49 protein-coding genes are annotated in these 54,053 nt (G+C 56.8%); 21 read left to right on the top strand and 28 right to left on the bottom strand.

Annotation, left to right across the window (positions count from 1 at the left end):
• Window positions 1–30: 30 nt before the first annotated feature.
• Window positions 31–1,035, top strand: coding sequence for an ornithine carbamoyltransferase (gene argF / locus NNN71_RS05525; protein WP_065358336.1), 1,005 nt, complete (start codon window positions 31–33; stop codon window positions 1,033–1,035).
• Between the two features lie 39 nt (window positions 1,036–1,074).
• On the opposite strand, the gene NNN71_RS05520 is transcribed toward argF, so the two are convergent.
• A complete protein-coding gene (locus NNN71_RS05520) occupies window positions 1,075–1,527 on the bottom strand; it encodes a YhcH/YjgK/YiaL family protein (protein ID WP_163445792.1) in 453 nt (150 codons plus the stop codon).
• A 264-nt stretch (window positions 1,528–1,791) separates the two neighbouring features.
• On the opposite strand from NNN71_RS05520, the gene NNN71_RS05515 reads away from it, so the two are divergent.
• The 4 genes from NNN71_RS05515 (at window position 1,792) to ridA (ending at window position 3,801) form a co-directional block, all read left to right on the top strand.
• Window positions 1,792–1,896, top strand: a complete 105-nt coding sequence (locus NNN71_RS05515; RefSeq protein WP_191091012.1) for a pyrBI operon leader peptide — start codon at window positions 1,792–1,794, stop codon at window positions 1,894–1,896.
• Between the two features lie 35 nt (window positions 1,897–1,931).
• Window positions 1,932–2,867, top strand: coding sequence for an aspartate carbamoyltransferase (pyrB, locus tag NNN71_RS05510; protein WP_163445794.1), 936 nt, complete (start codon window positions 1,932–1,934; stop codon window positions 2,865–2,867).
• Window positions 2,868–2,879: 12 nt separating this feature from the next.
• Window positions 2,880–3,341, top strand: a complete 462-nt coding sequence (gene pyrI / locus NNN71_RS05505; RefSeq protein WP_163445795.1) for an aspartate carbamoyltransferase regulatory subunit — start codon at window positions 2,880–2,882, stop codon at window positions 3,339–3,341.
• Window positions 3,342–3,414: 73 nt separating this feature from the next.
• The gene (gene ridA, locus NNN71_RS05500) at window positions 3,415–3,801 is read left to right on the top strand and encodes a 2-iminobutanoate/2-iminopropanoate deaminase (RefSeq protein WP_000047541.1); all 387 of its coding nucleotides are present in this window, start codon (window positions 3,415–3,417) and stop codon (window positions 3,799–3,801) included.
• A gap of 60 nt (window positions 3,802–3,861) precedes the next feature.
• Here the strand turns inward: ridA and mgtA are convergent, their stop codons facing one another.
• Window positions 3,862–6,570 carry a magnesium-translocating P-type ATPase gene (gene mgtA / locus NNN71_RS05495; protein WP_271458039.1) on the bottom strand — a complete coding sequence of 903 codons (2,709 nt, stop codon included), beginning with the start codon at window positions 6,568–6,570 and terminating at the stop codon, window positions 3,862–3,864.
• A 152-nt stretch (window positions 6,571–6,722) separates the two neighbouring features.
• Window positions 6,723–6,773 carry a mgtA regulatory leader peptide MgtL gene (gene mgtL, locus NNN71_RS25230; protein WP_122983162.1) on the bottom strand — a complete coding sequence of 17 codons (51 nt, stop codon included), beginning with the start codon at window positions 6,771–6,773 and terminating at the stop codon, window positions 6,723–6,725.
• A 155-nt stretch (window positions 6,774–6,928) separates the two neighbouring features.
• On the opposite strand from mgtL, the gene treR reads away from it, so the two are divergent.
• The 5 genes from treR to nrdG all read left to right on the top strand — a co-directional run bounded on the left by treR (window position 6,929) and on the right by nrdG (window position 14,289).
• Window positions 6,929–7,876, top strand: a complete 948-nt coding sequence (gene treR / locus NNN71_RS05490) for a trehalose operon repressor TreR (protein ID WP_271458038.1) — start codon at window positions 6,929–6,931, stop codon at window positions 7,874–7,876.
• 194 nt (window positions 7,877–8,070) lie between these two features.
• A complete protein-coding gene (treB, locus tag NNN71_RS05485; protein ID WP_163445798.1) occupies window positions 8,071–9,492 on the top strand; it encodes a PTS trehalose transporter subunit IIBC in 1,422 nt (473 codons plus the stop codon).
• Window positions 9,493–9,547: 55 nt separating this feature from the next.
• The gene (treC, locus tag NNN71_RS05480) at window positions 9,548–11,191 is read left to right on the top strand and encodes an alpha,alpha-phosphotrehalase (RefSeq protein WP_271458037.1); all 1,644 of its coding nucleotides are present in this window, start codon (window positions 9,548–9,550) and stop codon (window positions 11,189–11,191) included.
• Between the two features lie 386 nt (window positions 11,192–11,577).
• Window positions 11,578–13,716 carry an anaerobic ribonucleoside-triphosphate reductase gene (nrdD, locus tag NNN71_RS05475; RefSeq protein WP_271458036.1) on the top strand — a complete coding sequence of 713 codons (2,139 nt, stop codon included), beginning with the start codon at window positions 11,578–11,580 and terminating at the stop codon, window positions 13,714–13,716.
• Between the two features lie 108 nt (window positions 13,717–13,824).
• Complete coding sequence (gene nrdG / locus NNN71_RS05470; protein WP_163445801.1) at window positions 13,825–14,289, top strand: anaerobic ribonucleoside-triphosphate reductase-activating protein; 465 nt, start codon at window positions 13,825–13,827, stop codon at window positions 14,287–14,289.
• Window positions 14,290–14,306: 17 nt separating this feature from the next.
• Here nrdG and NNN71_RS05465 read toward each other — a convergent pair whose 3' ends face one another.
• From NNN71_RS05465 to pmbA, 12 genes are all read right to left on the bottom strand, one after another.
• On the bottom strand, window positions 14,307–16,217 hold the full coding sequence (locus tag NNN71_RS05465; RefSeq protein ID WP_271458035.1) for a BglG family transcription antiterminator: 1,911 nt from the start codon (window positions 16,215–16,217) through the stop codon (window positions 14,307–14,309).
• Window positions 16,218–16,239: 22 nt separating this feature from the next.
• The gene (locus NNN71_RS05460; protein WP_271458034.1) at window positions 16,240–17,391 is read right to left on the bottom strand and encodes a lactonase family protein; all 1,152 of its coding nucleotides are present in this window, start codon (window positions 17,389–17,391) and stop codon (window positions 16,240–16,242) included.
• A 164-nt stretch (window positions 17,392–17,555) separates the two neighbouring features.
• The gene (dagF, locus tag NNN71_RS05455) at window positions 17,556–18,296 is read right to left on the bottom strand and encodes a 2-dehydro-3-deoxy-phosphogluconate aldolase (RefSeq protein WP_163445804.1); all 741 of its coding nucleotides are present in this window, start codon (window positions 18,294–18,296) and stop codon (window positions 17,556–17,558) included.
• On the bottom strand, window positions 18,293–19,411 hold the full coding sequence (locus tag NNN71_RS05450; RefSeq protein WP_271458033.1) for a DgaE family pyridoxal phosphate-dependent ammonia lyase: 1,119 nt from the start codon (window positions 19,409–19,411) through the stop codon (window positions 18,293–18,295). Before NNN71_RS05450 ends, dagF begins: the two co-directional genes overlap by 4 nt.
• The gene (locus NNN71_RS05445) at window positions 19,395–20,528 is read right to left on the bottom strand and encodes an amidohydrolase/deacetylase family metallohydrolase (RefSeq protein WP_271458032.1); all 1,134 of its coding nucleotides are present in this window, start codon (window positions 20,526–20,528) and stop codon (window positions 19,395–19,397) included. Before NNN71_RS05445 ends, NNN71_RS05450 begins: the two co-directional genes overlap by 17 nt.
• A 41-nt stretch (window positions 20,529–20,569) precedes the next feature.
• Complete coding sequence (locus tag NNN71_RS05440) at window positions 20,570–21,214, bottom strand: DUF4310 family protein (protein ID WP_065358444.1); 645 nt, start codon at window positions 21,212–21,214, stop codon at window positions 20,570–20,572.
• A 12-nt stretch (window positions 21,215–21,226) separates the two neighbouring features.
• Window positions 21,227–22,003, bottom strand: coding sequence for a DUF4311 domain-containing protein (locus NNN71_RS05435; RefSeq protein WP_065358445.1), 777 nt, complete (start codon window positions 22,001–22,003; stop codon window positions 21,227–21,229).
• 21 nt (window positions 22,004–22,024) lie between these two features.
• On the bottom strand, window positions 22,025–22,324 hold the full coding sequence (locus NNN71_RS05430) for a DUF4312 family protein (RefSeq protein ID WP_163445807.1): 300 nt from the start codon (window positions 22,322–22,324) through the stop codon (window positions 22,025–22,027).
• Window positions 22,325–22,326: 2 nt separating this feature from the next.
• On the bottom strand, window positions 22,327–22,689 hold the full coding sequence (locus NNN71_RS05425; protein WP_004206501.1) for an SFCGS family glycine-rich protein: 363 nt from the start codon (window positions 22,687–22,689) through the stop codon (window positions 22,327–22,329).
• Between the two features lie 10 nt (window positions 22,690–22,699).
• Window positions 22,700–23,038, bottom strand: coding sequence for a glycine dehydrogenase (locus NNN71_RS05420; protein ID WP_077248635.1), 339 nt, complete (start codon window positions 23,036–23,038; stop codon window positions 22,700–22,702).
• Window positions 23,039–23,327: 289 nt separating this feature from the next.
• Window positions 23,328–23,714, bottom strand: a complete 387-nt coding sequence (cybC, locus tag NNN71_RS05415) for a cytochrome b562 (RefSeq protein ID WP_223803431.1) — start codon at window positions 23,712–23,714, stop codon at window positions 23,328–23,330.
• 60 nt (window positions 23,715–23,774) lie between these two features.
• Entirely contained in the window at window positions 23,775–25,115 is a 1,341-nt protein-coding gene (gene pmbA / locus NNN71_RS05410) for a metalloprotease PmbA (protein ID WP_163445809.1), read from the bottom strand.
• A gap of 106 nt (window positions 25,116–25,221) precedes the next feature.
• On the opposite strand from pmbA, the gene yjgA reads away from it, so the two are divergent.
• On the top strand, window positions 25,222–25,773 hold the full coding sequence (gene yjgA / locus NNN71_RS05405) for a ribosome biogenesis factor YjgA (RefSeq protein WP_064546960.1): 552 nt from the start codon (window positions 25,222–25,224) through the stop codon (window positions 25,771–25,773).
• A gap of 36 nt (window positions 25,774–25,809) precedes the next feature.
• Here yjgA and NNN71_RS05400 read toward each other — a convergent pair whose 3' ends face one another.
• A complete protein-coding gene (locus NNN71_RS05400; protein WP_271458031.1) occupies window positions 25,810–26,331 on the bottom strand; it encodes a GNAT family N-acetyltransferase in 522 nt (173 codons plus the stop codon).
• A 155-nt stretch (window positions 26,332–26,486) separates the two neighbouring features.
• The gene (gene mpl, locus NNN71_RS05395; protein WP_271458030.1) at window positions 26,487–27,854 is read right to left on the bottom strand and encodes a UDP-N-acetylmuramate:L-alanyl-gamma-D-glutamyl-meso-diaminopimelate ligase; all 1,368 of its coding nucleotides are present in this window, start codon (window positions 27,852–27,854) and stop codon (window positions 26,487–26,489) included.
• Window positions 27,855–28,030: 176 nt separating this feature from the next.
• On the opposite strand from mpl, the gene fbp reads away from it, so the two are divergent.
• The gene (gene fbp, locus NNN71_RS05390; RefSeq protein ID WP_064546953.1) at window positions 28,031–29,029 is read left to right on the top strand and encodes a class 1 fructose-bisphosphatase; all 999 of its coding nucleotides are present in this window, start codon (window positions 28,031–28,033) and stop codon (window positions 29,027–29,029) included.
• A 149-nt stretch (window positions 29,030–29,178) separates the two neighbouring features.
• Here the strand turns inward: fbp and NNN71_RS05385 are convergent, their stop codons facing one another.
• The 5 genes from NNN71_RS05385 to ytfQ form a co-directional block, all read right to left on the bottom strand.
• Window positions 29,179–30,741: a methyl-accepting chemotaxis protein gene (locus NNN71_RS05385; RefSeq protein ID WP_271458040.1), complete on the bottom strand. Its 1,563-nt coding sequence runs from the start codon at window positions 30,739–30,741 to the stop codon at window positions 29,179–29,181.
• Between the two features lie 86 nt (window positions 30,742–30,827).
• Entirely contained in the window at window positions 30,828–31,829 is a 1,002-nt protein-coding gene (gene yjfF / locus NNN71_RS05380; protein ID WP_163445812.1) for a galactofuranose ABC transporter, permease protein YjfF, read from the bottom strand.
• The gene (gene ytfT, locus NNN71_RS05375) at window positions 31,816–32,841 is read right to left on the bottom strand and encodes a galactofuranose ABC transporter, ATP-binding protein YtfT (protein WP_271458029.1); all 1,026 of its coding nucleotides are present in this window, start codon (window positions 32,839–32,841) and stop codon (window positions 31,816–31,818) included. The genes yjfF and ytfT overlap by 14 nt, the downstream gene beginning before the upstream one ends.
• A gap of 10 nt (window positions 32,842–32,851) precedes the next feature.
• Complete coding sequence (gene ytfR, locus NNN71_RS05370) at window positions 32,852–34,354, bottom strand: galactofuranose ABC transporter, ATP-binding protein YtfR (RefSeq protein ID WP_271458028.1); 1,503 nt, start codon at window positions 34,352–34,354, stop codon at window positions 32,852–32,854.
• A 130-nt stretch (window positions 34,355–34,484) separates the two neighbouring features.
• Window positions 34,485–35,441 (bottom strand): galactofuranose ABC transporter, galactofuranose-binding protein YtfQ, encoded by a 957-nt coding sequence (ytfQ, locus tag NNN71_RS05365; protein ID WP_163445815.1) that lies wholly within the window; start codon window positions 35,439–35,441, stop codon window positions 34,485–34,487.
• 402 nt (window positions 35,442–35,843) lie between these two features.
• On the opposite strand from ytfQ, the gene ppa reads away from it, so the two are divergent.
• The gene (gene ppa / locus NNN71_RS05360) at window positions 35,844–36,371 is read left to right on the top strand and encodes an inorganic diphosphatase (RefSeq protein ID WP_064546944.1); all 528 of its coding nucleotides are present in this window, start codon (window positions 35,844–35,846) and stop codon (window positions 36,369–36,371) included.
• Window positions 36,372–36,473: 102 nt separating this feature from the next.
• On the opposite strand, the gene NNN71_RS05355 is transcribed toward ppa, so the two are convergent.
• From NNN71_RS05355 to tamA, 3 genes are read right to left on the bottom strand one after another with little or no spacing between them, the layout of a single operon-like run.
• Window positions 36,474–36,818 (bottom strand): gamma-glutamylcyclotransferase family protein, encoded by a 345-nt coding sequence (locus NNN71_RS05355; protein ID WP_064546942.1) that lies wholly within the window; start codon window positions 36,816–36,818, stop codon window positions 36,474–36,476.
• Between the two features lie 2 nt (window positions 36,819–36,820).
• On the bottom strand, window positions 36,821–40,597 hold the full coding sequence (gene tamB, locus NNN71_RS05350) for an autotransporter assembly complex protein TamB (protein WP_223803434.1): 3,777 nt from the start codon (window positions 40,595–40,597) through the stop codon (window positions 36,821–36,823).
• Window positions 40,594–42,327 carry an autotransporter assembly complex protein TamA gene (gene tamA / locus NNN71_RS05345; RefSeq protein WP_167577033.1) on the bottom strand — a complete coding sequence of 578 codons (1,734 nt, stop codon included), beginning with the start codon at window positions 42,325–42,327 and terminating at the stop codon, window positions 40,594–40,596. Before tamA ends, tamB begins: the two co-directional genes overlap by 4 nt.
• Before the next feature lie 270 nt (window positions 42,328–42,597).
• On the opposite strand from tamA, the gene msrA reads away from it, so the two are divergent.
• Window positions 42,598–43,242 (top strand): peptide-methionine (S)-S-oxide reductase MsrA, encoded by a 645-nt coding sequence (msrA, locus tag NNN71_RS05340; protein WP_271458027.1) that lies wholly within the window; start codon window positions 42,598–42,600, stop codon window positions 43,240–43,242.
• On the opposite strand, the gene NNN71_RS05335 is transcribed toward msrA, so the two are convergent.
• Window positions 43,239–44,297: a LacI family DNA-binding transcriptional regulator gene (locus tag NNN71_RS05335; RefSeq protein WP_271458026.1), complete on the bottom strand. Its 1,059-nt coding sequence runs from the start codon at window positions 44,295–44,297 to the stop codon at window positions 43,239–43,241. The two genes, msrA and NNN71_RS05335, sit on opposite strands and share 4 nt — an antisense overlap.
• 189 nt (window positions 44,298–44,486) lie before the next feature.
• Here NNN71_RS05335 and NNN71_RS05330 point away from each other — a divergent pair, with 189 nt between their 5' ends.
• From NNN71_RS05330 to NNN71_RS05305, 6 genes are all read left to right on the top strand, one after another.
• Window positions 44,487–45,641: a Gfo/Idh/MocA family protein gene (locus NNN71_RS05330; RefSeq protein ID WP_271458025.1), complete on the top strand. Its 1,155-nt coding sequence runs from the start codon at window positions 44,487–44,489 to the stop codon at window positions 45,639–45,641.
• Window positions 45,642–45,660: 19 nt separating this feature from the next.
• Complete coding sequence (locus NNN71_RS05325; protein ID WP_271458024.1) at window positions 45,661–46,839, top strand: Gfo/Idh/MocA family protein; 1,179 nt, start codon at window positions 45,661–45,663, stop codon at window positions 46,837–46,839.
• Window positions 46,840–46,841: 2 nt separating this feature from the next.
• Window positions 46,842–47,909, top strand: a complete 1,068-nt coding sequence (locus NNN71_RS05320) for a Gfo/Idh/MocA family protein (RefSeq protein WP_271458023.1) — start codon at window positions 46,842–46,844, stop codon at window positions 47,907–47,909.
• Window positions 47,910–47,921: 12 nt separating this feature from the next.
• Complete coding sequence (locus NNN71_RS05315; protein WP_223803439.1) at window positions 47,922–48,944, top strand: Gfo/Idh/MocA family protein; 1,023 nt, start codon at window positions 47,922–47,924, stop codon at window positions 48,942–48,944.
• 88 nt (window positions 48,945–49,032) lie between these two features.
• Window positions 49,033–50,577: an MFS transporter gene (locus NNN71_RS05310; protein WP_163445824.1), complete on the top strand. Its 1,545-nt coding sequence runs from the start codon at window positions 49,033–49,035 to the stop codon at window positions 50,575–50,577.
• Window positions 50,578–50,720: 143 nt separating this feature from the next.
• Window positions 50,721–52,064: a hemolysin family protein gene (locus NNN71_RS05305; RefSeq protein ID WP_163445825.1), complete on the top strand. Its 1,344-nt coding sequence runs from the start codon at window positions 50,721–50,723 to the stop codon at window positions 52,062–52,064.
• Between the two features lie 109 nt (window positions 52,065–52,173).
• Here the strand turns inward: NNN71_RS05305 and NNN71_RS05300 are convergent, their stop codons facing one another.
• Window positions 52,174–52,380, bottom strand: coding sequence for a DUF1107 domain-containing protein (locus NNN71_RS05300; protein ID WP_064546918.1), 207 nt, complete (start codon window positions 52,378–52,380; stop codon window positions 52,174–52,176).
• A gap of 323 nt (window positions 52,381–52,703) precedes the next feature.
• On the opposite strand from NNN71_RS05300, the gene NNN71_RS05295 reads away from it, so the two are divergent.
• Window positions 52,704–53,258, top strand: a complete 555-nt coding sequence (locus NNN71_RS05295; protein WP_163445829.1) for a YtfJ family protein — start codon at window positions 52,704–52,706, stop codon at window positions 53,256–53,258.
• On the opposite strand, the gene cysQ is transcribed toward NNN71_RS05295, so the two are convergent.
• On the bottom strand, window positions 53,255–54,001 hold the full coding sequence (cysQ, locus tag NNN71_RS05290; protein WP_271458022.1) for a 3'(2'),5'-bisphosphate nucleotidase CysQ: 747 nt from the start codon (window positions 53,999–54,001) through the stop codon (window positions 53,255–53,257). The genes NNN71_RS05295 and cysQ overlap by 4 nt on opposite strands.
• Between the last annotated feature and the right edge of the window lie 52 nt (window positions 54,002–54,053).

Here is a 54,053-nt window from a genome sequence, read left to right as displayed (position 1 = left end):
AATAAGTGGCTTGAGCCAGGTGAGGGAAAAATGTCTACTCTGTATAAAAAGAACTTCTTAAAATTACTCGATTTTACCCCTGCAGAAATCACCACGCTGCTGCAACTCGCGGCAAAACTAAAAGCGGATAAAAAAAGCGGCACGGAGTCGCCGAACCTGACCGGTAAAAACATCGCGCTCATCTTCGAAAAAGACTCGACCCGCACCCGATGCTCTTTCGAAGTTGCCGCTTACGATCAGGGCGCTCGCGTCACTTATCTTGGATCCAGCGGCAGCCAGATTGGCCATAAAGAGTCGATTAAAGACACCGCGCGCGTGCTGGGCCGCATGTATGACGGCATTCAGTATCGCGGCTACGGCCAGGAAGTGGTCGAAACGCTGGCCGAGTACTCCGGCGTGCCGGTGTGGAACGGCTTGACCGACGAATTCCACCCGACCCAGCTACTGGCTGACCTGCTGACCATGCAGGAGCACCTGCCGGGCAAAGCATTCAACGAAATGACGTTGGTCTATGCCGGAGACGCGCGCAACAACATGGGTAACTCCATGCTGGAAGCCGCAGCGTTAACCGGACTGGATCTGCGCCTTGTCGCGCCAAAAGCGTGCTGGCCGGAAGAGAGCCTGGTGGCCGAGTGTAAAGCGCTGGCGCAGAAAAACGGCGGCAACGTGACGCTGACGGAAGATATCGCCGCAGGCGTAAAAGGGGCCGATTTTATCTATACCGACGTGTGGGTCTCGATGGGCGAAGCCAAAGAGAAGTGGGCGGAACGTATTGCGCTGCTGCGCGACTATCAGGTGAATAGCGCTATGATGAAACTGACCGGCAACCCGCAGGTCAAATTCCTGCACTGCCTGCCTGCATTCCATGATGACCAGACGACGCTGGGTAAGAAAATGGCCGCTGAGTACGGTATGCACGGTGGGATGGAGGTGACCGACGAGGTCTTTGAATCACCAGCCAGCATCGTGTTTGATCAAGCTGAAAACCGCATGCACACTATCAAAGCCGTGATGGTGGCGACGCTGAGCCAATAAGCGGGCTACGCCCTGGCCTGACGGTCAGGGCGTGACTTCTCAGGCAACCAGCAGTTTCACCACCAGCTTACGCACTTTCGCCGGCGTGCCGACAGCGCACAGCGGTTTATGTACTTCACCCGGGTAAAACACCACGAAGTCACCTTCGCTCATCACCACCATTTTTTCCTGCACGCCTTCCGGCAGGAAAGCGATGTCTTTGTCGGCCAGCCAGTCGGTGTCCGGTTTGCCCGCAGGCTGGGTGCTGAACGCCATCCCTTCCTGACCACTCAGCACCACCTGGATATCCAGGTAACGCGCGTGATACTCGGCGCGACGCTCGGCAAATGGCTCGGTCATGTTTTCTGAAACCATATAAAACAGACGGTTGCCGTCAATGTCGTATTTCCCTTCCGGGGTTTCCGCGGTAACGTTAGCCTTAATGTAGGCAATCGCCTGACGCAGTTCTTCCGGCAGCCAGGACTGCACGTTGTGAATATTGCCAATAATCATGATGACTCCACAAATAAAACGATGTTTCAATTTTTAGTTGTTATACGTAAATTCGCGATACCATACCAGCACTTTTTACCCTGTTATTGCGGTCCTGCCGGTTTAGCGCACAGTTTGTGCCAGGCGAGTGGCGCTAAGAATTTAAATGCATAAAAAGCGAATACTCATTCTATGAGAATCGTTTTCGTTGATTAAAATGTGAATTCAGCGCTTGATCCCTTACCAAAGCTGCGTATAATGCCAGCCGTTTTGCCGGGAGGAATTATGGTTCAGTGTGTACGACATCGCGTCTTACCGCGTCTGAAAAAAGACGCTGGCCTGCCGTTTTTCCTTTCCGTTGCATCCGTATTCGTAAAGCCCCTTATTTAAGGGGCTTTTTTTTGCGCCGTCGTCAGGAGATAAACATGGCTAATCCGCTGTATCAAAAACACATCATTTCCATAAACGATCTCAGCCGCGAAGACCTTGAGCTGGTTTTGGCGACCGCCGCTAAACTGAAAGCCAATCCGCAGCCTGAGCTGCTGAAGCACAAGGTCATTGCCAGCTGTTTCTTCGAAGCCTCGACGCGTACCCGCCTCTCGTTTGAAACCTCCATGCATCGCCTGGGCGCCAGCGTGGTGGGTTTTTCCGACAGCGCCAACACCTCGCTCGGCAAAAAAGGCGAAACCCTGGCTGACACCATCTCCGTCATCAGCACCTACGTCGACGCCATCGTGATGCGTCACCCGCAGGAAGGCGCGGCGCGTCTGGCGACCGAATTCTCCGGCGGTATTCCGGTACTCAACGCCGGTGACGGCGCAAACCAGCACCCGACGCAAACGCTACTGGATCTGTTCACCATTCAGGAAACCCAGGGCCGTCTCGAAAATCTCAACATCGCGATGGTTGGTGACCTGAAGTATGGCCGTACCGTGCACTCGCTGACCCAGGCGCTGGCGAAATTTAACGGTAACCGCTTCTACTTCATCGCCCCGGACGCGCTGGCGATGCCGCAGTACATCCTCGATATGCTCGACGAGAAAGGTATCGCCTGGAGCTTGCATAGCGCGATTGAAGAGGTGATGGCCGAGGTCGACATTCTCTACATGACCCGCGTGCAGAAAGAGCGCCTCGACCCGTCCGAATACGCCAACGTGAAAGCGCAGTTTGTCCTGCGCGCCGCAGACCTGGTCGGCGCACGCGACAATATGAAAGTGCTGCACCCGCTGCCGCGCATTGACGAGATCACTACCGATGTCGATAAGACGCCGCACGCCTGGTACTTCCAGCAGGCCGGCAACGGCATCTTCGCCCGCCAGGCGTTACTGGCACTGGTACTGAATAGCGAACTGGCTCTGTAAGAGGGAATGACGATGACACACGACAACAAATTGCAGGTAGAAGCCATCAAACGTGGCACCGTGATCGACCACATCCCGGCACAGGTCGGTTTTAAACTGCTGACGCTGTTCAAGCTGACCGAAACTGACCAGCGCATCACCATCGGTCTGAACCTGCCGTCCGGTGAAATGGGCCGCAAAGATCTGATTAAAATTGAGAATACCTTCCTCACTGATGAGCAGGTTAACCAACTGTCGCTGTACGCCCCACAGGCTACCGTGAACCGTATCGACAACTATGAAGTGGTGGGCAAATCGCGTCCGAGCCTGCCGGATCGTATTGAGAGCGTGCTGGTGTGCCCAAACAGCAACTGCATCAGCCACGCTGAGCCGGTTTCCTCCAGCTTTGCAGTGAAAAAACGCGCCGATGACGTTGCACTCAAATGCAAATACTGTGAAAAAGAGTTTTCCCATTATGTGGTGCTGGCCAACTAATTGCGGTTGGTATTGGAATTAGGCGTCCCTATAATGGCTACGACCTAATTACTGCAGTTCATCTGGAGATATCATGAGCAAAACTATTGCGACGGAAAATGCACCGGCAGCTATCGGCCCATACGTTCAGGGCGTTGACCTGGGCAGCATGATCATCACTTCCGGTCAGATCCCGGTTGACCCGAAAACCGGCAGCGTGCCGGAAGACGTGTCCGCACAGGCGCGTCAGTCGCTGGAAAACGTCAAAGCGATCGTTGAGGCCGCGGGCCTGAAAGTGGGCGATATCGTAAAAACGACCGTTTTCGTAAAAGATCTCAACGATTTCGCGACCGTTAACGCCACTTACGAAGCGTTCTTCACCGAGCACAATGCCACCTTCCCGGCGCGTTCCTGCGTTGAAGTGGCGCGTCTGCCGAAAGACGTGAAGATTGAAATCGAAGCGATTGCCGTTCGTCGCTAATTTCGATGCAGTATGAAGAAAGGCAGCCAATGGCTGCCTTTTTTGATGTTATACGCGGGATTACTGCCAGCCATAGCGGCGGCTAAAGAACCCTTTCACCATCTGCGTCAGCGTCATATAACCCACCAGAATCGCCACCAGCCACGGGAAGTAGCTCAGCGGTAATGCTTCTAATTGCAGATAGCTTGCCAGCGGTGAGAACGGCAGCGCGATACCGACCGCCATCACCAGCAGCGTCATCGCGAACAGCGGCCAGGCGGCGCGGCTTTGCACGAATGGAATGCGGCGGGTACGAATCATATGCACAATCAATGTCTGCGACAGCAGCCCTTCAATAAACCAGCCGGACTGGAACAGCGTCTGCATTTCCGGGGTATTGGCCTTAAATACCCACCACATCAGGCAGAAGGTCAGAATATCGAAGATAGAGCTAATCGGCCCGAAGAACACCATAAAGCGCCCCAGATCCGCCGGATTCCAGCGCTGCGGTTTACGAATCTGCTCATCGTCAACGTTATCGAACGGCAGCGCCACCTGGGATACATCGTACAGCAGGTTCTGAATCAGTAAGTGTAACGGCAGCATCGGCAGGAACGGCAGGAAGGCGCTGGCCACCAGCACGCTGAAGACGTTACCGAAGTTCGAGCTGGCGGTCATCTTGATGTATTTGAGCATGTTCGAGAAGGTACGACGCCCTTCGATCACGCCCTCCTCCAGCACCATCAGGCTCTTTTCCAACAGAATAATATCAGCCGCTTCACGAGCAATATCCACCGCGCCGTCCACGGAAATACCGATGTCCGCCGCGCGCAGCGCCGGGGCATCGTTGATGCCGTCACCCATAAAGCCCACCACGTGCCCTTCGCGTTTCAGCAAGGTCACAATGCGTTCTTTGTGCATCGGCGTCAGACGGGCAAACAGCGTAGTGCGCGCCGCAAGCTGCGCCAGTTCGTCATCGCTGAGGTGCTCAATATCGCTACCGATAATCACTTCGCCCGCGTCCAACCCAACTTCGTGGCACACTTTTGCCGCCACCAGCTCACTGTCGCCGGTGAGAATTTTTACCGTAATGCCGCTGGCCTTCAGCGCTTTCAGCGCCGGCGCGGTGGTCTCTTTCGGCGGATCGAGGAAGGCGATATAGCCTTCGAGGATCAGGTCAGACTCATCAATGCGCTGGTAGTCGCCTTCACGGGACGGCAGGTATTTGCTCGCCACGGCGACCACACGCAGCCCCTGACGGTTCAGGGTGTCGGTCACGCGCTTAATGCGGCGCAGCATGGTCTCATCCAGCGGCACGATTTCGCCGTTGTGATACACCTGGGTACAAACGTTGAGAATCTCCTGCAACGCGCCTTTGCAAATCAGCTTGTGCACGTCCGGCTTTTCACTCACCACCACCGACATGCGGCGGCGTTCGAAATCAAACGGGATCTCATCGATTTTCTGCCAGTCGGTCGAGAGCTGGCGCGCCACCGCCTCATCGACGCCTTCGAGCACCGCGGTATCCAGCAGATTCTTCAGCCCGGTCTGGTAATGGCTGTTCAGCCACGCGGTTTGCAGCACGCGCTCGCTCACCTTGCCGGAGACATCGGTATGGTTCTCCAGCACGATTTTATCCTGCGTCAGGGTGCCCGTTTTATCCGTGCAGAGAATGTCCATCGCGCCAAAGTTCTGAATGGCGTCGAGGTGCTTGACGATAACCTTCTGTTTTGACAGCTTCACCGCGCCACGTGCCAGCGTCGAGGTGACGATCATCGGCAGCATTTCTGGCGTCAGGCCAACGGCTACGGAGAGGGCAAACAGCGCCGCTTCCCACCAGTCGCCTTTGGTGTAGCCGTTAATCACCAGCACAATCGGCGCCATCACCAGCATAAAGCGGATCAGCAACATGCTGACGCGGCTGATACCCTTCTGGAAGGCGTTCGGCTCGCTCTCCTGCTCGCTCACACGCCCGGCCAGTTGCCCGAACCAGGTGTTGGCGCCAGTGGCAATCACCATCGCCTGCGCGGTGCCGCTGACCACGTTGGTGCCCATAAAGCACAGGGTGTCGCACTCAAGCGGGTTGGTTTGCTGCGGCTCGCGGGTCTGCGCCACTTTCTCAACCGGCAAGGATTCTCCGGTCAGCGATGCCTGGGCCACAAACAGGTCACGCGCCTGAATCACGCGCAGATCCGCCGGGATCATATCCCCGGCGGCAAGCTTGATAATATCGCCCGGCACCAGTTGGTCGATAGGCAGTTCCACCCAGTTGCTCTCGCCCTTGTCATTGATGACGCGCAGCACCGTCGCGGTGTTGCTCACCATCGCTTTCAGGGTATCCGCCGCTTTGGTCGAACGGGCTTCCTGGACAAAGTTCAGCAGCGTAGAAATACCCACCATCAGCACAATCACTACCGCGGCGAACAGGTCTTCCGTGGCGTAGGAGACGGCGGCCAGCACGGTCAGCAGAATGTTGAACGGGTTACGGTAGCAGAGCCACAGATGCACCCACCACGGCTGCGGCTGCTGAGCCGGCAGCTGGTTTTCACCGTGAGTGGCGCGCGCCTGCTCGACTTCAGCCGCGTTCAGCCCTTCCGGGTGCGTGTTAAAGGTGTGCCACAGTTCCTGCTCATTGAGCCGGGCCATTTTCAGGCAGTGCTCGCTGAGCGAGGATGGAATCGGCGTATGGGCGACGCTTTGCTGAGTCGGCATCGGATCGCGCTGTACCAGACGGCGCGGAAGGTGGCGGCCAAGCTGTGCGAACAGCTGCCGGGTTAAATTTTTCAGCATACAAAATCCCCCTGCAGTCGCCGGACGCGACCGCAGTCAGGCCTACGGGCACAGCTAATCTGTACCGCACAGGCACTTAATTTTTATCTTGCAGGGACATGATTAAGGAATGTCACTGCCTCACATCATCGGCAAGGCAGCGCAAAACTGACTTACCGGAACGTTACTCTCCAGCGCGAGAGAGGTGTGGGATCGGGATCCATAAAGCCTCCGGTAAGGTTGATAGTAGAAAACGCCGCGCATTATACGCAGAAAATCATAAGTTTTGTGGCTATTAGGGCGATATAATAACGGCAGGTAATTCAACGGCACGTCAACCATCGGGTCTGACGGTAAAATATTCACGTGGGGCAACTATATGCAAAATCGGCTGACCATCAAAGACATCGCTCGCCTGAGCGGTGTTGGCAAATCAACCGTCTCCCGCGTGCTGAATAACGAAAGTGGCGTCAGCGAACGCACCCGCGAGCGCGTGGAAGCGGTGATGTTCCAGCACGGCTTCTCCCCTTCTCGCTCCGCGCGCGCCATGCGCGGGCAAAGCGATAAAGTGGTCGCCATTATCGTCACTCGCCTGGATTCGCTGTCGGAAAATCTGGCGGTGCAAACCATGCTGCCCGCCTTCTACGAACAGGGCTACGACCCCATCATGATGGAAAGCCAGTTCTCGCCCGAAAAGGTCGTAGAACATCTGGCGATGCTCAAGCGCCGCAATATCGATGGCGTGATCCTGTTTGGGTTTACCGGCGTCACCGAAGAGACGCTGGCCAACTGGCAGCCCTCTCTGGTGCTGATGGCCCGCGATGCCAGCGGTTTCTCCTCAGTTTGCTATGACGATCACGGCGCCATCACACTGCTGATGCAGCGCCTGTATGAACGCGGCCACCGCCATATCAGCTTCCTCGGGGTACCACCGAGCGATGTCACCACCGGACAGCGCCGTCATGATGCCTATCAGACCTTTTGCCAGCGCCATCAGCTCACGCCGATGGCCGCGCTACCGGGCCTGGCGATGAAACAGGGCTACGACTTCGCACGTGAGGTCATTGCCCCCGAGACCACTGCGCTCATTTGCGCCACCGATACCCTGGCGCTGGGCGTCAGCAAATATTTCCAGGAACAGCGCATCGAGAGCGTCCAGCTAGCGAGCGTCGGCAACACCCCGCTGACCAAGTTCCTGCATCCAGAAATTATCACCGTCGATCCCGGCTATGCCGAGGCCGGACGCCGCGCCGCAGAACAACTGATCGCCCTGATCGGCGGTAAGCGCGAACCGCAGCAGATAGTGATCCCCGCCCTCCTCGCCTAAGCGTAAAGTCTGCTTTAATGTGATCTTTGCTGCGTTTCGGGAACGTTCCCATTTTCCCAAATGCGTAAACCCGCTACGCTTATATTCAGCGTATTACTCACTGTTCATATCCTGAGTCCGTCAGGTTACCCATACCAGGGCAGTCTGAATTGGCGGTTATCGGGGAGATCTTATCTCTGTTTGAAGGCCCTATCATGAGCAAAAAAATAGAACAAAAGAACATCGATAAACTTATCGAGCTGGTTGGCGGACGCGAAAACATCGCCACCGTCAGCCATTGCATCACGCGCCTGCGTTTTGTGCTGAACGATCCGGCCAAAGCCAATCCGAAAGCCATCGAAGAACTGCCGATGGTGAAGGGCTGCTTTACCAACGCCGGGCAGTTCCAGGTGGTCATCGGCACCGAAGTGGGCGACTACTACCAGGCGCTGCTCGCCACCACCGGCCAGACCGGCGTGGACAAAGAGCAAGCCAAACAGGCGGCGCGCCAGAACATGAAATGGCACGAGCAGATGATCTCCCACTTCGCGGAGATCTTCTTCCCGCTGCTGCCGGCACTGATCAGCGGGGGTTTGATCTTAGGCTTCCGTAACGTGATCGGCGATCTGCCGATGAGCAACGGCCAGACGCTGGCGCAGATGCACCCGTCGCTGCAAACCATCTATGACTTCCTGTGGCTGATTGGCGAAGCTATCTTCTTCTACCTGCCAGTCGGTATCTGCTGGTCGGCGGTGAAGAAAATGGGCGGTACGCCGATCCTTGGCATCGTGCTCGGCGTGACGCTGGTTTCCCCACAACTGATGAACGCCTATCTGCTGGGTCAGCAGGTGCCGGAAGTGTGGAACTTCGGCCTGTTTACCATCGCTAAAGTCGGCTACCAGGCGCAGGTTATCCCGGCGCTGCTGGCGGGTCTGACCCTCGGTTTTATTGAGACGCGCCTTAAGCGCATCGTGCCGGACTACCTGTACCTCGTTATCGTACCGGTGTGCTCGCTGATTCTGGCGGTATTCCTTGCTCACGCGATTATCGGGCCATTCGGTCGCCTGATTGGCGATGGCGTTGCCTTCGCCGTGCGTCACCTGCTGACCGGCAGCTTCGCACCGATTGGCGCCGCGCTGTTCGGCTTCCTGTATGCGCCGCTGGTGATTACCGGTGTGCACCAGACCACGCTGGCGATTGATATGCAGATGATTCAGAGCATGGGTGGCACCCCGGTGTGGCCGATGATTGCCCTGTCGAACATCGCGCAGGCCTCTGCCGTCGTCGGCATTATCATCTGCAGTCGTAAGGCTAAAGAGCGTGAAATCTCCGTTCCGGCGGCTATCTCTGCCTACCTCGGCGTCACCGAACCGGCCATGTATGGGATCAACCTGAAATACCGCTTCCCGATGCTCTGCGCGATGATTGGTTCCGGTATCGCGGGCCTGCTGTGCGGCCTGTACGGCGTGCTGGCGAACGGTATCGGCGTCGGCGGCCTGCCGGGCATCCTGTCAATCAAACCGACCTTCTGGGGCGTTTATAGCATCGCGATGATCATCGCCGTGGTCGTGCCGATTATTCTGACCATGATGGTATACAAGCGCAAAGAGAGTCAGGGCACGCTGCCCGTCATGTAAACACATCTTCTTCGGGGCGCACTTGCGCCCCTGATTCTTATTCGAGGACAACCCAATGAATACACTACCTCACTGGTGGCAAAACGGCGTGATTTACCAGATCTACCCGAAAAGCTTCCAGGACACGACCGGCAGCGGAACGGGAGATCTGCGCGGCGTGACCTCACGACTCGACTATCTGCAAAAGCTCGGCGTTGATGCCCTCTGGATAACACCGTTCTACGTCTCTCCGCAGGTGGATAACGGTTACGATATTGCTGACTACACCGAGATCGACCCCTCTTACGGCACGCTCGACGATTTTGATAAGCTGGTTGCCGAAGCACATCAGCGCGGCATTCGTATCGTGCTGGACATGGTGCTCAACCACACCTCCACCCACCATGCGTGGTTTAAAGAATCGCTGAATAAAGAGAGCCCGTACCGCCAGTTCTATATCTGGCGCGACGGTACCCCGGACACCCCGCCGAATAACTGGCGTTCGAAATTTGGCGGCAACGCCTGGCAGTGGGATGCGGCCAGCGGGCAGTACTATCTGCATCTGTTCGCCACCGAGCAGGCGGATCTCAACTGGGAAAACGAGGCGGTACGCGCCGAGCTGAAAAAGGTCTGTGAGTTCTGGGCAGATCGCGGCGTCGATGGCCTGCGTCTCGACGTTATCAACCTCATCTCTAAAGACCAGTCCTTCCCGGACGATCATCAGGGCGACGGCCGCCGCTTCTATACCGATGGCCCACGAGCGCATGAGTTTTTACAGGAATTCAGCCGCGATGTCTTTACCCCGCGCAACCTGATGACCGTCGGCGAGATGTCCTCCACCTCCCTCGAAAACTGTCAGCAATATGCCTCTCTCGACGGTAAAGAGCTGTCGATGACCTTTAATTTCCACCACCTGAAGGTGGACTACCCTGGCGGCGAGAAGTGGACGCTGGCGCGTCCGGATTTCGTGGCGCTGAAATCACTGTTTAGTCACTGGCAGCAAGGCATGCACAACCGGGCGTGGAACGCGCTGTTCTGGTGTAACCACGACCAGCCGCGCATCGTCTCCCGCTTTGGTGACGAAGGTGAATATCGCATCACGGGGGCGAAGATGCTGGCGATGGTGCTGCATGGCATGCAGGGGACGCCGTACATCTATCAGGGCGAAGAGATTGGCATGACCAACCCGCACTTCACGACGATAGAGCAGTACCGCGACGTTGAAAGCCACAACATGTATAACGAGCTGCTGGCGCAGGGGCGCGATGCCGACGAACTGCTGGCGATTCTGGCCAGCAAATCCCGCGACAACAGCCGTACGCCGATGCAGTGGGACGCCAGCCCTAACGCCGGATTTACCACTGGCGAACCGTGGATTGGCGTCAGCCATAACTTTGCCGACATCAACGTTGAAGGTGCGCTGGCCGATCCTGATTCCGTGTTTTACGCCTACCAGCAGTTGATTGCACTGCGTAAATCCGAACCGGTGCTGACCTGGGGCGACTACCAGGATCTGCTGCCGGAGCATCCGTCGCTGTGGTGTTACCGCCGTCAGTGGCAGGGGCAGACGCTGCTGGTCGCCGCGAACCTCAGCGGCGAGCCGCAGGACTGGGAGCCACCGGCGGGCTCCACTGATGGCGAAGTGCTGATGAGCAACTACGCCACCCCAGCAGGGATGACGCTGCGACCGTTTGAAGCCATCTGGTGGCTACAGCGTTAAACCTCCGCGGCCCGGTAGCGCCCCGCTGCCGGGCTTCTTCGCATCCCGCTGTTTTTCGGTCCTTTTTTGGACACTTCTTGAGCATAAAAATTTACATTACCCTCAACGCCTGTCATCTGTACTCTTGCATTTTTACTTTGTTCTGAATCAATAAAAGCGCAAACATCTTTGATGCAAATCACTACATATAGAACTTAAAATGCGTCCCGGCCCTACATATGGTATTTATCGTCTATCATTGCACAATGAGAATCACGAAAAAGATAGCCGGTATGTGGATAACCTGGGCCGCACGCGGGGGAAAGTATTGGTTAATGGAGTAAATACGCCAATCGCTGTTTTCCCACCTCTGTGGATAACCTGTTCTTATAAATATTGGAGTGATCATGACACCGCATGTGATGAAACGAGATGGCTGTAAAGTGCCGTTCAAATCAGAGCGCATCAAAGAAGCAATTCTGCGTGCAGCTAAAGCAGCGGGAGTCGATGACGCAGACTATTGCGCCACCGTCGCAGCAATCGTTAGCCAACAAATGCAGGACCAGTCGCAGGTTGATATCAACGAAATCCAGACCGCCGTTGAAAACCAGCTGATGTCCGGGCCGTACAAACAGCTCGCTCGCGCCTACATCGAATATCGCCATGACCGCGACAGCCAGCGCGAGAAGCGCGGCCGCCTGAACCAGGAAATTCGCGGTCTGGTTGAGCAGACCAACTCGGCGCTGCTTAACGAAAACGCCAACAAAGACAGCAAAGTGATCCCGACCCAGCGTGACCTGCTGGCCGGTATCGTCGCCAAACACTACGCTCGCCAGCACCTGCTGCCGCACGACGTGGTCATGGCGCACGAGCGCGGCGTGATTCACTACCACGACCTCGACTACTCGCCGTTCTTCCCGATGTTCAACTGTATGCTGATCGATCTGAAAGGCATGCTGACCCTGGGCTTCAAAATGGGTAACGCGGAAATTGAGCCGCCGAAATCCATCTCGACCGCCACAGCGGTAACCGCGCAGATTATCGCGCAGGTCGCCAGCCACATTTATGGCGGTACCACCATCAACCGCATTGATGAAGTGCTGGCGCCGTTCGTCACTGAAAGCTTCAACAAGCACCGTAAAATCGCCAACGAATGGCAGATTCCGAACGCGGAAGAATACGCTCGTTCTCGCACGGAGAAAGAGTGCTACGACGCCTTCCAGTCGCTGGAGTATGAAGTCAACACGCTGCATACCGCCAACGGCCAGACCCCGTTCGTTACCTTTGGTTTCGGCCTCGGCACCAGCTGGGAATCGCGTCTGATTCAGCAGTCCATTCTGCGTAATCGTATCGCGGGCCTCGGCAAAAACCGCAAAACCGCGGTGTTCCCGAAGCTGGTGTTCGCCATTCGCGACGGCCTGAACCACAAGCCGGGCGATGCCAACTACGACATCAAACAGCTGGCACTGGAGTGCGCCAGCAAGCGCATGTATCCGGACATCCTCAACTACGATCAGGTGGTGAAAGTCACCGGTTCGTTTAAAACTCCGATGGGCTGCCGCAGCTTCCTCGGCGTGTGGGAGAATGAAAACGGCGAGCAGGTGCATGATGGGCGTAACAACCTCGGCGTGATCAGCCTTAACCTGCCGCGCATTGCGCTGGAAGCGAAAGGTGATGAAGCCGCGTTCTGGTCACTGCTGGACGAACGTCTGGTGCTGGCGCGTAAAGCGCTGATGACCCGTATTGCTCGCCTGGAAGGGGTGAAAGCCCGTGTCGCGCCAATCCTCTACATGGAAGGGGCCTGCGGCGTGCGTCTGAAAGCCGACGACGACGTTTCAGAAATCTTCAAAAACGGTCGTGCCTCTATCTCTCTGGGCTACATCGGTATCCACGAGACCATCAACGCGCTGTTCGGCAATCAGCATATGTACGACAACGAAATGCTGCGTGAAAAAGGCGTGGCGATCGTTCAGCGTCTGCGCGATGCCGTTGACCAGTGGAAAGAGGAAACCGGCTACGGTTTCAGCCTGTACAGCACGCCAAGCGAAAACCTGTGCGACCGCTTCTGCCGTCTCGACACCGCCGAATTTGGCGTGGTGGAAGGCGTTACCGACAAAGGCTACTACACCAACAGCTTCCACCTCGACGTGGAGAAGAAAGTTAACCCGTACGACAAAATCGACTTTGAAGCACCGTACCCGCCGCTGGCGAACGGCGGCTTCATTTGCTACGGCGAATATCCGAACATTCAGCACAACCTGAAAGCGCTGGAAGACGTGTGGGACTACAGCTACCAGCACGTGCCGTACTACGGCACCAACACGCCGATCGACGAATGCTACGAGTGCGGCTTTACCGGTGAGTTCGAGTGCACCAGCAAAGGCTTCACCTGCCCGAAATGCGGTAACCATGACGCGGCTCGCGTGTCGGTCACCCGCCGCGTGTGCGGCTACCTCGGCAGCCCGGATGCTCGTCCGTTCAACGCCGGTAAACAGGAAGAAGTGAAGCGCCGCGTTAAGCACCTGGGTAACGGGCAGCTCGGTTAAGGCCGGGCGGTTTATCCCCTCACCCTAGCCCTCTCCCCTCAGGGGAGAGGGCACCGTTTTACCGCTCGCTGTACGACCGTATACCGGCCAAAAATCTGGAACGCGAAAATGAACTTCCATCAATACTATCCGGTTGATATCGTCAACGGCCCCGGCACGCGCTGCACCCTGTTTGTTGCCGGCTGCGTTCACGAATGCCCTGGCTGCTATAACAAGAGCACCTGGCGCGTGAACTCTGGCCAGCCGTTCACCGCCGAGATGGCCGACCGCATCATCGCCGACCTTAACGACACCCGCGTCAAGCGCCAGGGAATTTCGCTCTCCGGCGGCGACCCGTTGCATCCGCAAAATGTGCCGGAGATCCTCAAACTGGTGAAGCGCATCCACGCTGAATGCCCAGGCAAAGATATCTGGGTATGGACTGGCTACAAGATTGACGAACTGAATGCCGCGCAGATGGAGGTCGTCGACCTGATCAACGTGCTGGTTGACGGTAAGTTTGTGCAGGATTTAAAAGACCCGGCGCTGATCTGGCGCGGCAGCAGCAATCAGGTGGTTCACCACCTGCGTTAATCGCTTTCGTCAGCCGTTTAAAACCGGCTGACGCACTCCATCGCCACCGCCTTAAACTCATCAAAGCTGCGGGTCGCCGCCAGGCGCGCCATCGCTCGCTCGCGCAGGAAAGTGACAAAAATATCGTAGATAGCCATCGCCTCTTCATACTCGCTTTTGCTGATCGCCAGCAGGAAGATGATGTGTGCGGTTTCGTCGCCCCAGGCGATACCGTGGGGAGCAATAACGGTATACACCACGGTCTTCTGCGCCAGCAGCCCTAAGGCGTGCGGCAGCGCAATGCCGTCGCCGAGCATGGTGCTGACAATCGCTTCACGCTCCACCACCGACGCGTGGAATGCGGCATCAACAAAACCTTCCTGCTGCAACTGCTGGCATAGCTCGGCAAACAAGGTTTGCCGATCCATCGGCGCGTCTATCACGCGGAAATGCGCTTCATCGAAGTATTTGTTGAGCATAAATGGGCGGGTACGGTCCACCAGCACCAGCTTACCGATTTGGTCCAGCTGATAGTCGGTGGGGAACGGCGCAATCGTGATCACGGGTTTATCTTTTTCGCTAATACGTACCGTCGAGATGACGAAATCTTCCGCCACTGTCGCCCGCTGTTCGTACTCGCGCTGGGAGAGCGTGGCGCCAATTTCTACCTGCGGATATTTACGCTGCAAAATAGCTTCAATCATCCGCACCATCGCGTTACCCGCATCGCAGACCAGCAGCACCTGCGGCTGACGTTGATAGCCAATGTTGTAGTGGCGCTCCAGCCCGACGCCAATATGCAGCACCAGAAAACCAATCTCGTTTTCACTGATGGCGTACGGCGTATATTTTCCCCAACTGGAGACGGCCGCCAGCGTCATGTCCCAGGCCATGGGATAGTGCTGCTTGATGTTATCGAGCAACGGGTTGGGGATCATTATCTGGTAACGCACCCGGGTAATCATGGTTTTGATATGGGTCAGCAGGTCGGCATGCAGCTGGGCGTCGTCCAGTAGATTGTAGTTATATTGCTGATTAATATAGCTAAGAATGTAGTTCACCAGCGCCTCGTCATCGTCAGCGCTAATGGTTTCCGGGTCGACGTCCTGCACCTGGCGGGCAGCAAGGTGCACGCACAGCCACTCCTCTTCCGCCGGCGAAAAACCTTTCCCTGCCAGTTGTTGCAGAGTATTGGCGAAATCATGGGCGACATCGCGCACGTTTTGCGCCACATCTTCCGCGCTGAAATCCGCCAACGGATACCCGTCGCGTACGCGGCGTACCGCCACCGCACCATACAGACAAATAAAACGTTCGCCCGCATCGGTCAGACGCACATGGTGACGGGTTAACATCTCCTGCAGCGTGCCTTCCAGCAGGGTTGGCACACTGGCATCAAACGCCTCTTCACGAATCAGCGGGTTCAGCGGCCCCTGCTGGCTTAGCTCCCACAGAAGATCGGTCAGGCAAGCGCGAATAGAGACTTCGCTGCCGAACAGCTTCATGCCGTGACGCGGACGCGTCTCCAGCGTCAGCTGATAGCGCTGAAAATGCTCGCGTACGTCGACCATATCGCTCTGCAACGTGGCGCGGCTGACAAACCACGAGTCAGCCAGATCCTCAAGCTTGATGGAGAACGCCGACGTTAAAAAGCGCACCAGCAAAAAGTGCACGCGATCCTGAGCGGTACGCGGGATATGCTGCGTTTTCGGCGCACTCTCTTCCAGCGTTTGATAGCGCGTGGGATCGTCGATTTTTAGCTGATAGCCGCTGCCCCGCGTCAGCACAAACTGCGCGCCGTAATGCATCAAAAGCGCATTAAGCGCAGTGATATCGGCGCGTACGGTACGGGTTGAGACCGACAGCCGCTGCGCCAGCTCATCCTGGGGCAGCGTTTCGTTTTGCAGCAGGGTAAAGAGTTGCGCTAAACGTTGGTTGGGAAATCGCATGTCGGTTCCTTCATGTTACGGCTTAAGGTTGCGTGGAAATCACCATCTGAGACGGGCTGCCAACCGGCGTATAGTCCGGTGAAAACGTCAGCTTGCCGTCCTTCGGCGCCACGCTAAAGCGAGTAATATTATCGCTACGCTGATTCATGACATATAGCCAATGTCCTTGCTTATCAAGCGTTAGCGTTCGTGGATAGTCGCCACGCGTCCAGATATCTTCCTGGTGCGACAGGCTGCCGTCGGCCATCACGGTGAAGTGAGCGATGCTGTTGTGGAGGCGATTGGCGACATACAGCTGCTTGCCGTCCTGGCTTAACACCAGCCCTGCGGCAAAGCTGGTGCCTTTGTACTCTTTTGGCAACGCTGAAACCGTCTTGCCTTCGCGCAGCTGGCCGCTTAGTTTATCGAGGTGATAAAAGGTCAGCGTGGAGGATTCTTCATTAATCAACCATAGTCCATCACCTGCTGGCGTAAAGACAAAATGTCGCGGCCCGGCCCCTGCCGAGGATGCGGCGATAAACGGCGGATCGTTCGGCGTCAGCTTGCCGCTGGCGCGGTCCATACGATACTGGTAGATGCGGTCCAGCCCCAAATCGGTGGAATACACAAACTGACCGCTCGGATCGCTGGCAACCATGTGCGCGTGCGGGCCGTTATGATCGCTGATGGCAAAACTCCCCTCCGCTGCGGCTGCTGGGCGCGCCGCGCCAGCCGGGCCCTGATCCTGATGCACATCTACCGCCTCGCCCAAACTACCGTCCTCTTTCACCGGCAGCACCGCGATCGACCCGCTCACGTAGTTGGCGACCAGAAGATGACGACCATCCGGCGTCAAGGAGAGATAGACCGGCCCCGCGCCGCCGGAGGCCACCTGATTCAGGCTTTTAAGCTCGCCGTTCGCGGCGATACTCCACGCCTGCACCACGCCTTTTTCCACCTCACTGGCGGCATACAGCGTCTTGCCGTCAGGGCTGACGGTAAGCTGCGCGACGTTGGGCAGTGAACTCACCAGCGCTTTATCGTGTAGCGCGCCAGTCTTACCATCCAGCGTAAAACGGTATAGACCTTCGCCATTGGGATTGTAGGTGCCGACCCAGGCATACTGGGTTTGGGCGGTAACCGTGGTAGCAAGCAAAGAGAGTGAAGCAACAAGCAGATGACGAGCGGTTGGCATGGTGACTCCTTGATGGTTCGGTGGGTTTTTCCCCTCACCCTAACCCTCTCCCCAAAGGGGCGAGGGGACCATTCGGTACTTTTACGCACGATAGGCGCCAAAGGCACGGTTGGTTTTCTCCCTCTCCCCTGTGGGGAGAGGATCGGGGTGAGGGGCTATCGGCACTACTTAACAAGCTGTTTAGTCATCTCCAGCAGCCGACGCACGTCCGCCGGACGCGTATTGCCGCTGTCTTTATCAATGATTGAGCTGTAAATATGCGGGATAATTTTGCTTACCCCCGCATCCAGCGCAATTTTCAGGATCTCGCCGTAGTTTTCCAGATCGATCCCGCCGGTCGGTTCCAGCCAGAAATCATGGCGCGCGCAGGCTTGCGCCACCGCAATAAACTCATCACGGTGCTTCAGGCCGCCCATCGGGAAGTACTTAATCGAGCTGCCGCCCATGTCTTTCAACAGGGCAATCGCGGTTTCCAGCGGCACGATACCGTCCGGTGCGTTGCTGGACAGCGGGCCGGTGGAGATCTTAACCATGCCGACGGTGCCGGTTGGGGAGACCAGGCCGTTGACCACGGTCTCGTTCTGCCCTAACAGCGCGCGGCTGGTCGCCACGCCGGTGAAGACCTGGTTAACGTGCTGCGGCTGCACCTGACGGGAGATTTCACTGACCATCGCCGACTGGTTCGGGTCGCCCGCGCCCAGCCCGACGGAGAGCGCGTTATCAATCCGCTTTGCGTATTCGCGCATATCGGCCACCGCGCTGGCGATGTCCGGATAGTTTTTGGAGAGCACGCCCACCAGCACATGACCTTCCGCCGCTTCATAAATCTCGCTGGCGTTATCTTTGCTACCGGCCAGCACGTTCAGGCAGACGCGGTCACGGTAAAAGTTTGGGGTCAGTTTCATGCGTGATTCTCCTTGTTCAGAACTTCTGCAATACGGCGAGCAACAATCGCTAACTGCTGCGCATCCACGCTGCGGACATCAGCTTCGATAATGCCTTCATTGGCCTTATAGCCACGGAAGTAGATGGCGTATTCGCCCTGCTTCAGCGCCTGCACCAGATCACCGGTATTCACGCCGGTCGCCGCTTCATCAAATTTAATTTCCGCACGGGCGATATCGCGGCCCGCGCTATCCCACACCACGCGGGCGGTGACGCCGTTGAGCGTGTTGAGCTGGTTAATAAACGGTGTCATTTTCTCCACCATCTCTTCACCGCTCTCTTTGGTCGCCGTCAGATAGTGCTCAATGGCGCAGGTCAGGCCCAGAATGCCTTCTTTACCGACCTTCATGGCACGTCCAATGCCCATCGACTGGCGCTTCACCCACTCGACGTATTGGGTTTTACCAATCACCAGACCACTGGTTGGCCCTTCGATCGCCTTCGCCCCGCTGTAGATAACCAGATCCGCCCCCGCACGATAGTAGGCATGCAGATCCTCTTCCGCCGCCGCATCAACGATCAGCGGCAGGTTATGGCTACGCGCCACGCTGGCGGCCTGCGCCACGTTAAGCATGCTTTTCTGCACGCAGTGGTGAGACTTGATATACAGAATGGCCGCCGTACGCGGGGTAATCGCCGCCGCCAGCTGGTCGGCAGAACATTCGTTGGCATAACCCGCTTCCACCAGCTTGCCGCCGCCCAGCGCCACCATGGTGCCGACCGGCGCGCCGAAGTTGACGTTGTGGCCTTTCGGCAGCACGATTTCGTTGTTCTCAATCGGGGTGACATGCAGGTTTTCCAGCAGCCAGTCGCTGTCTTTCACCAGCACCGCCGCCACGGATTGCGCAATACCGGCGGACGCGCAGGACACCACGGTCGCCCCTTCAACATCCAGCAGCTTCGCAATATAGGCACCGGTTTTATTCACCAGATCTTTCATCTCAAAGTACTGGTTCATGCCCGCCATCGCGGCTTCCACCACTTCCGGGCGCGGCGTAGAGACGCCGAGTGCGGTCATGCGGCCGGAGGTGTTAATCACTTGCTTTAAATCGTATTTTTCAAAAATTGAAGGCATTTTCCGCGCTCCCTTGTTCGGTCAAATAGCCCTTGCCCGCGCGAATCGCAGCAAGCGGCAGCAGAATCTTGTCAGCCTGAAGGCTCTCTTTTTCGGCATCCACCAGCACCGTTGGCGTCTGCGCGAGGGTAAACAGCGTGATATCCGCGTCGTAACCGACTGCCAGTCGTCCTTTGTGCGTCAGGCGTAAACCCTCAGCGGCATGACAGGTCACGCAATCAATCACCTGCGGCAGCGACATACCGATGGCGAGAAATTTCGACATCACCAGCGCCAGCGAGCGTACCGGGCCGTCGATACGGTTGCGGCAGTAGATATCAGAACTGATGGTGTGCGGCAGAATACCCATCGCAATCGCCCGGCGCGCCACCTCAAAGCTGAAGCTGGCGGTGCCGTGACCGACATCGAGCCGTACACCGCGCTTCAGCGCACGCACGATAGAGCCCCGCAACTCCCCTTGCGGGGTGAGAATGCGGTTCGGTTTGCCGTTGTAGCAGTGGGTGATGATGTCGCCAGCGCTCAGCAGTTCGGCGATTTCATCGAGGTTCGGCGGGTTGTTGCCAATGTGCACCATCAGCGGCAGGTCGCCGTTTTCTTGCTGGATGGCTTTGCCACGCGCCAGCGGCGTGATGCCGTTTTCGCCGACCACGCTGCTGCTCATGCGCGCTTTCAGGCCGACGATAAAGTCCGGGTGGCGCGCCACCGCCTGCTTCACCGCTTCCGCATCGATATTGGCCATATTGGCCAGTTCGTTTTGGGCAATCAGCCCCACGCGGGAGATGTTGAGCAGCGCATAGACGTCGGTCGCAGCTTTGCGGGTCAACTGGTAGAAATCGTCCACGTCATCCGCGCCGGTACTGCCTGCATCAATCACGGTGGTGACGCCGGTAGCGATACCGACGCTGTCCGGTTCGTCGTGATAAATCGGTGAGTTCGGGTAGCAGTGGACGTGGGAGTCAATCCAGCCAGCGCTGGCGTAGTATTTCCCGTCCAGCGCAATGGTTTTATGGGCAGGCGCGCTAATCTCGCCCAGCGCCGCGATTGAACCGTCCTTGATGGCGATATCAGTCAGGGTATCGTCGACGAGGCGCGCACGGCGCAGGAGTAAATCAAACATATCTCTCTCCTGTTAAGGCGGGCGCCGCGCGCCCGCAGGGTTTAGCTAATCGCTACCGGGAAGATGGAACCGAGGATCATCGCCCCCAGGATCGCGCCGCCGGTGATCGGCTTCTGCCAGATGTAAAACAGCAGTGCGCCAACCAGAGAACCGATGCCGATGGGAATCGAGGCGGTCATCGCGCTGAGGATAATCAACGGGCCAAGGAAGCGGCCGGAGGCGTTACCCGCACCCATCATCACGTCGGCCCCGTAGGTGGAATCGCTCTGGTTGATGGTGAATTTACGCGCCAGAATGATGATGTAGCCAATCGCCAGACCAATCACCAGCCCGGTAATCAGGGAGGCGATAAAGTTGGTCACCGGGAACATGATGCCCGCGCCGAGCAGCAGCGCCGGAACGCCGAGGCCCACGCCGGTCTGAATCGCGCCGCCAATGTCCAGAATCCCCACCAGCGAACCTTCAATGATTCGGGCAAACAGGAAGCTCGCGCCGAACGCGGCCACCGCGCCGTAAGCCCCGGTATCAATCCCGGCTTTAAGCATCGCCACGAAGGCCACTTCGTTGAAGGCACCAATGCCGTAGAGGTAGTACATATGCGTCCCGGCAAACACGCCGGAGGAGAGCAGGCCAACGAAGATCGGGAACGACCAGTCGGCATACCAAAAACCTTTATTTTGTTCCATGTCAGGCTCCCGTTATTTGCCGCTGATTGAGCTGTGGATCAGATCCAGCCAGTTCGGTACGGTCAGGTGGAAGGATTCAATCATCTTCATGTCGAAACCGCGGAAGAAGGCGCTCAGGACGAACAGCGCAACGATGGCGCCCATCATCACTTTGGTGACGCGATGCCAGCCGCTCTCTTCAACGCCCTTACCAATCAGAATGCCCAGTACCAGACCCGGTACGGCGTTACCCATAATCAGCTGCGCCGCGCCGCCGAAGATGGTGGCCCAGAAGCCTGATTTCTTACCGGCATCAATCGCCGCCAGCCAGAAGATAACTGGCATCACGGTGTTGACCAGCAGGTTGGCCGCCGGAACCAGCACCTTCACGGCAGTGACCTGCAACGCCTGCGGAACGGAAGAGGCCGTCAGGTTAAGGAAGGCCACGACAATCATGCCGATGATGCCGCAGGCAATCGCCATTTTGCGTGGGTCATGCAGCGTCTCACCGACGTTGCGGTTTTTGATCATCAGCGCCGCCGCGCCCCAGTTCGGGATAATGCGGTGGTCAACGTCCTGGGTGAAGGAGCCTGCTGCAACGGAAGAAGCCCAGGCGTTAAAGAAGAAACCGAGGCCAAACGAGAAGTGGGAAGCCGGATCGCCTTCACAGGAGTTCAGCTCGCCCAAGGTACGAAACGCCCCCATCCCCTGCGTGGTGGGCGCGTGAAACATGCGTGCCGCTCCGGCGCCCACGCCGACGCCAACCAGGCCGCCGATGATGAGCGATTTTATTAAAATTATCAGGAACATAGTCTGACCCTTTGGTAAAAATCAGGTTTGCGTGACGAAATCCACTTTATCGATATCAATGGCGGTCACGTTGACGGTAACGTCCAGCTCCACGCTGTACGCTCGTCGTTCACGGCGTAAAAAGAAGAATAAGAACGCCTCTTTTCGTACCGCTTCGCGCGCATGAACAACCTGCACATCCTGTGGCTCAATACGCAGTAAGATATGCGATGATGTTTTCATCACCGCAGCCTGCACGTGGTTCAGGGCATCGGCGAACGCCCGTGTTTTGCTCTCGCCTTTGCCCGTGACCCTCACAGTGGTGGTGAATTGCTCTTTCATACTCAAGCGCCGTACTTCTTCTTCCAGGCCTCGACCAGGCGTTCGCCCAGCTCTTCTTTGTCCATAAAGCCGAAGCCCAGCACGTTGCAGCCTTCGTTGATGGCAGTCACGCCCTCTTCCACCGAACGCATGCCGTATTTCGCCTTGTAGCCATATTTGGTCTGCGCGGTGATAGCCCCCGCACCACCGCTGCCGCAGAAGGAGATACCGAAGGTCGCGTTCTCGGCCTTCATCATGTCGCCCAGCTTCATATCGGCGGCCACGCCCGGTACCACCACTGCACGAGCACCGGCTTTTTCCGCGCCAGCGGCAACTTTTTGTCCTTTACCCAGGCGGTCGCCAATTACTACGGTGATCTGTTCCATTTGTTGCTCCTTACAGGTTGTCTTTTGCTACTTCGAAGTGAACGGACAGCAGCCAGGCCTCTTCATCAGGCAGGTTGCCAAACGCCGCGACCACTTCGCGGGCAAGCATCATTGAATCGTCAGAAATCTCTTCAAACAGGCTGGCATCCACTTCCGGTAGCGGCTCGCCGCTGATTGACCGGTGGGCCATGGCCCGCACGTGGGAGGTCAGCATTTGCTCCTGCACATCGTTAGGGGTGATATCGCGGCGGCGTAACAGTGCGAACACCTGCTGCAACATTTTGTCGGCCAGCCGTTCGGTCTGTAGCGCCTGCTCCCCTGCGTCGTGTATTACCGCTCCGTTATTCACTCGTGTTACCCCGCTAATGTCTCTGGGGATAAACCTAACGCCGGGGGATGGGAGTTTGTAGCGAGTTGTTTTCCACTTCGAAGTGGAAAGGTAGACGGCCTGAGTGATCGGATTCACACATTCGCCACGAAAATAACGATTTCGATATATTCGCGTGATGAATGTCACGTCTGAGGGACAAGGTCATTGGAAAGACGAATGGCAAAATGAAGGTGAAAAGTGTGATATCGATGAAGTTTTACGGGGGAGAAAGACGGAAGGCATCGGGCGACACCTTCCGGAAAAGGCGTTAGCGGAACTTCTTGTGGTTCTCGTTGCGGGTGGTTTTGAACTCTTCCGCAGCGGCCTGGGCCTCTTTCACTTTGCCCTCGTTCGCCAGCTTCAGCGCGCCGTCAATCTGACCAATCAGCGTATCCATGCCATGACGATAGTCTTTCATTTCCGCGCTGTCAGCCGCTTTGCCTTCCAGCTTCGGCGGGGTCTCTTTTTTGGCGTCTTCTGCTGCGGTGCGCATCTTCGTCAGCGCCGCTTTCAGTTCACCCGCGTCGGAGGTTTTCTGCACCACCTGCAGATTTTCTGCCAGGGTGTCCATATCTTCACCCAGGTCGGCGAACGCTGAAGCCGAACCCAGTGCCAGCGCGGAGACCGCCAGCATCGCTACCAGTTTTTTACGCATTGCTCACTTCCTTTTTATTATTTAAGCGAACGGGCGCAGCAGGATGCGCCCAACACGTGATTACTGCCCGGCGATTTTCATCTCCGGCAACAGTACGGAACCACATTGGATGTTACTCCGTGTCTCAATATCGTCGGCGATGGTGACAATATTGCGCCACATATCTTTCAGGTTGCCCGCGATGGTGATTTCGCTCACCGGATACTGAATTTCACCGTTCTCCACCCAGAAACCTGAGGCACCGCGCGAGTAGTCGCCGGTGATGCCGCTAACACCCTGCCCCATCAGTTCGGTGACGACAAGACCCGTACCCATCTCTTTAAGCAACTTTTCAAAACTCAGGCCGCGGCCCTTGATGCGCCAGTTGTGGATGCCGCCCGCGTGACCGGTGCTCTTGAGGCCCAGCTTGCGCGCGGAGTAGTTGGTCAGCAGCCACTGGGTCAGGATACCGTCTTTAATAATGTCGCGACGTTCGGTACGCACGCCTTCGCTGTCGAACGGCGTCGAAGCCAGCCCTTTCAGCAGATGCGGATGCTCTTCAATGGTCAGCCATTCCGGCAGAATTTGCTTGCCCAGCGAGTCCAGCAGGAAGGTCGATTTACGGTACACCGAGCCACCGGCAATCGCGCCGACCAGGTGACCGAACAGCCCGGTCGCCACTTCATTAGCGAAAATGACCGGCGCCTGCATGGTGGAGAGTTTGCGCGGTTCCAGGCGCGACAGGGTACGACGCGCGCACTCTTCGCCGACCCATTCCGGAGACTTCAGGTCGCCCAGCGCGCGGCCAATGGTGTAAGCGTAATCACGCTCCATGTCGCCGTTCGCTTCGGCAATCACGCAGCTGGAAAGGGAATGACGGGTTGAGCTGTAGCTCTGCAACATACCGTGGCTGTTGCCGAACACTTTAATGCCGTAATGGCTGTTGAAGCTGCCGCCTTCGGTGTTGGTGATACGTTTGTCGACGTTCAGGGAAGCCTGCTCAGCGCGGGCCGCCAGTTCAATCGCTTCATCCGGGGAGACTTCCGCCGGGTGGAACAGGTCAAGATCCGGCGCATCAAAGGCCAGCAGTTCTTTGTCCGCCACGCCCGCGCACGGGTCCGGCGAGGTGTAGCGGGCAATATCCAGCGCCGCCTGTACGGTACGGGCGATGGCGTCCGGGCTCAGGTCTGTAGAGGAGGCGCTGCCTTTACGATTCTGGTGATAAACGGTGATGCCCAGCGCGCCATCGCTGTTGAATTCGACGTTTTCAACTTCACCGTAGCGCGTGCTGACGCTGATACCGGTGGTCTTACTGACCGCGACTTCCGCGCCGTCCGATTGAGCGGCTGCCAGCTCGAGTGCCGTGGAGACCGCTTTTTCCAGCGCAATACGTTGTTCCGCAACTTGTGTGATCACTTTCATCGTCTAAGCCATAATCTGAGGTAAAGTTAAATGAAGTCTAACAGAGAACCCTTTCTCAGTATGCGCTCAAGCTGTTAGTATTAGCCTCTTTTTTAAGGAGCCTGAAATGACAAAGCAGCCCGAAGACTGGCTCGACGAAGTCCCCGGTGATGATATCGAGGACGAAGATGATGAAATTATCTGGGTCAGCAAGAGTGAAATTAAACGTGATGCCGAAGAGCTGAAAAAGCTTGGGGTAGAACTGGTTGAGCTCGGTAAGAACGCGCTGGATAAAATCCCGCTGGACGCCGACCTGCGCGCCGCCATTGAACTGGCGCAGCGCATTAAGATGGAAGGCCGCCGCCGCCAGCTGCAGCTGATTGGTAAAATGCTGCGTCAGCGTGACGTTGAACCTTACCGTCAGGCGCTGGATAAGCTGAAAAACCGTCACAACCAGCAGGTGGTTGTGTTCCACAAGCTGGAGCAACTACGCGATCGTATGGTCGACGGTAGCGATGAAGCCATCGAAGAAGTGATGAACCTGTGGCCTGCCGCCGATCGCCAACAGCTGCGTTCGCTGGTGCGTAACGCCAGGAAAGAAAAAGCCGGCAACAAGCCGCCGAAATCTTCCCGCCAGATCTTCCAGTATCTGCGCGAGCTGTCTGAAAACCAGGAATAAGCTTCCGTAAAATGCCCTCTTCGTGAGGGTATTTTTTTATGCCATCACCACCCGACGTAAATCATCGTTGAAACGCTGGTACTGCGCCTCGTCAATCGGCTGCGGATAGCTCAGCACAATTAATGCGTGATCGGCGATACCGGCGTGATAGGTCGGGTGCGTATGCGGCCACGGGTTAGCGAAGAACCCCATCCCCTCATAAAAACGCAGACGTTTATGGGCAATCTCGGTGGTCAGCGGGTCGATTTCCAGAATCGTTGTCGGCGCGCGCTTAAGAATCTGCCCCAGCAGGCGCTTACCGTAGCCCTGTGAGCGCAGGCTGCTGTCAACGGCCAGATGTTCAATGTAGATATAGCCGTCAAATGCCCATGTCCCGCTCATCCCGATGAATAGCTCACCGTCGAACCACGCTTCCAGCGCGTAGTGCGGGTCGTGGAGTGCGCGCTGTTTGGCGGGGAGTTCGCGCTGTTCGTGCCACGGAAAGGCGTGGGTATAGAGGGCATCGAGCGGAGGGAATAAGGGGGAGTCGGTGGTCGTGATTTTTTTGGCGGTGAGCATGTTTGGGTACCGAGGGAGAGTGTTGTATTGAGCGAGCCCCCTCACCCCGGCCCTCTCCCCAAGGGGCGAGGGAGAAAACCAATCGTGCTCGCTGCTCGTTCGGTCCCCTCTCCCCTGTGGGGAGAGGGTTAGGGTGAGGGGCCCAGCTCAGCCGTTTAGTGCTGAGCTTTCTTTTCCAGCCTTTCCAGCAGCTTCTGATGAATACCGCCAAACCCGCCGTTGCTCATCACCAGAATATGGTCGCCCGGCTCGGCGCTTTTGACGATCATATCCGCCAGCGTGTCAACGTCGGCGCTCCAGTGGGCTGGCTGCACGCAGGCTTCCGCCACTTCCGCCACCTGCCATGGAATATGCTGTGGCTGAAGCAGGAACACTTCATCCGCACGGCCCAGAGACGGCGCGAGGTCGTCTTTGCAGACGCCCATTTTCATGGTGTTCGAGCGCGGTTCCAGCACGGCGATAATCTTCGCGGTACCGCCCACTTTGCCGCGCAGCGCTTGCAGCGTGGCAAGAATCGCGGTCGGGTGATGCGCGAAGTCATCGTAAACACACACGCCGTTGGCTTCACCGCGCAGCTCCAGGCGGCGACGGGCGTTGATAAAGCTGCCCAGCGCATTGGCGGCGTCAGCAGGCGTCACGCCGACATGACGCGCGGCGGCAATTGCCATCAGGCCGTTGTGCATGTTGTGTTCGCCCACCAGGCCCCACTTCACTTCACCGACCTTTTCACCGTCGAGCAGCACTTCCCACTCGGAGGCGTCGGTGTTCAGCTTTTTCGCCTGCCAGTGGCCCTGCTCGCCCACCAGCTCCTGCTCGCTCCAGCAGCCCATCGCCATCACCTGCTTCAGGTTTGCGTCGTTCTCCGGCAGGATGATACGGCCCTGACCCGGCACGATGCGCACCAGGTGGTGGAACTGTTTCTGGATAGCTTTCAGATCGTCGAAGATGTCCGCGTGATCGAACTCAAGGTTGTTGAGGATCAGGGTGCGCGGGCAGTAATGCACGAATTTGGAACGCTTATCGAAGAAGGCGCAGTCGTATTCATCGGCTTCAATCACGAAGAACGGGCTGTCGCCCAAGCGCGCGGAAACCTCGAAGTTACCCGGCACGCCGCCAATGACGAAGCCCGGCTTGTAGCCGCACTCTTCGAGGATCCAGGTCGCCATACCGGCGGTGGTGGTTTTACCGTGGGTACCGGCAACCGCCACAACCCAACGGTCGCGCAGCACGAAATCGTGCAGCCACTGCGGGCCGGACATATACGGAATGTTCTTCTCCAGCACCGCTTCCACGCACGGGTTACCGCGCGTCATGGCGTTGCCGATGATGACCAGGTCTGGCTGCGGATCAAGCTGGCTGGCGTCATAGCCCTGAATTAAATCAATGCCTTGCTTTTCAAGCAGCGTGCTCATCGGGGGATACACATTGGCATCCGAACCCGTGACTTCGTGACCCAGCGAACGAGCCAGCATTGCCAGACCGCCCATGAAAGTGCCACAAATACCCAAAATATGAATGCGCATACGTCACTATCCTTTTTTTATCTGCCCCGCATTTTACTCATATGTTTGCCGGCAGAGAAATGCATTTCAGGATATTCCGTAGTTTGCTGGCGCGATTCACCTGTGCGTATTTTTTTTATTCTTTGTTAGTATTGTTGCAGCCGTTTTACTCAACATCCACTGTCAGGGAAAGTGTTATGAAAACGTTAGGTGAATTTATTGTCGAGAAGCAGCACGAGTTCTCCCACGCAACCGGTGAGCTCACTGCTTTGCTGTCGGCAATAAAGTTAGGTGCTAAGATCATCCACCGCGATATCAATAAGGCCGGTCTGGTCGATATCCTGGGTGCCAGCGGCGCTGAAAACGTACAGGGAGAAGTACAACAAAAGCTCGATCTGTTCGCGAACGAGAAACTGAAAGCTGCGCTGCGTGCACGTGACATCGTCGCCGGTATCGCCTCCGAAGAGGAAGACGAAATCGTCGTCTTCGACGGCTGCGAGCACGCGAAATACGTGGTCCTGATGGACCCGCTGGATGGCTCATCTAATATCGACGTTAACGTTTCTGTCGGCACCATCTTCTCTATCTACCGCCGCGTAACACCCGTCGGCACGCCGGTTACCGAAGAAGACTTCCTGCAACCGGGTAACCGTCAGGTAGCCGCCGGTTATGTGGTTTACGGTTCTTCCACCATGCTGGTGTACACCACCGGCTGTGGCGTGCATGCCTTTACCTACGACCCGTCGCTGGGCGTGTTCTGCCTGTGTCAGGAGCGCATGCGCTTCCCGCAGCGCGGCAGCACTTACTCGATCAACGAAGGTAACTACATCAAATTCCCGAACGGGGTGAAGAAGTACATCAAGTTCTGCCAGGAAGAAGATAAGTCCACGCAGCGCCCGTACACTTCACGCTACATCGGTTCTCTGGTGGCCGATTTCCACCGCAACCTGCTGAAAGGCGGCATCTACCTGTACCCAAGCACCGCCAGCCACCCGGAAGGGAAGCTGCGTCTGCTGTATGAGTGCAACCCGATGGCGTTCCTCGCGGAGCAGGCCGGCGGCAAGGCCAGCGATGGTAAAGAGCGTATTCTGGATATCGTGCCGGAAAGCCTGCACCAGCGCCGTTCATTCTTCGTCGGCAACGACCATATGGTTGAAGACGTTGAGCGCTTTATTCGTGAGTTCCCGGACGCGTAATCGCCTCGAGGATGCCCCCTCACCCTAACCCTCTCCCCATGGGGGAGAGGGGACCGTCCGGTTTTCCCCCTCGCCACATGAGCAGAGGGGTCGGTCGATTTTCTCCCTCGCCCCTTTGGGGAGAGGGCCGGGGTGAGGGGGTAACCCGATTACGCCACCTGCAACCGGAACGACGCCATCGCCGCCACCAGCGCCTGCGACTGCTCTTCCAGCGAACGGGTTGCCGCCGAAGACTGCTGTACCAGCGCCGCGTTCTGCTGTGCGGTTTCATCCATCTGACTCACCGCAATATTCACCTGTTCAATGCCGCGGCTCTGTTCCTGCGACGCACTGGCAATTTCCCGCATCAGCTTGGTCATCCGCATCACTTCGCTGGCGATCTCATCCATGGTTTCCCCCGCCTGCTGCGCCAGGTCGCTGCCTTCATTGACGTGGGTTTGCGAGTCGGCAATCAGCTGGCGAATCTCTTTCGCCGCATCGGCGCTGCGGCTGGCGAGGTTACGTACTTCACCGGCTACGACCGCAAATCCGCGCCCCTGTTCACCCGCACGGGCCGCTTCCACCGAGGCGTTAAGCGCCAGAATATTGGTCTGGAAGGCAATGCCATCAATCACACTCAGGATGTCCGCAATACGCTTCGCGCTGCCGGAGATATCCTGCATTTTTTCAATCACATAACACACCATCTCGCTGCCGCGATCGGCGGTATCCGAGACATCGCGCGCCAGCTTGTGCGCCTGCTCGGCGTTGTCGGCGTTCTGCTTCACGGTGGCGGTCAGCTGTTCCATGCTGGCGGCGGTTTGTTCCAGCGAGGTGGCCGTCGACTCCGTACGCTGCGCCAGGTGGTTATTGCCCGCCGTCAGCTCGCGGCTGCCGATATCAATCTGTGAGCTGGCGTCGCGCACCCGCATGACCGAATTCATCATTGACTCGCGCATCCCGGCAATCGCCACATTCAGACGCTTAATTTCGGCGCTGCTGGTTTTCAGCGGCGAAGGGGTTAAATCCCCGGACGCCACCTGCTCAAGCTGACCAATCGCCGATGCCAGCGGCTTTAACAGCAAATGTTGCAGTTGCAGCCAGGCAAGCGCTATCACCCCTGCGGTCAGTGCAATAGCCAACACCATCAACGCCAAAACTCGATTCTTGGTGCTGTGTACTGCCGCGACTTCAATCTGCCCGCGCGACTCCCCCCAATCCTGGAAGGCGTGAATGGCGTTATCAAACTGGCGGGCCACCGGGATCATCGTTTTTTCCAGCAGATCGTAATAACCGTCGACGTTCTGCTGCTCGAGCGCCGCCAGCATCGGTTTGATCGCCTGAGTGTTATAGACCTCATAGCTTTTCGCGACATCCGCCATCCGTTTTGCGCCATCAGCATCGTCAACCGATGACTGGCTGACGCTGGCGATAATTTTTTGTCCCTGCGTCACTTCGCCGTTAAGGTTTTTGACGGCCTTCGCCGCGTCGTCCAGCATGCCGATTTCCATCAAGCGGATCGCCTGGCCTGCTTCGTTACGCGCACGCAGCAGCAGCGTATAACCCTCATTCAGCTGCGTCATTTGCTCGCTTTGCAGGTGGTCGATACGCTGGAGGGAGGCAGAACTTTGGGTGAGAGCATAAATGCCGATACCGCTGACCAGAATCAGCAGCAGAGTCATCACGGCGAGCAGGGACAGCAGGCCGGTACGGATAGAGAGCGTTTTTAGCATCATAGTTTTGTCCGGTAGCAGGGGTACTGTTTGGCGTAAATGACTGGTATCGGCTGCTACCGGAAAAACTTTAGCGTTTCAGTATGTTAGTTCTTTGTTACCGGGAGATCGACGCGGGTGACAGCCGCACTCTGCCGGTTCTCCCACAGCACCGTCAGCGCTCGTTGGAGAGCAATAAAAATAAACAGCAGAATGCCGATAGCGATTTTGGTCCACCACGAGCTCAACGTGCCGTCAAAGTTGATGTAGGTCTGAATCAGCCCCTGAATGCCCACGCCAAACAGTGTGCCCAGCACCGTACCGACGCCGCCGCTCAGCAGCGTGCCGCCGATCACCACCGAGGCGATGGCATCCAGCTCCACGCCAACCCCTGCCAGCGCATAGCCAGCCTGGGTATAAATGGAGAACACAATGCCCGCCAGCGTTGCCAGCCCCGTCGACAGCATATAAATGCGCACGATGGTGCTACGCGTCGGAATACCCATCAGGTTAGCCGAGGTGGCGTTACCGCCGATAGCGTAGACCTGATTGCCAAAGCGCGTACGGTGGGCCAGGAAAATCCCCAACACCACGACCAGCAGCATTAACAGCCCCATCGCGCTCAAACGGCCGCCGCCGGGAAGGGTCCACGCCAGTCCGGAAAGGGTGTCGTATACCGGGTGATCGATAGGAATCGACTCTTCAGACACCAGGTAGCTCACGCCGCGCAGGAAAAACATCCCGGCGAGCGTAATGATAAATGCCGGGATCTTCAGCGCGTCAATCAACCAGCCCATAAACGCGCCGAAGGCGCAGCCCATCACCAGCACCAGCGGAAAGGCCACCAGCGGCGATAACCCCCAGAAGCCGATCGCCTTGGCGAGAAATACGCCGGTGAAGGCGATCACTGAGCCGACGGAAAGATCGATACCACCGGAGAGGATCACAAAGGTCATGCCTACCGCGACAATCCCGAGGAAGGCGTTGTCGGTCAGAATATTGCAAATCACTCGCGTCGAGGCGAAACCGGGAAACTGGGTCAGACAGTAGAGATAACCCAGGATAAACACCCCCAGGGTGATCATCAGAGGTAAGTTACGTTTTATCATGGCCCCGCATCCTCTTCAGTATCTGAATAAAGCGCGGTGACTGGACGATCAGCACGCACATCACCACCACCGCTTTGACCACCTGGTTTAGCTCCGGCGGGAAGCCGGAGAGCAGAATACCGGTGTTCATCCCCTGGATAATCAATGCGCCCACCACCGAAAGCAGCAGGTTAAATCGCCCGCCCATCAGCGAGCCGCCGCCAATGACCACCGCCAGAATGGCGTCCAGCTCCAGCCACAGCCCGGCGTTGTTGGCATCGGCCCCGCGAATGTCTGCCGCGACAATCGTTCCGGCAATCGCCGCGCACACGCCGCTCAGCACGTAGGCCAGCATCACCACGATGCGGGTATTCACCCCGGCGTTTTTCGCCGCGCGAATGTTGATCCCCACCGCTTCAACAAACATACCGAGCGCGGTTTTACGCGTCAGCAGCCAGAAGACAATCAGCGTCACCAGCGCAATAATGACCGGCGTCGGGAACAGGAGAAACTTGCCGCTGCCGATCCACGCCAGCGACGGCGAGTCGAAGGTGACGATCTGCCCGGAGGTGATAAGTTGCGCCACGCCGCGCCCCGCGACCATCAAAATCAGCGTGGCGACGAAGGGCTGAATTTTCAGGATCGCGACCAGGATGCCGTTCCACAGCCCGGCCAGCACGCCGGATCCGATCGCCGCCAGCAGCACTACCGGCAGACTGTGCCCGGCCACGGTCATTGAGGCCGCAGTGGCGCCGGCGATAGCCATCACCGCGCCAACGGAAAGATCGATACCGCCGGTGGCGATCACCAGCGTCATGCCGATCGCCAGCAGCGCTACAGGCGCCGCGCGGTTGAGGATATCAATCGGGCTGCCGAAAAGACGGCCATCCTGTAAGGTTATCTGGAAAAAGTGCGGCGCCACCAGGCTATCGACCAGCAGCACCAGGATTAACGCCGCAATTTGCGGCATACCCGGCGGCCAGCGAAAGCGGCGCGCTGGCTTATCGGTTTGGGGGACAGTTCGGGGCATCACGGTTAACTCCTTAGGCCGCAATCGCGTTCATAATGGCGGGAACAGAGAGCTCGGCGAGCGGGATCTCCGCCACCTGTTGGCGATCGCGCATGATGATCACCCGGTCGGCGTAGCCCACCAGCTCCTCCAGTTCAGACGAGATCACCAGCAGCGCCAGGCCGTCCGCACACAAGGTTTCGATCAAGCGAATGATCTCCGCGTGCGCGCCAACGTCGATCCCACGCGTCGGTTCGTCGAGGATCAGGAACTGCGGGCGCGTCAGCAGCCAGCGCGACAGCAGCACTTTTTGCTGATTGCCGCCGGAGAGAAACTCCACCGGCTGCTCGGCGCTGGGGGTGCGGATCGCCAGCTGGCGAATGAAGCGATCGGCAATCTCGTTTTGTTCTTTGCGCGGAATTGGCCGCAGCCAGCCGCGTTGCGCCTGCAGCGCGAGGATAATGTTTTCGCGCACTGAGGCGGCGGCAATAATGCCGTCCGTTTTACGATCCTCAGGGCAAAAGCCGATCCCCAGACACGAGGCCTGATGTGGCGATCGCAGGGTTTGCGGCTTGCCTTTGATCGTCGCCTGCCCGCTGTCGGCGGGATGAATACCGAAGATCACTTCCGCGGTCTCGGTGCGTCCGGATCCCAGCAGCCCCGCCAGGCCGACGATCTCGCCAGGGCGGACATGCAGATCGAACGGGGCGATGGTGCCTTTTTTGCCATAGCCTTCAAAGGAAGCCACCGGTTTATCACTCAGTAACGTGCGTCCCGCGCGATGCAGCGCCTGGCTCTCCAGCTCACGACCCAGCATCATTTTTACCAGCTCAATCTGCGGCAGCTCGCGGGTTTCCCGACACCCCACAAAGGTGCCATTGCGCAGTACGGTGATCCTGTCGCTCACCGCATACACCTGATCGAGAAAATGGGTGACAAAGATCAGGCTGACCCCGCGATCGCGTAGCTGGCGCATCAGGGTGAAGAGCATCTCCACCTCTTTGGTGTCGAGGCTGGCGGTCGGTTCATCGAGGATCAGCACTTTGGCGGAGAGATCTATCGCCCGACAGATGGCGACGATCTGCTGCATCGCCACCGAAAAGCGGTTTAACGGTTCGCGCACGTCAAGGGAAAAACCGTAGGAAGCCATCAGCGCGGTGGCGCGTTTTTCCATCTCTTTGCGCTGAATAAAGCCAAAGCGTTTGGGCTCGCGGCCAATAAACAGGTTGTCCGCCACCGACATGTTCGGCAGCAGGTTCACTTCCTGATATACCGTGCCAATGCCCAGCTGCTGAGCATGCGCGGTATTTTTCGGATGAATTTGCTGCCCTTCCAGCCAGATGCTGCCGCTGTTGGCGTGATAAACACCGGTCAGCGCTTTAATCAGCGTGGATTTACCCGCGCCGTTTTCGCCGAGCAGCGCCATAATTTCGCCGCGCCGCAGGCTGAAGTTGACGTTATCCAGCGCTTTCACGCCGGGAAAATACTGGCAGAGCCCCTCGGTGCGGAGGATTTCCGGGTTGGTTTCAGTGGTCATGGTGCGCTCCCCCTCACCCTGGCCCTCTCCCCGAGGGGGAGAGGGGACGTATTGTGCCTGATTGATAGCCCTGCACCGAACGGCGCCCTCTTCCTTACAGGGAGAGGGCTGGGGTGAGGGTATCAACCGCTTAGTAGCCCATATTTTTCTTCTTCTCTAACTCTTCTTTCGCCGTATCCGGCAGATACAGCGTGGACTTGGTCAGCGTCACTTTTTCCGGCAGGGTGCCGTCTTTCTTGAATTTCTCCAGCGCATCAAACGCCGGGCCGGCCATGTTCGGCGTCAGCTCGACGCTGGCGTTCGCTTCACCGGCAATCATCGCTTTGTAGATATCCGGTACACCGTCAATTGAGCCGGTGAGGATATCTTTACCCGGCTTCAGCCCGGCCTCTTTTATCGCCTGAATGGCACCGATCACCATATCGTCGTTATGGGCGTAAACCATGCAGATGTTCTTACCGTTGTTCTCCGCCTTGATGAAGCTCTCCATCACCTCTTTCCCCTTGCTGCGGGTAAAGTCGCCGGACTGGGAACGGATAATCTTGATGTTAGAGGCTTTCGAAATGGCATCAGCGAAACCTTTCTTACGGTCTATCGCCACGCTCGCGCCGACGGTCCCCTGCAGTTCCACCACGTTACACGGCTTGCCGTCGACAGTTTTGATCAGCCACTCGCCGATCAGTTGCCCTTCCAGCACGTTGTTGGCAGTCACGGTGGTCATGTACAGCGATTTATCTTTCACATCGATAGAACGGTCGAGCAGGAACACCGGAATTTTGGCCTCTTTGGCCTCTTTCAGTACCGGTTCCCAGCCGGTCGCCACCACCGGCGCGATAAAGATGGCATCAACGCCCTGAGCGATAAACGAACGCACCGCTTTTATCTGGTTTTCCTGTTTTTGCTGCCCGTCGGCAATCTTCAGGGTGATACCGCGTTTTTCCGCTTCCTGCTTCGCGACGTTGGTTTCCGCCGCGCGCCAGCCCGATTCAGAGCCAACTTGTGAAAATCCCACCGTTAAAGGGGCAGCCATGACCATAGACGACATGGCTGCGGAAACTGCTGTGACAAGAAGTAAGCGCTTCCACATAGAGGTATCCTCGTAGGGTTATTGTTGGTCAAATATTCATCTGCGGAAAAACTATAGACAATGGGAGATGTAACGGAATGCGTTACATCACACTTCAAAAAAGTAAATTATTTGTTAATTACCATTAACAGAACAAGTTCAGGAGGGAGTAGGCGTCGCGCACCCGTTGAAGGCTATCGATTTTGTGGAAATTTTAACCCGCATCAGCCCATTTCCTGGCGCAATGTAAACGGTTCCACGATTTTATTCAGTATGCGGCTAACTTTATGGATTTTCCTGCCATAAGAAGGCACTGAAAAGACCGTGTTTCACGGCAGGAGATGTAAAACAGCCCAAGACATTCGCGGCGAGTTGGCTATAATACCGGGCACTGATTTGCCACACATTCTAAAGGAAACAGACATGAGCTTACTCAACGTCCCTGCGGGTAAAGATCTGCCGGAAGATATCTACGTAGTCATCGAAATCCCGGCTAACGCAGATCCTATCAAATACGAAGTCGACAAAGAGAGCGGCGCGCTGTTCGTTGACCGTTTCATGTCCACCGCGATGTTCTATCCGTGCAACTACGGCTACATCAACCACACCCTGTCTCTGGACGGTGACCCGGTTGACGTACTGGTCCCGACCCCGTACCCGCTGCAGCCGGGTTCTGTGATCCGTTGCCGTCCGGTTGGCGTTCTGAAAATGACCGACGAATCCGGTGAAGATGCGAAACTGGTTGCGGTACCGCACACCAAGCTGAGCAAAGAATACGATCACATCAAAGATGTGAACGACCTGCCGGATCTGCTGAAAGCGCAGATCACCCACTTCTTCGAGCACTACAAAGACCTCGAAGCGGGCAAATGGGTTAAAGTTGACGGTTGGGACAACGCTGAAGCGGCTAAAGCTGAAATCGTTGCTTCCTTCGAGCGCGCGAAGAAATAAGATTTCTTTTTGAGCGTTAAAAACACCGCCTCCGGGCGGTGTTTTTGTTTGTAGACCACGCTGATAAAAAAACAACGCCACCCGAGGGTGGCGTTGTCGTATTCAATACTGGTCTTTATCCAACCAGTTGCCGCTTTCTATCAGCTTCAGCCCATCGACCGGGCGCTGATAGACGTACATCCAGGCGCTGCCATACGGCGTCTGAATGAGGTGACGTGCGTATTCGCCCGCTTTGGTACGCAGCGCATCCAGCTCGGCTAGCGTCGAGGCATCAATCCGATAGACTTCACCGTGTACCGTGCCATCGCCGGGCACCGCGCCTGGATAGTGGCCCAGGCTGTACAGTTGATAATCGGTCACGCTGTGATCGCCCAGCCACTGAGCGTTGGTCATCCAGTGGCTGTTGCCCTGTTTGCGCCGTAAACTGCCGTAAACAAATATTCGCATTGCTAAAACTCAAACTGATAGAGCAAATCGAGCGCCTGGTCTACGCCAGACACCGCTTCCAGATACAGCTTAGGCATCAGGCGATAGCGTAACGTGAGCGTCGCTAACGAGTCAAAGATCCCAACGCCATATTTCACCTGCAGACCTGGCAATACGTATCCGCTGACCACCACCTGGGAAGAGTCGCCCACCCCCTGGGTATCCAGCGCCAGATTACTTACGCCAAACGTCTCGCCGATTTTACCCACAACCTGACCACTTTGTGCAACCCCCATACCAATAAGCATTGAGGTCATCGCTGCGCTGTCGCTCTGACCGCTGTCCAGTCCCTGTCCACGAACAAGGTAGGAGAGCGCTTCCTGCTGCGACATCGCCGGGTCGGAGAAGACTTCCGCCTTTGGCTGATCCGCCGAGCCGGTTACGCGAACGCCGGCGATCACATCGTTTTCGGTGGCATCCGGGTTACGAATCGCTTCGATATTCAGCAGCGGCTGATCCGGCGGGCCGGAGAACAGCAGCTCGCCTTTACGCACGATCAGATCCTGGCCGTAGGCGTGGAAGCGCCCTTCCGGAATATTGATCTGCCCGTTAAGCCCCAGCCCCTGTTTATCCTGCGCCACCTTCAGGTCGCCGGTCAGGCGCGCTTTCAGGCCAAACGCATCCAGACGAACGTTGTTGCCGACGTGGATAGTCAGGTTACTGTTGATCGGAATTGAAGCCGATTTGGTCTCTTTTGGCTGGAGATCGTTATTCAGCAGTACTTCGTCGCTGGAAACGCCCACTGCGCTTTCTGGCACCTCTTTCACCACGATACGCGCCCACGGCACATCAACGTTACCGTCAAGGGTAAACAGGCTCGGCGTGGCGTTAAACACAACGTCTGGCGAGACGTCGAGACGTACCATCGGCGGCACGGTAATTCGCACGCGAGAGCCTTTCGCCGCAATACGCGCGCGCCAGTTTTCAATCTGCCGCCAGTCAGCGTCGCCGTTCAGGCTGATCTGCCCCTGTGAGGTTCGCACCTCCCCTTGCAACGTCGAGGTGGCGCCGTTGAAGTTCATCGTCAGCTGGCTTGGCTGCATGTCGAAGGGCATAAAGTTACCGTCAACGTCCAGCCCATTCAGCTGAAGCTGGCCGAACATCAGCGGGCTCTGAAGATCGCCGCCGAGACGCAGATTCGCGTTCAGCTTGCCGTCCGCCTTTTCACCACGCGAGAAGATCGGGTTCACCATCGCCAGCGAGAAGTTACGGATGTTGACGTTACCGCCGAGGTTACGTCGCCCCTGCGGGTCGGTCACCTGCACCTGTCCATCCAGTTGGCCGTTGTTGGTCAGGCGAATCAGCCAGCCCAATTCGGCGCGGTTGTTGTGCAGATCGGCGCTCAGATTCAGCGTATCGAAAGCCACCGGCAGCGGCGCGTTGTTGACGATCTGGGTGACCTTAACGTTGCGTCCGGCGAGGGTGACTTTACCCTGTGGCAGCCCTTCCTTAGTGGTGTCCCAGGAGACATCCGCGTTGCCACTAAACACGCCGCTAGCCTGAGTTTCCTCCGGCATAAACGGCTTGAGCATCGCCAGATCGAAACGGTTGAGGTTCACCACCGCACGCCCTGCCGCGCCCGCATCAATTGTCTGCGGTACGCACAGCTCGGCGTTCGGATTCACCCAACAGTGTGGCCCGATGCTGATTTTCTGTTCCAGGTTACGGTAGTCCAGCGCGATATCACGGTTGATGGACCACGGGCCGACCGGCGTCTGGAAGCGGGTATTGCTTAACGCCCCCTTCCAGCGTTCTTCTTTGCGGTCAAAGCTCCCCGCCAGCGCCAGCTGTCCAGAGACCGGCTCGCCCTGAATTTGCAGCTGTAGCGAGTGCTGCTTTTCGTTGCCTTTCGCCGCCAGATGCACCAGCCCGATATTCACATCCGGCTGCACGATACGCTCAACGCGGACGTCGAGATTACCGCCAATCTGATCGGTGGATTTCACGTCGCCATCGACGCGCACCTGGCCAATCGACAGCTCCTGCCAGCGCAGACCACGCGCGGTGATGTCCGCCAGCAGCTGCGGCGCATCGACCGTACCGCGAATCTTCACCAGCCCTTTCGCCGTGCCGCCTAATCCCGGCAGCATGTTGTCGAGCTTCGGCGCGTCGATATTGGCATCGAGCTCCAGGTCTTTCACCCCCAGCTCGCCCTTCACGTCGGCGGTGTTATTGCCCAGCGCCACGTGCAGCCCCGGAATGGTCCATTGCAGATAGCTGTTACCGCGCAGAGAGCCATCGACTTTCACTTTATTTTGCTTCACGTTACCGCTGATTTTCATCTCCGGTACGTTCATCTGCCAGCTACCGCCGTACAGGCTGCCGTTAGTTTTGATCAGGCCATCGAGCTTCGACGGCCAGTCCGGCGCCAGCTTCACGGTGTTGATGCCATGCAGCGCCAGCTCGCCGCGCCAGCTGATCGCCTGCTGCCAGTCGAGCAGCGCGGTCAACTCCGTTTTGCCTTCCAGCGCCGCGACGGTGAGCTTGTCGAGGTTCACCTGCCGCTCGTTGCCTTTGGCGTCGAGAGTGATGTTCGCCGGCGGCACGTCCTGCCCTTTCACCGCGGTGCGGAACGACAGGGTGTAGTCGGTCATCTTACCGCCGAGCTTCAGCTTCAGGTCATCGGCCTGGAACTGTTTCTCGCCGGTAAACGGCCAATAGAGCTGCTTGCTGTTCACCTCAAGGTTGAACGGTAGCCCGGCTTCCGCCAGCTGCGCCTGCGCGCGAATGCCCATATCCACCGGGCCGGAAAGGTTAACCCCCACTTCCAGTTGCTTGCGTACCGCGCCGCCCACCTTCAGCTTCACCTTTTCGCCCTTCAGCGGGTCGATATTCAGGGTGCTGTTGAGCGTGAGGTCTACCGGCCAGTCGTTGATCAGCGTCGCGGTACCGCTGGCGTTCACCGTGCCCTGGCTGGAGTCGATATCCAGCGCGTCGAGCTTCATATTGCCGTCGATACTGCTGACCTTCAGCAGCATCTTATACACCGTCAGGTCGGTATCGCCGGTAATACGCAGCTGCTCGCCGCTAAAGGATTCGATATTCAGGTTCAGCGGCAGATGCACATCGGTCATCTCCGGCAGCACCGGTTTCGAGAACAGCTCGGTCATGGTTTCGCCGAGCGGTTTTTCCTGCGGCTGCGGGTTATCTATCTTCGGCTCCACCACCTCTTTCTGCGCCACGTCGGCGACTTTCGGCAAAGCGATGAGCAGGCCTTGCAGCGTCGTTGGCGTCAGCGTCAGGTTCTTTTCCTGCCACGTCAGGCCGCTGCTGAAGTCCATCACCGACACCGTGGTGTCATCAATCTTGATATTGACGTTGTTGAGCGCGAACCGCTTCAAGGTGATTGGATACGGCGTCGAGAGATTCAGCGGCCCGCTGTCCTCTTCCTCCACCGGCGCGGCAGGCGGCATTTTGCTGCTGTCGATTGCCACGTTGATGTTGCTGAGCGCGACATCGTTAACGCACACGCTGCTGTGCCACAGGCAATTGAGCTCCACCGCCAGATGAAGTTCACCGGCATCCACCGCCACGCCCGGCTGGGTGTAGCGGACATTTTTCAGCGATAAATCGCGCCAGCCACCGGTGACCTGGCCTATCTCCAGCCCCGGAACCCAGCGGTTCGCCGCGTTAAACAGCAGATGCAGCCCCGTGGTGGTGCCAATCAGAAATCCCACGATGCCCAGCAGCAGCACGACAAAAATCAGTACGCCGAGGCTTATTTTTTTCCATAACGTCATAGCTCAGGCCCCAGACCGATGTAAAACTGTAATCCGTGTTCATCTTTGTCGCCCACCGGGACGGCAAAGTCGAGCTTGATGGGCCCCACTGGCGACTGCCAGCGTACGCCAACCCCCGCGCCGGTTTTCCAGTCGCTCTGGCGAATATCGCTGACCGCTTCCCCGCCGTCCATGAACACGGCGCCCCACCATTTCCCCGTCACGTTGTACTGATATTCCAGCGAGCCGGTGGCCAGTTTTGATGCCCCGATGAGCTTGCCTTTGCTGTCTTCCGGGGAAATTGACTTGTACTTGTAGCCGCGAATACTGCGGTCGCCGCCGGCGAAGAAACGCAGGTCAGGTGGTACGCGGTCAAAGTCGCCGGTTTCAATCCAGCCGAGGTTGCCACGAATCACAAAGCGATGGCGATCGTAAAGGGTACGAATCCAGACGTTTTGCGCCTGAAACACCGAGAAGTCGACATCCGAACCCCAGGCGGTATTCGAGTAGTCGATCGAGTAGCGCTGAGAGTCGCCCCAGGTGGGCATCAGGCCGCCGCGTGAGCGGGTACGGCTGATAGAAACCCCCGGATAAAACAGCATAGTGGTGTTGGTGACATCGGCCTGCGTAAAGTGGTCAAGACTCCAGCGCAGGTTAATCGCGCGCTGCCAGCCGCTGGAAAGATCCCAGAAACGTGAGACCGCAAGCGTGGTGGAGTCGGCTTTGGTGTCGTTGAGGTCGGTACTTTTAAAACCACCCTGCACCAGATAATACTGCTCAAGCGGGTTTTTCAGCAGCGGCATCTTATAGCTGAAGTCCAGCTGCTGTTCCGGCGCCGAAACGCTGAGGCTGGTCGTCAGGCTGTGACCGTAAGAGTTCACCCACGGTTTTTTCCATGACGCTTTCACCCGCGGGCCAACGTCGGTGGAGTAACCTCCCCCCAGTTCTACGGTATTTTCGCTGCGCGGCGATACCACACCATGCAGCGGTAAGACCTTAGTTTTCCGTGATTTATCAAACTCCGGCGCCACAACCACTGAGTTAAACCAACCGGTGGCGGACAGCCGACGGTTCAATTCCGCCAGATCGCTGGATTGGTAATAGTCGCCCTTTTTGAACGGCACCAGATGCTGCAAATACTCTTCGCGAATCTGCGAGCCTTCGAAGGTGACGTCACCAAAGCGGTAGCGCTCGCCGCTGTCATAGTCGATATCCCAGAACGCCTGATGACGATCGACCGCCACGCCAAGCTGGCTCTTTTTGAACTCGCTATCAAAATATCCCTTACGCAGCGCCACGCTGGTTAACGACCCTTTGAAATGATCGTAATCGCCATGGTTAAGCACCGTGCCAATTTTGGGTCGGGTTTTCAGCAGATCCAGATAGTCGCGGTCGGTACGCGCCCCGCCGCGCAGGATCACATCGGTGCCGCCAATGCGCACCGGTTCACCCGGCGTCACCTTGGCCAGCAGCACCTGACGCCCCTTGGCCGGCGGTGGTTTAAGTTCAAAATCGATGGTCGGTTCGTAATAGCCGAGGGCTTTCAACCCTTCGCGAATGGCATCATCCACGCGTGCGCGAAAGCGACGATCCGGCGATACTTCGTCGCTGTCGATGGTCGATAGCTGGGCTCGAACGTTTTTTTGTAGTTCGCCTGAGAGCCCTTCGACCTGTAGTCGGATGTTTGCTGCACTGGCAACACCGCTGGTCAGCAGTAAGCTCACCACACATAACTGGCGGATTTGTCGCACGTTTTCTCCTGAATATCCTTGTTTCCACCCCAAAAGGGAAACGAAAGTCCGCTCCGCGGCCATGACTGCGTTTTAGCCTTTTTCACGCCCTGATGGCGCGCGGCATTCAACGTCAGCTTAAAAAACCCACTCTTTGTCGGGTTGAAATAAAGACAGAGCCCCAAATTATTCTTATGTTTAAATTTAGACGTATTCGGCGTGGTTATTGTGTTAAAAGACACGCCCGGTTACAACCTTAACGGAAATTACTGTTCCCCGGAGGCGGTCCCTATGAGCTTGTTCGACAAAAAAAATATTGTATCTCAATCGGATGCATTACCCGGAAGAAATACACCCATGCCGGTTGCAACGCTCAATGTTGTGACGGAACACTCAATGACCCACGTGCCGGAAGGCATGGAGGTCGCGCTGTTTGCGATGGGCTGTTTCTGGGGCGTGGAGCGGCTGTACTGGCAGCTTCCCGGCGTTTACAGCACCGCGGCGGGCTACACCGGCGGCTATACGCCGAACCCCACCTACCGGGAAGTCTGTAGCGGGCAGACCGGGCACGCGGAAGCGGTACGTGTGGTGTATGACCCGGCGGTGATTAGCTATGGCGAACTGCTGAAAGTGTTCTGGGAGAATCATGACCCGGCGCAGGGCATGCGTCAGGGCAACGATCACGGCACGCAGTATCGCTCGGCAATCTATCCGCTGACCCCAGAACAGGAACAGGAAGCGCACGCCAGCCTGCAACAGTTCCAGGAAGCCATGCGCAGCGCGGGCGACGCACGTGATATCACGACCGAAATCGCCCTCGCGAAGCCGTTCTACTACGCGGAAGATGAACACCAGCAGTATCTGCATAAAAACCCGTACGGCTACTGCGGCATCGGGGGAATTGGCGTGTGCCTGCCGCCGCAGCTGCAGGGCTAACCGTCCAACGCCAGACGCGCCGCATGGCGCGTCGCGTTTGCCACCGTGCCAAAATCCATCACTTTGCCCTGTAATAACAGGTTGTAGACCGGCGACTGCGGGCGGTTGAGGCGGGTTTGCAGCAGATGTACGGCTTCAATGCCCAGATCGCGGCAGGGCACGAGAATGCCAGTGACCGGCGCAGTCAGGCTGCTTTCCAGATTCCACGTAAAATCGGTGGTAATCAGAGAGATATCTTTGGGGACACGCAGCCCGTGGCGTCGCAGCGCCTTCATCACCCCCTCAGTCATGCTGGTGCTGTTGGGGAAGATAACATCAGGCCACTGCGCGCGATCGTGGGTCGTCAGCCAGGTGTCCAGCGCCAGCTCCGCCTCTTCCGCCGTAAACCACTCGGTGACCAGCAGGTCATGCTGAGGGTTGAAAGGAACATGGTGATAACGATAGGCCTCTTTAATCCCGTCCAGCCGGGCATAGAGCGTTTCCCGACGCAGGCAGGTCATCGTCAGAACCCGCCGATGACCTTGCTCAAATAGATAGCGCATCGCGGTAAAGCCAATCGCCCGGTGGTCGGGCGACACGCAGTCCAGCGACATCTCTCGGTCGATGGAGTTGATCAGCACGCAAGGCTTATTCAGCGTGCTGGCCAGTTTAAGGATCATGGGATCATCCGTGCCGATAATGATCACTGCGTTGATGCTCTTGTGGCTGGCTTTTTCGAGGAATAATTTAACGTCGGCGTGCTGCTCCTCCAGCGCACAGTGGCTGATCCACACATCATGCGGCGCGCTGGCTTCGGCAATCCCCTTCGTGACTTCCAGATAAAAGGTATCGCCCCGTCCCTGAAAGGTGCGCTCCGGCGCGAACACCGCAATGCCGTTAATCAGCAGCCGTCCGTTAGCCAGCGAGTCCAGCACCCCGAGCTGGCGGGCGCATTTCACAATCGCCTCTCGCGCTTTTTCACTGGTGTAGGATTTACCGCTCAGCACCCGGGAAACGGTACTGATGGAGTAGCCGGTACGGGCGGCAATTTCATCCATTTTGAGCTTACCTGGCATTATGTGACCTCGCTCGCAATCATATTTTGCAAATTTTTGCAGATGCAGTTCGCTGATTTTAAAACCCATTTTCAGTTTTCCGCGCATATTCCTTTTCTACCTGCGAGCATTCTCACAAATTCCGTTTGTCCACCTTCGCCCGCTTCCCTATTTTCAGATTTCAGTCATTTCTATTACGTAAGGTGCAACATGGATAAGGTGCGTTTTGGCATTATCGGCGTGGGCAATATCGGGACCGTCCACGCCCGATACCTACTGGCGGGTACGGTAAAAGAAGCCTGTCTGACGGCAGTGTGTGACAACAATCCCGACAAACATTCCGCCATTCGCCAGGTGGTCGGCAATGACGTCACCCTCTTCAGCGACGCCGAAGAGATGCTGAAAAGCGGGCTGATTGACGCGGTCATCGTCTCCACGCCGCACTATGACCATCCAGGTCTCTCCATGCTGGCCATGCGTCACGGCATTCACACCCTGTGTGAGAAACCGGCAGGCGTCTACACCGCGCAGGTGCGCGAGATGAACGAATTCGCCCGCGGCTGCAACGTGGTGTTCGGCATGATGTTCAATCAGCGCCCTAACCCGCTGTATCAAAAAGTGAAAGATCTGATCGACAGCGGCGAGCTGGGCGAACTGCGCCGCTCCAACTGGATCATCACCAACTGGTATCGCTCGCAGAGTTACTACAACTCCGGCGGCTGGCGCGCCACCTGGAAGGGTGAAGGCGGCGGCGTACTGCTGAATCAGGACCCACACCAGCTGGATTTATGGCAATGGCTGGTCGGTATGCCGGTACGGATGCGCGCGTTCTGCCAGTTCGGTAAACATCGCGATATCGAAGTGGAAAACGAGGTCACCGCCTATGCCGAATACGCCAACGGCGCGACCGGCGTCTTTATCACCACCACCGCCGAAGCGCCGGGGACCAACCGTCTGGAGATCGCCGGCGATCGCGGCAAAGTGGTGGTGGAAGACGGCAAGCTGCGCTTCTGGCGGCTGCGGGAATCGGAAACCGAATTTAACGCCCGCTGGGAAAACGGCTTTGGTGAACCCGAATGTTGGGAAGTGACCATTCCCGTCGCGCCGGAGTGCAGCGACCACCACGTCATCACCGCCAATTTCGCCGCCGCGGTGCTGCACGGCACGCCGCTACTGGCGCCGGGTACCGAGGGTATTCACGGCCTGACGCTGTCAAACGCCATGCACCTCTCAACCTGGACCGATGATTGGGTTGACCTGCCGTTCGACGAAGCGCTGTTTAAAAAGCTGCTCGATGAACGCATCGCCACCTCCATCGATAAACAGGTGGTCAGTAAAACTCTCGATGCCTCCGGCACCTGGTAATCCGCAGCAGGAGAACACCATGTTACGCATTGCGATTGTGGGAACCGGCAACATCTCCCACAGCCATATTCAGGGCTATCAGGAATTTGCCGACCGCTGCCAGATTGTGGCGCTGGTCGATATCTACCCGGAGAAGGCGCAGGAAAAGAAAGTGCGCTACGGGCTGAAGCACGCCACCGTGTTCAGCAGCCATCAGGCGCTGCTGGAGTCCGGCCTTGAAGTGGATATCGTCGACGTCTGTACGCCGCCGTACGTGCACGCCGAAATCAGCATCGACGCGCTCAACGCCGGGAAACACGTGCTGTGCGAGAAGCCGATGGCGGCCTCGCTGGAAGAGTGCGACGCGATGATCGCCGCCCAACGCGCCAGCGGCAAAATCCTCTCCATTATCGCCCAAAACCGCTTTACCGACGCCTTCTGGCGCTTAAAGCAGGTCGTCGATTCCGGCGAACTGGGGAAAATATGCCACGCGCAGGTGGACTCCTTCTGGTGGCGCGGCCACTGCTACTACGACCTGTGGTGGCGCGGCACGTGGGAGAAAGAAGGCGGTGGCTGCACGCTTAACCATGCGGTGCACCACATTGACGCCATCCAGTGGATGCTCGGCTTCCCGAGAGAGGTGGTGGCGATGATGACGAACGTCGCCCACGATAACGCCGAAGTGGAAGATCTTTCCGCCGCCATATTCCGCTACGACAGCGGCGCGCTGACGCAATTGACCGCCTCGGTAGTCCATCACGGTGAAGACCAGAAAATCGTGATTCAGGGCGATAAAGCGCGTATCTCCGCACCGTGGGACGTGTGGGCCAGCGTCTCCGCCGACAACGGATTCCCACAAGAGCAACACGACAACGAACGTGAAGCGCGGCTGGATGCGCTGTTCCGCCATACGCCGCCGCTGAAATACACGCTACACGCCGGGCAGATTAACGACCTGCTCAATGCCGTTGAACAGCACGGTGAGCCGCTGATTGATGGCGTGCAGGGCAAACGCTCGCTGGAGCTGATCACCGCGATTTATCAATCGTCAATTACCGGACGGGTGGTGACGCTTCCCGTCAGCCCGGATGAGCCCTGGTACAAAACCGGTGGCCTGGTTTCCCTCGCCCCGCACTTCTACGAAAAGGTCGCCTCGGTGGAGAACTTCTCGGAAGTGGGCGCAATTCCGTTGGGTAAAAATTTGGACAAAGGAGCATAAGCATGAGTATCAAAGACGGTATGAACTACGCCCCGGTGGGTAAACCGCAACCGGTTGTCGGCGAGGGCGAGTTTATTATTGCCGCCGCCGCGTTGGACCACGGTCATATCTATGGCATGTGCAACGGCCTGATTGAAGCTGGGGCGACGCTGAAATGGGTTTATGACCCCGATCCAGCCAAAGTCGACAAGTTCGTCCAGCAGTATCCGCAGGTACAGGTTGCGCCGTCGCTGGAAACCATCCTCAACGACAGCAGCGTACAGCTGGTTGCCGGTGCCGCCGTACCTTCTGAACGCTGCGCGCTGGGGCTGAAGGTGATGGACGCGGGTAAAGATTACTTTACCGATAAAGCGCCGCTGACCACGCTGGCACAGCTGGAGGCCGCTAAACGTAAGGTGGCGGAAACCGGGCGCAAATACGCGGTTTACTACAGCGAACGTCTGCACGTTGAAAGCGCCGTGTTCGCCGGGCAACTGGTGCAGCAAGGCGCGATTGGCCGCGTGATGCAGACGCTCGGCGTCGGCCCGCACCGTGAAGGCGAAGGCCGCCCGGACTGGTTCTACGAGAAGGAATTCTTCGGCGGCATCCTGTGTGATATCGGCAGCCACCAGATTGAGCAGTTTCTGTTTTACACCGGTAACACCGACGCGCGTGTCGTGGCAAGCCAGGTGCGCAACGTTAACCATCCGCAGTATCCGCAGTTCGAAGATTTCGGCGACGCGATGCTGGCCGGGGATAACGGCGCGACTGGCTACTTCCGCTGCGACTGGTTTACCCCGGACGGCCTCTCCAGTTGGGGCGACGGTCGCCTGACCCTGCTCGGCACCGAAGGCTACATTGAAATCCGTAAGTACGTCGATATCACTCGCGGCGAGCAGGATGTGGTGTATCTGGTCAACAAGGAGGGCGAATTCCGCTATCCGGTCGCCGGTCAGGTGGGCTTCCCGTACTTCGGCCAGCTGATTCTGGACTGCCTGAACCGTACGGAAAATGCCATGACCCAGGCGCACACCTTTAAGGCCGCCGAGCTGTGCGTAAAAGCACAGATGCTGGCGAACGCGGTGGAATAACAGGAGGCGGCGATGCAAACACGTCATGCGGCGATTATCGGCTGCGGCGCTATTCACACCTGTCACGTGGACGCGCTGCGCCACGTTCCGGGCGCGGTGCTACGCGCGATAGTCGATATCGATAGCGAAAAGGGGAGCCGGCTCGCTGCCGACTATGGCTGTCAGTTTTATCAGGACTATCGCGAGATGCTGCTGGATGATGCCATTGACGTGGTGCACATCTGCACGCCGCATTACCTGCATAAGCCGATGATCCTTGCCGCGCTGGCGGCAGGGAAACAGGTGTTCTGCGAAAAGCCGGTGGTGATGAATCCGCAGGAGGTGAGCGACATTCAGGCCGCCGCCACGATCGCCCAACGTCATGTGGGTGTCTGTTATCAGAACCGCCTTAATCCTACCAGTCTGGCGATTCAACGCTGCATTGAGGAAGGCCGGCTTGGCGCAATGCGCGCCGTGAAAGCGGTGCTCACCTGGTCACGTTCCGGCAACTACTATGCCGCGAGTCCGTGGCGCGGCAGTTTCGCCACCGAGGGGGGCAGCCTGTTGATCAACCAGGCCATTCATACCCTGGATCTGATGCAGTGGTTTGGCGGCGGCGTGCGGCGTCTGAAGGGCGTAGTCGACAGCACCCTGCTGGCCGACGAAATCGAGACCGAAGACAGCGCGATGGTGACGCTGTGCTTTAACAACGGCGCGCGCGGCCTGTTCTATGCCAGTAACTGCTACGCCAGCGACTCCCCGCTGCTGCTGGAAATAGAGTTCGAACACGGCATGCTGCGGTTGCATGACAACGCGCTGTGGCAAATTTGCGCCGATGAGCACGTTCTGTTGGCCAGCGACGCCTCGCCAGACGGCGTGGGCAAAAGCTATTGGGGCATCGGCCATCAACAAGCCGTACTGCATTTTTATCAGGCGTTAGACACTCCCGCGGCCGCCAGTTTCTGCGATATCCGCGAAGCGGCGAAATCATTACAGATGGTTAATACCATTTACCAATCGTCACTATTGAGGAAATGGGTGAATATAAACGAGTGATCGTCATCCGATTTTTCCTGCTGTCAATAATATAAGGTGCAGAGGTCACTCTGCACCGACACCCTACCAGTACAGGAATAATAATATTATGGTGAAACCAACCGAACGTCGAGTTGGCTATGGCATTGCTATTGGCTACGGAGTCACTGATTTATTTGGCGGCGGCGCCTTTGCCGTTATCGGAACATGGCTTTTATTTTTCTATACTACCTATTGCGGTTTATCCGTATTAGAAGCCGGTTCAATATTTGCCATTGCACGTATTATCGACGCTATTTTAAGCCCGGTGATGGGATACATTACTGATAACTTTGGCAATACCTGGCTTGGCCGTAAATTTGGCCGCCGCCGCTTTTTCTTATTGATTAGCTCTCCGCTGATGTTTCTCTACGCCCTCGTCTGGCTGACCGATATGAACTATTGGTACTACCTGGGCACCTATCTCTCTATCGAACTGCTCTCAGCGATGGTACTGGTCCCCTGGGAGACGCTGGCCGCTGAAATGACCAACCGCTTCAGCGAGCGGACGCGGCTTTCCGGCGTACGCATGATGTGTTCCGCCCTCGGTGGTTTTCTGGCAGTCTCCGTCCCCGGTATTATTATGCAATATACCGGTAAAGATAATTCCTTTACCTACACCCTGACCGGGATTGTTTTTGCGGTTATTTATTGTGTCGCAGTATTTACCACCTGGGCCTGCACCTGGGAAGCTAAAGATGTGCGAGAAGAGTATGAATTTCAGCCGGATAATCAACGCAGCAGCGGTCTTTTAAACCATTTGAAATACCTGGTAATCGACCTTATTTCTTCATTTAAGATAAGAATATTTCGCCAGCATATTTTAATTTATATTTGCTCTTTTACCGCCATGGATGTCTTTGGCTCGGTATTTACCTATTACGTGGTTTATGCTCTGCATCACGATGCCGAAATGGTTTCCGGTTTATTAAGTATCGCCGCCTTTGTCTCTATTCCCGGCACGTTCGGCTTTATGATGCTGATGAATAAATTCAACCTCACCCCCTCCGGGGCGCTGCGGCTCTCCTACGGTAGTATTCTGCTGGTGCTGGCGTTTCTGTTTACCGTCTATATCGGTAATCTCCAGGTCCCGACGCTGCTGTTTTCTTCGGTGTTTGTCCTGCTGGGACTGGCGAAAGCCGGGCTGTACTACATACCGTGGAACATCTACAGCTTTATTCCGGACGTTGATGAAATCGTCACCCGCCAGCGCCGCGAGGGAATTTTCGCGGGCGTGATGGTCCTGACCCGCAAAAGCACCGTCGCATTAGCGATTATGCTGATTGGCATCGTGCTCGAAGAGAGCGGCTTCGTCAAAGGCGGCGGCGCGCAGCCGGCCAGCGCCCTGCACGCGATTATTGGCCTGATGATTTTCGCCACCGCCGGGCTACTGGCCATCAGCTTCTATGTCACATATCGCTTTAAGCTGACGCAGAAAACTCACAGCCTGTTGGTTAAAGAAGTGGCCCGCCGTAAGCTTGGCGGCAACGCCGAAGACTGCGATCGGGAGACCCGTGACGTCATCCACGCACTGACGGGCTATGCCTATAATGAAGTCTGGGATGCGACACCGAAGCGTCGCGCAAAAACCACACCGTTACCGACTAACGGTTAACCTCTGGCAGCTTTACAGTCCCTTACGCTATACTAACCCCTGAAATTGCCGGCCCAACGCCTTCGGGCCGGTTTTCAATGTGTATTTCACACGGATTTATCAACTTCCCTTCCGAGGATCTGGCCCCACGGGTTAGATAAGATATGTTAAACAGTATATTCATCATACTTTGCCTGATCGCCGTCAGTGCGTTCTTCTCAATATCTGAGATTTCACTTGCCGCATCGCGCAAAATCAAACTGAAACTGCTTGCCGATGAAGGCAACATCAACGCCCAACGCGTGCTGAAAATGCAGGAAAACCCGGGTATGTTCTTCACCGTGGTGCAAATTGGCCTCAACGCGGTTGCCATTCTCGGCGGTATCGTCGGCGACGCGGCGTTCTCTCCGGCGTTTCACTCGCTGTTCTCCAACTATATGTCAGCGGAACTCTCCGAGCAGTTGAGCTTTATTCTCTCCTTCTCGCTGGTTACTGGCCTGTTTATCCTGTTTGCGGACTTAACTCCGAAACGCATCGGTATGATTGCGCCTGAAGTGGTGGCTTTGCGTATCATCAACCCGATGCGCTTCTGCCTGTTGGTCTTCCGGCCGCTGGTGTGGTTCTTCAACGGCATGGCCAACATCATTTTCCGTATCTTCAAACTGCCGATGGTACGTAAAGACGACATTACCTCCGACGATATCTACGCGGTGGTGGAAGCCGGCGCACTCGCGGGCGTGCTGCGTAAACAAGAGCACGAGCTGATTGAAAACGTGTTCGAGTTGGAGTCCCGTACCGTACCGTCATCGATGACGCCGCGTGAAAACGTCATCTGGTTCGATCTGCATGAGGACGAGCAGAGCCTGAAAAACAAAGTGGCCGAGCATCCGCACTCCAAGTTCCTGGTGTGTAACGAAGATATCGACCACATCATTGGCTACGTCGATTCCAAAGACCTGCTGAACCGCGTGCTGGCCAACCAGAGCATGGCGCTGAACAGCGGCGTGCAGATTCGCAACACGCTGATCGTGCCGGATACGCTGACGCTGTCCGAAGCGCTGGAAAGCTTTAAAACCGCCGGTGAAGACTTCGCGGTGATCATGAACGAGTACGCGCTGGTGGTGGGCATTATCACCCTCAACGACGTGATGACCACCCTGATGGGCGACCTGGTCGGCCAGGGCCTGGAAGAACAAATTGTCGCCCGTGACGAGAATTCCTGGCTGATTGATGGCGGCACACCGATCGACGACGTGATGCGCGTGCTGGATATCGATGATTTCCCACAGTCGGACAACTACGAAACCATCGGTGGTTTCATGATGTTTATGCTGCGAAAAATCCCGAAACGCACCGACTCGGTGAAATTCTCCGGCTATAAATTTGAAGTGGTGGATATCGATAACTACCGTATCGATCAGTTGCTGGTGACCCGCATCGACAACAAACCTACGGTGCTGGTACCGAAACAGGCGGACATCGCGGAACGCGAACAGGGTGCCGCCTGATTCCCTCCAACGACACCGTTTTACGCGCTCTCCCAGAAAAGAGAGAGCGCTAAAAACATCAACGGCTCCCATAAGGAGCCGTTTTTAATTCTACCGCGTGGTATCTGCGTTAGGCCATTTCGGTCTGAAGACGCAGTACGTGACGGTTTACTTCAGACATCACAGAAAGGTGCTGGATGTCTCTGACTTTTGGGATAAGAATTTTACCCTTATCAAATTCAAAAGCGCCAACGTCCTTGATATACAACCGTCCACGAAACAGGGTCTTAACATACTTCGCAACCTGAAGCGGGTTGTAGCGTTGGAAAATTTTCATTCTAATCTCCTGCGAGTACTACGCCCTAGTTGATCCACATTTGGCTTCAACGCTCCGGGGCGCAAAGTGAAGTACTCGTTAACTATAGTCCATAACAACAGAGGTCCTCTATCATAGAGGTCCTAATTTACTTTTTTATTACAATAATTCAGAACATTCTTTTCAGCTATACGACGAAGACAGTATAAGGCTTCATTTTCGTGAGATTGTGTGCGTTCCTCCACAAACTGGCACCGCCTTTGCGGGAAAACTCCATTAATCGCACTTATGATTAAAAGCATCGACCAAGTGGTCGGATCACCTGCATATAAAAAGGAAAAACCATGACTCTACGTACGCTTCTTGCGGTTTCATGCCTGTTAATGCCGTTAATGGCAGCCGCACATAATTTCACAAATGGACAACGCGTGGCCCCCGTTGGCGTGGCCGATCGCGGTGAACTCATTCTTGATAACGATAAGTTTAGCTATAAAAGCTGGAATAGCGCGCAGCTCCCCGGCAAAGTGCGCGTCGTGCAACATATTGCCGGACGTTCGTCAGCGAAAGAGAAAAACGCCTCGTTGATTGAAGCCATTAAGGCCGCCAATCTGCCGCACGATCGCTATCAGACCACCACCATCGTGAATACCGATGACGCCATTCCGGGTTCATCGATGTTTGTGCGCAGCAGCATTGAAAGCAATAAGAAGCTGTTCCCGTGGTCGCAGTTTGTCGTCGATAGCGACGGCGTAGTGCGCAAAGCCTGGCAGCTTGAAGAAGGCAGTTCAGCGATTGTGGTGCTGGATAAAGACGGGCGAGTGCAGTGGGCAAAAGACGGTGGCCTGACGGCGGCAGAAGTGCAGCAGGTCGTCGCCCTGCTGCATAAGCTGTTGAATTAAAAAATTGAAACGCGGAAGCCGGGGTTAAGGAACGATTCACGCGGGGTGTAATCCAGCGTTTTTCCCTGCCAGTCGTTGACGTGCGCGCCGGCAGCGGCGGCGACGGCATGTCCCGCCGCGGTATCCCAGATGTTGGTTGGCCCGAAGCGCGGGTAAAGCTGCGCTTCGCCTTCCGCCACCAGGCAGAACTTCAGCGACGAACCAATCGACGCCGTATCATGCTCGCCTAACTGTTGCAGATACTCTTTCAGCTCATCATCGTTGGCATAGTGCGAGCGGCTAACCACCACTTTCGGCGGGTTAGCGTCGCGCACCTGAATTGGCTTACGCACGCCGCACTCTTCTTTCCACGCCTTGCCGTTGGCGGCGCTATACATCACCTTCAACACCGGCGCGTAGACCACGCCCAGCACCGCTTTACCGTTCTCAATTAGCGCGATGTTGACGGTGAATTCACCGTTGCGTTTGATGAACTCCTTGGTGCCGTCCAGCGGGTCCACCAGCCAATAGCGCTGCCAGTGCTGGCGCTCGTCCCAGCCCGGCGGATCTTCTTCGGAGAGAATCGGGATTTCCGGCGTCATCGCCTTCAGGCCTTTGATAATCACATGGTGAGCGGCGATGTCGGCCGCAGTCACCGGCGAATCATCTTTCTTGCTGGCGATGTCTAACGGCTGCTTACCATCGTACACGTCCATGATGGCATCGCCCGCATCGCGCGCAAGCTGACAGACTTGTTCTAACATTTTCCACCTCGTTAAAATTACAGTGGTGTTAACTTATTGTTTTATTTATATC

The organism is Kluyvera sp. Awk 3 (assembly GCF_028069715.1).
Classification (GTDB): domain Bacteria; phylum Pseudomonadota; class Gammaproteobacteria; order Enterobacterales; family Enterobacteriaceae; genus Kluyvera; species Kluyvera georgiana_A.
The sequence above is the reverse complement of the archived record's forward strand: the minus strand, read 5'-3'. Positions and strand labels throughout refer to the sequence as shown.

What these genes read in the sequence shown, in the direction of transcription:
- argF (WP_065358336.1), top strand. Translation starts at nt 31, where the DNA reads ATGTCTACTCTGTATAAAAAGAACTTCTTAAAATTACTCGATTTTACC.
- NNN71_RS05520 (WP_163445792.1), bottom strand. Translation starts at nt 1,527, where the DNA reads ATGATTATTGGCAATATTCACAACGTGCAGTCCTGGCTGCCGGAAGAA.
- NNN71_RS05515 (WP_191091012.1), top strand. Translation starts at nt 1,792, where the DNA reads ATGGTTCAGTGTGTACGACATCGCGTCTTACCGCGTCTGAAAAAAGAC.
- pyrB (WP_163445794.1), top strand. Translation starts at nt 1,932, where the DNA reads ATGGCTAATCCGCTGTATCAAAAACACATCATTTCCATAAACGATCTC.
- pyrI (WP_163445795.1), top strand. Translation starts at nt 2,880, where the DNA reads ATGACACACGACAACAAATTGCAGGTAGAAGCCATCAAACGTGGCACC.
- ridA (WP_000047541.1), top strand. Translation starts at nt 3,415, where the DNA reads ATGAGCAAAACTATTGCGACGGAAAATGCACCGGCAGCTATCGGCCCA.
- mgtA (WP_271458039.1), bottom strand. Translation starts at nt 6,570, where the DNA reads ATGCTGAAAAATTTAACCCGGCAGCTGTTCGCACAGCTTGGCCGCCAC.
- treR (WP_271458038.1), top strand. Translation starts at nt 6,929, where the DNA reads ATGCAAAATCGGCTGACCATCAAAGACATCGCTCGCCTGAGCGGTGTT.
- treB (WP_163445798.1), top strand. Translation starts at nt 8,071, where the DNA reads ATGAGCAAAAAAATAGAACAAAAGAACATCGATAAACTTATCGAGCTG.
- treC (WP_271458037.1), top strand. Translation starts at nt 9,548, where the DNA reads ATGAATACACTACCTCACTGGTGGCAAAACGGCGTGATTTACCAGATC.
- nrdD (WP_271458036.1), top strand. Translation starts at nt 11,578, where the DNA reads ATGACACCGCATGTGATGAAACGAGATGGCTGTAAAGTGCCGTTCAAA.
- nrdG (WP_163445801.1), top strand. Translation starts at nt 13,825, where the DNA reads ATGAACTTCCATCAATACTATCCGGTTGATATCGTCAACGGCCCCGGC.
- NNN71_RS05465 (WP_271458035.1), bottom strand. Translation starts at nt 16,217, where the DNA reads ATGCGATTTCCCAACCAACGTTTAGCGCAACTCTTTACCCTGCTGCAA.
- NNN71_RS05460 (WP_271458034.1), bottom strand. Translation starts at nt 17,391, where the DNA reads ATGCCAACCGCTCGTCATCTGCTTGTTGCTTCACTCTCTTTGCTTGCT.
- dagF (WP_163445804.1), bottom strand. Translation starts at nt 18,296, where the DNA reads ATGAAACTGACCCCAAACTTTTACCGTGACCGCGTCTGCCTGAACGTG.
- NNN71_RS05450 (WP_271458033.1), bottom strand. Translation starts at nt 19,411, where the DNA reads ATGCCTTCAATTTTTGAAAAATACGATTTAAAGCAAGTGATTAACACC.
- NNN71_RS05445 (WP_271458032.1), bottom strand. Translation starts at nt 20,528, where the DNA reads ATGTTTGATTTACTCCTGCGCCGTGCGCGCCTCGTCGACGATACCCTG.
- NNN71_RS05440 (WP_065358444.1), bottom strand. Translation starts at nt 21,214, where the DNA reads ATGGAACAAAATAAAGGTTTTTGGTATGCCGACTGGTCGTTCCCGATC.
- NNN71_RS05435 (WP_065358445.1), bottom strand. Translation starts at nt 22,003, where the DNA reads ATGTTCCTGATAATTTTAATAAAATCGCTCATCATCGGCGGCCTGGTT.
- NNN71_RS05430 (WP_163445807.1), bottom strand. Translation starts at nt 22,324, where the DNA reads ATGAAAGAGCAATTCACCACCACTGTGAGGGTCACGGGCAAAGGCGAG.
- NNN71_RS05425 (WP_004206501.1), bottom strand. Translation starts at nt 22,689, where the DNA reads ATGGAACAGATCACCGTAGTAATTGGCGACCGCCTGGGTAAAGGACAA.
- cybC (WP_223803431.1), bottom strand. Translation starts at nt 23,714, where the DNA reads ATGCGTAAAAAACTGGTAGCGATGCTGGCGGTCTCCGCGCTGGCACTG.
- pmbA (WP_163445809.1), bottom strand. Translation starts at nt 25,115, where the DNA reads ATGAAAGTGATCACACAAGTTGCGGAACAACGTATTGCGCTGGAAAAA.
- yjgA (WP_064546960.1), top strand. Translation starts at nt 25,222, where the DNA reads ATGACAAAGCAGCCCGAAGACTGGCTCGACGAAGTCCCCGGTGATGAT.
- NNN71_RS05400 (WP_271458031.1), bottom strand. Translation starts at nt 26,331, where the DNA reads ATGCTCACCGCCAAAAAAATCACGACCACCGACTCCCCCTTATTCCCT.
- mpl (WP_271458030.1), bottom strand. Translation starts at nt 27,854, where the DNA reads ATGCGCATTCATATTTTGGGTATTTGTGGCACTTTCATGGGCGGTCTG.
- fbp (WP_064546953.1), top strand. Translation starts at nt 28,031, where the DNA reads ATGAAAACGTTAGGTGAATTTATTGTCGAGAAGCAGCACGAGTTCTCC.
- NNN71_RS05385 (WP_271458040.1), bottom strand. Translation starts at nt 30,741, where the DNA reads ATGCTAAAAACGCTCTCTATCCGTACCGGCCTGCTGTCCCTGCTCGCC.
- yjfF (WP_163445812.1), bottom strand. Translation starts at nt 31,829, where the DNA reads ATGATAAAACGTAACTTACCTCTGATGATCACCCTGGGGGTGTTTATC.
- ytfR (WP_271458028.1), bottom strand. Translation starts at nt 34,354, where the DNA reads ATGACCACTGAAACCAACCCGGAAATCCTCCGCACCGAGGGGCTCTGC.
- ytfQ (WP_163445815.1), bottom strand. Translation starts at nt 35,441, where the DNA reads ATGTGGAAGCGCTTACTTCTTGTCACAGCAGTTTCCGCAGCCATGTCG.
- ppa (WP_064546944.1), top strand. Translation starts at nt 35,844, where the DNA reads ATGAGCTTACTCAACGTCCCTGCGGGTAAAGATCTGCCGGAAGATATC.
- NNN71_RS05355 (WP_064546942.1), bottom strand. Translation starts at nt 36,818, where the DNA reads ATGCGAATATTTGTTTACGGCAGTTTACGGCGCAAACAGGGCAACAGC.
- tamB (WP_223803434.1), bottom strand. Translation starts at nt 40,597, where the DNA reads ATGACGTTATGGAAAAAAATAAGCCTCGGCGTACTGATTTTTGTCGTG.
- msrA (WP_271458027.1), top strand. Translation starts at nt 42,598, where the DNA reads ATGAGCTTGTTCGACAAAAAAAATATTGTATCTCAATCGGATGCATTA.
- NNN71_RS05335 (WP_271458026.1), bottom strand. Translation starts at nt 44,297, where the DNA reads ATGCCAGGTAAGCTCAAAATGGATGAAATTGCCGCCCGTACCGGCTAC.
- NNN71_RS05330 (WP_271458025.1), top strand. Translation starts at nt 44,487, where the DNA reads ATGGATAAGGTGCGTTTTGGCATTATCGGCGTGGGCAATATCGGGACC.
- NNN71_RS05325 (WP_271458024.1), top strand. Translation starts at nt 45,661, where the DNA reads ATGTTACGCATTGCGATTGTGGGAACCGGCAACATCTCCCACAGCCAT.
- NNN71_RS05320 (WP_271458023.1), top strand. Translation starts at nt 46,842, where the DNA reads ATGAGTATCAAAGACGGTATGAACTACGCCCCGGTGGGTAAACCGCAA.
- NNN71_RS05315 (WP_223803439.1), top strand. Translation starts at nt 47,922, where the DNA reads ATGCAAACACGTCATGCGGCGATTATCGGCTGCGGCGCTATTCACACC.
- NNN71_RS05310 (WP_163445824.1), top strand. Translation starts at nt 49,033, where the DNA reads ATGGTGAAACCAACCGAACGTCGAGTTGGCTATGGCATTGCTATTGGC.
- NNN71_RS05305 (WP_163445825.1), top strand. Translation starts at nt 50,721, where the DNA reads ATGTTAAACAGTATATTCATCATACTTTGCCTGATCGCCGTCAGTGCG.
- NNN71_RS05300 (WP_064546918.1), bottom strand. Translation starts at nt 52,380, where the DNA reads ATGAAAATTTTCCAACGCTACAACCCGCTTCAGGTTGCGAAGTATGTT.
- NNN71_RS05295 (WP_163445829.1), top strand. Translation starts at nt 52,704, where the DNA reads ATGACTCTACGTACGCTTCTTGCGGTTTCATGCCTGTTAATGCCGTTA.
- cysQ (WP_271458022.1), bottom strand. Translation starts at nt 54,001, where the DNA reads ATGTTAGAACAAGTCTGTCAGCTTGCGCGCGATGCGGGCGATGCCATC.